The organism is Streptomyces sp. 8N706 (assembly GCF_052245415.1).
Taxonomy (GTDB): Bacteria; Actinomycetota; Actinomycetes; order Streptomycetales; family Streptomycetaceae; genus Streptomyces.
This window is the reverse complement of the sequence record NZ_JBQQBW010000039.1, coordinates 1-55,544: the sequence shown is the minus strand read 5'-3', so window position 1 is coordinate 55,544 and position 55,544 is coordinate 1. Positions and strand designations below refer to the sequence as shown.

Here is a 55,544-nt window from a genome sequence, read left to right as displayed (position 1 = left end):
TCCGGCTGTTGCAGGGGCTGGCCGGAGCCGCCGGCATCGTGATCGCACGGGCGGTCGTCCGCGACCTGTACGACGGTGTCGCGATGGCCCGGTTCTTCTCCACACTGATGCTGATCTCGGGCGTCGCCCCGGTCGTCGCCCCTCTCATCGGGGGCCAGGTGCTGCAGATCACGGACTGGCGTGGTGTCTTCTACACCCTGACGGCCATCGGCCTGCTGCTCACCCTGGTGGTCGTCCGCGGTCTCCGGGAGACCCTGCCGCCGGAGCGGCGGCAGAGCGGAGGGCTCGGGGCGGCACTGCGGACCATGCGCGGGCTGCTGGCCGACCGGGTGTTCACCGGCTACATGCTCGCGGGCGGCTTCGCCTTCGCGGCGCTCTTCGCCTATGTCTCCGCCTCGCCGTTCGTCGTCCAGGAGATCTACGGCGCCTCGCCGCAGACGTACGGCCTGCTCTTCGGCCTCAACTCGATCGGCCTGGTCGCGGTGGGCCAGCTCAACGGCAAGGTGCTCGTGGGCCGGGTCAGCCTCGACAAGGCGCTGTCCGCCGGACTCGCGGTGATCATGGCGGCGGCGGTGGCGCTGCTGCTGATGGCCTCGGGGGTGTTCGGCGCGGTCGGGCTGGCTCCGATCGCCGCGGGGCTGTTCGTCCTGATGGCGGCGATGGGCCTGACGATGCCGAACACCAACGCGCAGGCGCTGATGCGAACCCCGCACGCCGCGGGTTCCGCCTCCGCGCTGCTCGGCACCGCCTCCTTCCTCATCGGGGCCATCGCCTCGCCGCTGGTGGGCGTCGCGGGTGAGGACACGGCGGTGCCCATGGCGCTCGTCCAGGTGGGCTGCGCGCTGGCGGCTGTGGTCTGCTTCCTGGGGCTGAGCCGCCCCTGGCAGCACCGGGAGCACCTCGCCGGGCCGGAGACGACGGACGGGCCGGACAACGGGGAGCGCGAGGAGGGAGTGGAGCACTGAGCACCCCGACACTGCACGCCGGAACCCCGGCGCGGGCAGGTCTCGACGCGGCGGAGCTGCAACTGCTCGTCCGCGAGGTACGGCGGCTCCCCGAAGGGGAACACCCGTGGTGCGCGGGCGCGGTCGTGCTCGCCGGACGGGGGCCGGTCGTCGCCGTCGAACAGGCGGTCGGCTGGGCCGTGCGCTACGCCGCGTACGACGAGACCGGCGACCGCGGCGTCGAGCTGCCGAGCGAGCAGCGCGTGCCGATGCGCACCGGCACCCTCTTCGACCTGGCCTCGCTGACGAAGCTCTGCACCGCCGTCGTGGCGGTGCAGCAGGTGGAGCGGGGCGCCCTGGACCTGGAGCGGCCGGTGGCCGCGTATGTGCCGGAGTTCGCCGCCGCGGGCAAGGAGGGCGTGACCGTACGGCAGCTGCTCACCCACACCTCGGGCCTGCGCCCCGAACTCCCCTTTTACACACGCCGGGGCCGCACGGCGCAGCTGGCGATGCTGTGGGAGGACACGCCGGTCACCGCCCCCGGGTCCGGGCACCTCTACTCGGACCTCAATCCGGTCGCCCTCCAGGTGGTGCTGGAGAGGACCGGGGGCGCACCGCTGGACGAGCTCGTCCGGGAGGGCATCACGGGTCCGCTCGGGATGACCGAGACGGAGTTCGCACCGCCCGGCGCGGCCGGGGTGGCGGCCGCGACGGAGGACCAGCGACGGCCGTGGGCCAAACTCGACCGGGGCATGCTGCGCGGCGAGGTGCACGACGAGAACGCCCATGCACTGGGCGGCGTCGCGGGCCACGCCGGTCTCTTCTCCACGGCGTGGGATCTGGCCGTACTGTGCCGGGCCCTGCTGAACGACGGCGCGTACGGCGGCACGCGCATCCTGGCCCCCGCGTCGGTGGACGCGCTGCTGGCCCCGCCGGGGCTGGGCTTCGCGGTGGACCAGCCGTGGTTCATGGGCGAGCTGGCCGGACGGGGCGCCGCCGGGCACACGGGCTTCACCGGCACGAGCCTGGTACTGGACCGGGCCACGGACACCTTTCTGGTGCTGCTCGCCAACACCGTCCATCCGCGCCGGCGACCCGCCGACAACACCCCGCGGGCGGCCGCCGCGACCCACCTCGCCCGCGCGGCACGGTCCGCCGCGGCGGGACGGCGGGACGGTTGAACGGCCGGCGTCGGGAACAGTCCGGGAACCACTGACGTCAAGGTGTCCGGACAGCAGCGGGATCCGGGGCCCGGGAGCATGCGGGGCGCGGCTGCGGGCAGGGCGTTGCGGGGTTGCGGGCGGAGACGGTCGTTCGTCGGGGGCGGATGGCGGGATTGGCAATTGCCCCCGGGAGTGGCGGGACCGAGAATGGCGCCATGAGGCAGCCGGGGGAGTTACGGCCGGACGAGGCACGTGATGCGGCGGAGTTCGTCGCCATGCTGCGGTCGTTGAAGGAGCGGTCGGGGCTCACCTTCCGTCAGTTGGAGGAACGGGCGGCCGGGCACGGGGACGTACTGGCCCGCAGTACGGTCGCCGACGTCCTGCGGCGGCAGACCCTGCCGCGCGGGGAGCTGGTGGCCGCCCTCGTCCGGGCCTGCGGGGACGGAGCCCGGCTCGACGCCTGGCTGGCGGCGAGGGAACGACTCGACGCCGGTGGCGTACACGCGTCGGAGGCGACGCTCGCGGACGCCGGCCCCGGGGCGGTACGGGTGGCCGAGGGGATGTCCGCCGACGGTGCCACCGCGGCGCCCTCCCGATCCGTGCGCCCGAAGCCGGCACCGGTTCTGCTCGCCGCCCTGGGCACGGCCGTCGTGCTGGCCGCGGGGGCGTGGATGCTGCTGCCCGACGGGCCGGGGGACCAGCGGGCACGTACGGGGCAGGGATCTGCGGCACGTACCGGGTCCGGGGCCCAGGAGGCGCGTACCGGGCCGGTCGGCGGAACCTCCTCGCCCTCCATCGCCCCTCCCACCGCCACGCCCGACCCCGGTCCCGCACACGCACCGGGGTTCGCCCCCGCGGCGGGCTTCACCCGCATCCGCCCGGTCCGTACGCCTGATCTCTGCATGACCGAGGGGCGCGACCGCTCGGGCCGCGAATCCCACCGCGCCATCGCCGTCCAGCGCCCCTGCGCGCAGGCCACCCCGCCCCGCACCTATCTGAAGCCGCTCGGTGACGGGCTGTACTCCATCCAGTGGCATCACCCCGAGTTGGGCGTCGGCTGCCTCACCGTCGTGGCCGGCGGCCCCCTCAAGGACACGCTGGAGCCCTGGGACGACTGCTCCGCCGGCAGACCCGCCCAGCACTTCCGGATCGAACCGGTCGGAGCGTCCGCCTCCGAGGGCTACCGGCTGCGCCTCGCGTCGGGCACCGACCTGTGCGTGGGCATCCGCGGCGACGACACGACGGCCTCGGCGGAAGCGGTCCGAGAGCCCTGCACGGGGAAGCGCGACCAGGTCTTCCTGATCGGGCCGGGGACGGGGCCGGGGCCCGGCTGATCGGGCCGGTCCGGTCGGGCTTTGCTGAGTGAGCCTGCGCTGAGCGGGCCCGGGGACGGGACCGGGCTGAGCCGGGCCGGGCGGATCGGGCTGCGCTGAGCAAGCCCGGCTGAGCGAGCCGGGCCGATCGGGCCGGAGACGGGGCCGGGGCCGGCTGATCGGGCCGAGCCGATCGGGCCGGGCGGGGTCGCGTCGGGCCGATACCTTGGGGCCGTCCGTCGGGAACCCGTGCGGTCGGGAACCGGTCCGGGTCTGCCCGGTGTTTCGCCACGCAGACTACGTTCCGCGAGTACGTTCCGCGGGTTCGCCGGGCGGCTGCCCGCGGATGCGCCCGGACCACGGAGACCGCCTAGACTCCCTCGAATGCACGCCCCCGACCCCTTTCCCACCAGTGCCGCCGTGCCCGAGGCGCTGCGGACGGCGCTCGCGCGGCTGCTGGACGGGCTGCCGCCGCGACAGGCCGCCCGGGCCGTCGAGCGGCTCATCGCCGACTACCGGGGACGCACCCCCACCGACGCGCCGGTGCTGCGCGACCGCTCCGATGTCGCCGCGTACGCCGCGTACCGGATGCCCGCGACCTTCGAGGCCGTACGGTCCGCCCTCGGCGCCTTCCGGGAGCTGGTGCCGGAGTGGTCCCCGGCGAGCCATGCGGATGTGGGCGGCGGCACCGGTGCGGCCACCTGGGCGGTGGCCGCGACCTGGCCGGAGGGGGAGCGCCGGACGACGGTCCTGGACTGGTCGGAGCCCGCACTCACGGTCGGCAGGCAGCTGGCGGAGGACTCCGGGCATCCGGCGATGCGGAACGTGCGGTGGCACCGCCGGACGATCGGCGGCGGGCCGGCACTGTCCGATGACACCGACCTGGTCACCGTCTCGTATGTGCTGGGTGAACTGACCGGCACGGACCGGCACGCGGTGGTCGACGAGGCGGCGCGCGCGGCGCAGGCCGTGGTGCTGATCGAGCCGGGCACGCCGGACGGCTATCTGCGGATCATCGAGGCCCGGGACCGGCTGATCGCGGCCGGCCTACGGGTGGTGGCGCCCTGCCCCCACAGCGACGCGTGCCCGATCGAGCCGGGCGCGGACTGGTGCCACTTCGCGGCCCGGGTGGGCCGCTCCTCGCTCCACCGCCAGGTGAAGGGCGGCTCGCTGCCGTACGAGGACGAGAAGTTCAGCTATGTGGCGGCGGTGCGCTTTCCCCCGGCGACCGCGGACAACCGGGTGGTACGCCGCCCCCAGCTGCGCAAGGGCCAAGTTCTCCTGGACCTCTGCGCCTCGGACGGGCTGCTGCACCGTACGACGGTGACCAAGCGCCGGGGTCCGCTCTACCGCGCCGCACGGGATGTGGACTGGGGCGGCGCGTGGCCGCCACCGGACGGGCCGGAGGAGGAGTAGACGGGCGCGCCGAGCCGCCGGCGCGCGCACCGTCCGCTCGGCGCCGGCCCGGGAGCGTCCCGGCATGACACCTTTCGCTGGGACACCGCTCGGCGCGCGCTCCCTGTGACACCGCCCCCGGGAACGCCTGCCCCCCGCCCCACGGCCGTCCCCCGCGGGGCCTCGGCGCGGCCCGGAAGGGTGGCCGTCCTCCCGCGGGGAGACCCCGGTCCCGGCCGCCCGCAGCAGCGGCGCGAGGCAAATCGCTCCCGGTCGCTAGGCCGAACGCAGCTCCATCGTGCAGCACTTGACGCTGCCGCCACCCTTCAGGAGCTCCGAGAGGTCCATCCCGATCGGCTCGTAGCCGCGCTCCCGCAGAGGTTCGAAAAGGCCCAGCGCCGCTTGGGGCAGCAGCACGTGGTGGCCGTCGGAGACCGCGTTCAGACCGAACGACGCGGCGTCCCGCTCCCGGGCGATGACGGCGTCGGGGAAGAGCCGCTCGAGGACGGCCCGGCTGCCGGGGGAGAAGGCGGCCGGGTAGTACATGACGTCCTCTCCGCCGAGCACGCACAGTGCCGTATCGAGGTGGTAGTAGCGGGGGTCCACCAGATCCAGACCGATCACCGGGCGCCCGAAGAACTCCTGTGCCTCCGGGTGGGACAGCGGGCTGCTGCGGAAGCCGCGCCCGGCCAGCAGCCAGGAGTCGGTGACGGCGAAGTCGCCCTCGCCCTCGTTGATGTGCACGGGATCCTGGACCTCGGTCCAGCCGTGGGAGCGGAACCACTCCCGGTGTACGGCGGCCTCGGCCGTGCGCTCCGGGTGGGCGAACCGGGCGCCCAGCACACGCCCGTCCACGACGGTCGCGCCGTTCGCCGCGAAGACCATGTCCGGCAGGTCGGGCCGCGGCGCCAGGACCTCGACGGTGTGGCCGAGGGCGCGGTAGCGGTCGCGCAGGTCCTCCCACTGCGCGAGAGCCAGTGGCAGATCCACTGGCTTGGAGGGGTCCATCCAGGGGTTGATGGAGTAGGTGACCTTGAAGTACGTGGGTGGGCACATCAGGTACCGGCGAGGACTGAAGGCTGAGCGCAAGGAGGTCTCCTCACGGTGGGATCGGGCGCGGACGTGATATGTCCACGCCCGATCCATGGTCCACCGTGCGGCCCCGCCGCGCAGCGATCTGTACGGATGATTCACGACGGGGCCGCTGAATCGTCGGCCTCATGGGTCCTTCGACGGCGGAATTTCCGGCTCGACCACGGAATCCGAAGCGGCTACGGAGAAGCGGCTACGGGATCCCCACGGGCTACGGGATGGCACCCCTCGCGGAATCCGGGTCCGCCACGGAATCCGCGTCGGCGGAACCCCCTGCTACGGAAGCCTCCGCAGCATCGGGGTTCTCCCGGGCCGCCTTCAGCCTGAGCAGCAGCTCCCGCTTCTGGGCCTGCGGGTCGGTCCCGGCGCCCGCGCCCCAGCCTCCGCGCCCACCGCCGCGCAGCGCCGAGCGGGACAAATTGCTGCGGGTACCGCCGACACCCAGCATGTTGCCTGCACTTCCTCGGGGCATGAGGCCTCCTTCATTCGATGAGTCGAGACGGTCCGTCTCCTTACTGTCATGAGTCTGCGCGAGACGCTACGTCCTGTCAAGACGATACGTCTCGGCTCGAAATGATAGATTCCCCTCATGGCCGAGACCCGAACTCCTGATTCCACCCGCCGCAGCGAACGCTCCCGCCACGCCATCCTCGATGCCGCCTTCGAACTCGTCGGCGAAGTCGGCTTCAACAAGCTGACCATCGAGGCCATCGCGGCCCGCGCCGGTGTCGGCAAGCAGACGATCTACCGCTGGTGGCCGTCGAAGGCCGCCGTGCTCTTCGACTCCTTCCTCGCCCTGAGCGGGGACACGGACGGCCCGACCCTTCCTGACAGCGGAGACCTCGAAACCGACCTCAAAGTCGTGCTGCGTGCCACGGTCGACGAGCTCAACGACCCCAAGTACGACCTGCCTTTCCGCGCGCTGACCGCGGAGAGCCAGAACGACCCCGATCTCGCCAGGGAGCTGACCGGCAGGATCCTCGAACCGGGGCTCGCCGCCTACGAGGAGCGGCTGCGGGCCGCCCGGGACGCAGGTCAGGTCGCGGAGGGCGTGGACCCGCGGGTGGCCACGGAGATGCTGGTCGGCCCCCTCTACCACCGCTGGATGCTGCGCACCCGGCCACTCACCCACGACTTCGCGGACACCGTTGTGGATCAGACGCTGCGCGGTATCCGCCCTGCCCGGCCGGAGTAGCGCGCCGGTACCGCCGACGCGTACGGGGTGCGCGGTGTCGGCCCCCGGGCACCAGCCGCACCGCAGGCAAGGGCGTGCGGTCAGCCCCGTCCCGGCGGCGTGGCGGCGAGCAGCGCCGGGGCGTCCGTGATGATGCCGTTGCAGCCCAGCCGCAGGGCCCGGTCGCGTGCCGCCGGCGTGTTCACCGTGTGCGCCCAGACCCGCGGGATGCCGGAGCGCACCGCCCGCCGCAGGTCCTCGTCGCGTGCCTCGTGATCCACATCGAGCAGGGCCACGAAGTCGCGCCACCGCTCGGGCCGGTCGTGGCGCAGCTGACGTGCCGACCGCCACAACTGGGCCATCAGGCCCAGCCGGTGGGCCCGCCGCGCCAGCCACGGCCGGTTGGTGTTCACGAACACCGAGCGGGCGAGCCCCCGCGCGTGGATCATCCGCGCGAGTTCGGGAAGGCTTCGCGGATCCTTGGCCTCCAGCATGAGTACGCGCCTCCCGCCGAAGCGGTCCAGTACCTCCGCCACCGTTGGCGGGGGCTCCGGCCGCCAGGTGCGGCGCAGTGCGCCCCGCGGCCGCAGCCGTACGGTTCGCCACTGCCGCCGGGTGAGACTGCGTACGGGGCCGGTCCTATCGGTCGTACGGTCCAGCGTCGCGTCGTGCATCACCACCGGCGTGCCGTCGCGGAGCATCCGTGTGTCGAAGTCGATTACCTGGGCCGTGCCGCCGTCCAACGCCCTGAACAGGCCCGAGATGCTGTTCTCCGGTACCTCCAGCGCACCGCCGCGGTGCGCGGTGTAGGTGATCTCCGGCAAGCCGTCCACCGTCCGTATCCCCCCGACGGAGTCCACCGGGACGATCGGGCCCGACAGGGATATCGAGAGGACCCCCGCCAGCAGGGACCTTGTGACCATGAAGACAACGCTAGGCCGGGATATCCGGGTATGCCCTGTCATAGCGGTCCAATGGATGTCCGGTCCTGCGCCCCCGGATACGGACAGAGGCCCCCTGAGGAGGAAGATGGTGGCAGCATTGATCGGACAGCGGTCGAAGTGAGGGGATAGATGGAACGCGAAGGCAGGTTCTCCCAGTGGCTGCGCCGTCGTCCGAGGACCGGGACGGGTGGTAGTACGGGCACGGGCGCGGCCGCTGCCGGCCGCGAGGATCTGCTGCTGGCCGCCGCCGCCGCGGGGTTCCCGCTGGCCCAGGCCGCGTACCCCTCCGGCTACGGCTGTTCCTGCGACCGGATCGGCTGTCCGACCCCTGGCCGGCACCCCGTCTCCTTCGCCTGGCAGACCCAGGCGTCCACCGACGCCGAACAGGTCGGCCGCTGGCTGCACGCGCAGCCGCAGGCCAACTTCATCACCGCCACCGGTATGAACCACGATGTCCTCGACGTCCCCGCCGAAGCCGGGCGCAGTGCGCTGGAGCGGCTGGAGAAAGAGGGCGTGGATGTGGGCCCGGTGGCCGCGAGCGGGGACGGTCCGGAGGGCCGGGTCCTGTTCTTCACCGCGACCCGGGGCACCCCGGACGACGAGGACGAGTGGTGGCCCTGCGAGCTGGACTGCCACCCCGAGACCATGGACGAGCACCCCGGTCTGCGCTGGCATTGCCGCGGCAGCTATGTGCTCGTACCCCCCGCGAGGCTTCCGGCCGAGGGCGGGGTGGCGTGGCTGCGCGGCCCCGAACGGCCGCTGCCCGACCCGCTCACCCTGCTGGGGGCGCTGACGGACGCCTGCGCCCAGTACGCGGACGAGAACCGGAACCACGACCACCACTCGCCCGCCTGGCCGCTGGGCCGGTAGCCGACGCTGTCACTGCCGGTGGTGCTTTTGCCGGTGGTGCATTTCGGTGTCCAGTTGCTCAGGCCGTCGGCACCGACTGGCTTTCGTTGAGCCGGCTGTAAATACGTTCCGGAGTCAGGGGCAGCGTGCGGTAGCGGACACCTGTGGCGTCGTGGAGCGCATTCGCCAAGGCGGGGGCCACCGGGTTGATACAGCATTCCGCCATCCCCTTCGACCGCAGGGGCCCGACGGAATCCGTCGAGTTCACCAGGAGTACGTCGGTGCGGGGGATGTCGGCGTAGGTGGGGATGCGGTAGTTGCGGAAGTTCGGATTGGCCATGACACCGTCCGCGTCGACCTGGTAATTCTCGGTCAGCGTGAAGCCGATGCCCTGGGCGACACCGCCCTCCACCTGGCCCCGGACTTGCGCGGGGTTGATGACTGCGCCGGCGTCGGTCGCCTGGACGCTGTAAAGGATACGGATCTCACCCGTCACCCGATGGACGGCGATGCGGAACCCCTGCGCATTGAAGATGACGCTTCGGGGCGAACCGTAGGCCTTGCGGGCGGCGGTGAATCGAATTCCGCGCGCTCGGGCCAAGGCGACGAGCTCGGCCAACGACACGCGCTGGTCGCCGCAGACGACACCCTCGTCGTCCATCGAGCACATCACGAGATGGACACCCGTGTGCGCGGAAGCGAACTCCAGGATGCGGTCGCGCACCGCATTGGCCGCTCGAAGTACCGCGTTGCCTGACACGAAAAGGCCGGCACTCGCAAAGGCGCCGGTGTCGAAGCCCGTGCGGTCGGTGTCGGATTGCACCAGGCGAATCCGCGACGGCGTCGTGCCCAGCTGGTTGGCCGCGATCTGGACATGCGCGGTCGACGTACCCTCGCCGAATTCGACTGTTCCGACGGCCAACTCGTACATGAGGTCGTCGCCAAGCGTGACCCAGGCCTCGGAGAGGTGTTCGGTCGGGGGCGCGGTCTCGTGCAAGGAACTCGCGACGCCGGCCCCGACGAGCCACTCGGGGCCCGGGGACGGCTCATCGGCTGTACGGGCCAGGGCGTCATCCACGAGATCGATGCACTTCGCGAGCCCGTCTTCGGTGAACGTCACATCGTCGGGGCCCTCATGCATGGCGAGGAGCGGATCACCCGGTCGCACGATATTGCGTCGTCGCAGTTCGAGCGGATCCATGTGCAATGCGCGCGCCAGTTCGTGCATTGCTGATTCCACGGCGAACGCCGGTTGCGTCATCCCGTAACCGCGCAGTGCCCCGCTCGGAATGGTGTTCGTATAGACGGAGAACGCGTCGTACTTCTTGTTGGGGCAGCGGTAGATCATGACGGCAGTGCCGCCTGCGTACAGCGTTTCGCCGCCGTGGTTGCCGTAGGCGCCCGTGTTCGACACATTGCGGACCTGGAACGCCGTGAGCCTTCCGTCTGCCTTCGCGCCGAGCTTGACCGTCAACGTCATCGGATGCCGTGGCGAAGCCGTGGTGAACTCCTCCTCGCGGGTGTACTCGAAGCAGACAGGTCGCCCGGTGTCCAGGGTGGCGAGCGCGACCAGATCCTCCGAGATCACTTCCTGTTTCCCGCCGAAGCCGCCGCCGACACGTTGGCAGAACACGCGGAGCTGGTCCGGGCGCAGCGCGAAGAGATGCCCGAGTTTGACTTTCGCGATCGACGGCGACTGCGAACTGGTGCGGACGTTCAGACGACCGTTCTCCATCCAGGCAATCGATCCGTGGGTCTCGAGATGCGCGTGTTGCACTCGCGGTGACGAGTATGTGCCTTCGTGGACCACGTCGGCTTCGGCGAACCCTGCGTCGATATCACCGATGTGCGAATGGAAGTCGAGCAGGATGTTATGGACGGGATCGCGGACGAATGGATCGTCCGCGTCGTGCAGCTGCGGCGCCCCCTCGGCCATTGCCTCTTCAGGGTCGAATACTGCCGGCATGACCTCGTATTCGACGTCCACCCTTCGGCAGCCTTCTTCTGCCGCCCCGGCCGTGTCGGCCAGGACCGCAACGACGCGTTGGCCGACGAAGCGGACTGTGTTGTCGAGGATGAAGGTGTCGTCCGGATCGACAAGATGGTCGGTGTGGATCGCCGTAGTGAAACGCTTGCGCGGCACATCTTCCCAGGTGTAGACCCGATGCACGCCGGGAACTGCGAGTGCGGCGGTCGTGTCGATCGAGACGATCCGGGCGTGCGCGTGTGGTGAGTGCAGCACCTTGAGGTGCAGCATCCCTTCGATGTGGGTGTCCATCGTGAACTCGGCGCGGCCGGTTACCACGTCGTTGGCTGCCGGCGCCCTGACGCTCGTGCCGACGGCCTTTCCTGGCGCGGCTGTCTCTACGCCGGCCACGCCCTTTACGGCATCCTCGATCCCACGATAGCCGGTGCAGCGGCAGAGGTTTCCCTTCAATGCCCGTCGCAAGTCCTCTTTCTGGGCTGCGGTGAACGTTGCCGACGTCATGATCATCCCTGGGGTGCAGAAACCGCATTGGAACCCCGGGGCGTCGCGGAACTGTCGCTGCATTGGATGCAGGTTGCCGGGTGATCCGAGACCCTCGATCGTCGTCACCTCATGACCGTCTGCACGGAAAGCAGGGGTGATGCAGCTGTGTACCGGATTGCCGTCCAACCACACGGTGCATGCGCCGCAATCGCCTGCGTCGCACCCCTTTTTGACGCCATAGTGACCCAGTGAGCGGAGGAAAGTACGCAGGCACTGGCCGGGGTCCGGTTCTTCGTCGAAGCGCTTGCCGTTCACGATGTAGGTCATGCCGGGCCCCCAGCCATGAGTTCGCGACGAATCTCTTCGGCGAAGTGCTGTGTCAGGTGACGACGGTGGTCGGGGGTCCCGTTGGGATCGGCGAACCAGACGTCGGCGGGGATGACGTCGATGCTCTGCTGCAGAGTTCGGGCATCGGGCATGGTGTCGAAAGCAATGCGCACAGGCCGTGTCGTGCCGGCTGTGACGGTGAGCAGCAGGTCGCTCGTTCCTGGCGTTTGCGTACCGATGAGGAATACCGTCGAACGGCCGAGGCGGGTGAGCGTGAAGCGGCGGTCCGCGGTGCGTTTCCTCAGGGCGTGCGCCGGAATGTCGATGCGCCGCAAGATTTCCCCGGGAGTAAGGACGTTCTGATTGTTGCCGGTCACGAAGTCGAGGGCATCGACGATACGCGCGGACCCGTCAGGAGCCCACAGTTCGTACTGTGCCTCGAGTGCGACCGTCAGCGTGATCATTGGGCCGGCAGGCAAAGACATGCAGATATTGCCGCCGACCGTCGCCGAGGTCCAGACCTTGAACGAGGACAAGAACGCCTCGCAACTCTTCGCGAAAAGGGCGCCCGCGATCCAGTCACCTGGCGGCGCAAAGGCATACAGGTCACGGATGGTGCACGTTGCGCCGATCTCGAGGCCCGCGTCGCTCGGGACAACAGGATCCCAACGCAATGTTGTCAGGTCGACCAGGCGGCGCAGGCTTGGCTGCTCCGCGGAGAACAGCCACGTTCCGCCCGCGAGCCAGGCGTCGCCTTCGCGCCAGTCCACGCCTGGCCGATCGGACGGTCGCCGGATGACTTCGGTGATGGTGTTGAGGTCCATGGGAACTGATCTCCCTCACGACGATAATCGTGCGACGGACCGCCTACCGAACTCGATCAATCAGCGCGTGGCGCCGGTCGTGTTCGTGGCAACGCCGGCATCTCCCCGGTCTTGCTGTTGCAGGTTAGGTCTGCGAAACATACCTTTTTTGATTGCGGATACTCGGCTCGGGACTCGTCGAATGCCGATTTGTACACTCGGCGAATGGACTGGGCACGACGGGCGCTGGGAGCGGCACAATCTCGAGCGACACCATTGAATTGTGGCCGGTGCGGTCGAACTGCTCGAGCAAGGACCGGCGGGCGCAGAGATTCCTGTCAAGCATATCCCAGAACGGGCCGGCCTCGCCAAGTCAGGGGTTCGGCGTGAAGCCGTGATGTCTGGTTCGTGGTCGTGCTCGCGATGCCGAGTAAGGCCAGTGGCCGTAGGTTGTCGCGGGCGTTTCGGCGTAGGGCGGATCCAATGGTGCAGCGTCCGGTGGCACGCGCGGGACGCCGATGGCAAGGTTGCGCCAGGCCGCCATGGCGCGGGGGCGTTGCCGGTACGAGGCCGGCAGCCGTCCTCGGCCTAGGTACATGGCGGATGTGGTGCAGGGATTCCACGGCCCCATAGCCATATGGGGGCCTCCATCCGTGCCGCTTCTTGCTGTTCGCCGTGCCGGGCTCATGGCGCGCTCCGCTCAGTGCGGTGGCGTACCAGGGTGAGGCGCTGGGGATCCTCGGCGATCCAGTCGCCAGGACCCAGAACGGGCCGCAGGATGTACTCCACACCGTTGCGGACATCGGTGATGATCGCGGATCGGCCGGTGTTCGGCGCCCTGCCGCACAGCGATGGCGAGTTCGATGGCGGGCAGATCGCCGCCCTTCGACTGAACACCTCCGCCTACCGGCGACTGGACGGTTCCACACCGTCCCGTGATCTTTCCGAGGCGGTCCAGTCTCATATCCGGCTGATCCAGACCGTGACGCGGGACGCGGAGACCGCTCAGCGCCGTAACCGCATTGCCGCAGTGGGCAGCGAAGCGGCCAGTCTGGCTGGGTGGCTAGCCTGGGACATGGGCGACAACTGTTCTGCCCGCTCCTGGTACGGGTCGGCGATCCGGGCAGCAAGATCGGCCGGTGATCCGCTCCTCGCCGCGTACCAGGCGGGCAGCCTCGCGCAGTTCGAGGCGCACTCCGGTAACGGGACACAAGCGCTCAATCTCGCCCGGAATGCCCGGCGTTTCCTCGGACCCGACTGCCCCGCAGTAGCTGATGCATGGCTGTCCTCTGTTGAAGCCCTCGCCCATGCCGCGAATGGTGATCAACGAGGGGCGGACAGCGCTCTCACCCGCAGCAGGTCAACGACGGAGAGGCCATCCGCCGAAGAGGCACCCCCTTGGCCTTGGGTGTTCCCTTTCGACAGCGTCAAGGTGGCGGCCTGCCGGGTCACCTGCGGGGCAAAACTGGGGCTTGTGGAGTGGGTGCTGACAGACGACTCGGAAGCGCTGGGTACTGGACATCCCAAACAGCGCGCCCTGGTCATGCTGGATCTCGCCGCGGGCCATCTCGCAGCTGGACGAATCGAGGCGTCATTCGCCCTCGCGTCGCGCGCCGTGGACACTGGCCTCCAATACCGATCCGGGCGCATCGTGGAGCGAGCCCGCGCCGTACGCAGATCGTTGGTCTTGACGTCACCACCCAAGGTTGTACGGGAATTCGATGAGCGCCTCCACGGCGTCTACCTGTAGGAGGGACCGTGCCATGCGTGTGGGGATCACCGGTCACCGGGGGCTGAGCAGCGATGTGGAGCGGGCCGTGCGCCGGTTGCTCGCGACAGTCGTCCAAGAGCATGACGCCTCCGCTCTGATCGGGATCTCATGCATCGTCGACGGGCCGGATGCCTGGTTTGCCGAGGCCGTGTTGGAGCACGGTGGACGGCTCGAAGTCGTCGTCCCCGCCGCGCAGTACCGAGACGGCTTGCCCCAGTCCCACTGGCCGATCTACGACGCCCTCATGCGCCGGGCGTCCGAGGTGCACGACACCGGCATGACCGCATCCGACTCAGCTGCCCACATGGCGGGGAGCGAGATTCTGGTGGGCCTGGCCGACGAACTCCTGGCCGTCTGGGACGGCGAGCCCGCATGGGGATATGGGGGTACGGCGGACGTGGTGGCGTATGCCGAACGGAGCGGTGTGCCTGTGCGGGTGCTGTGGCCGGAGGGCGCCACACGCAAAGCCCCTGACGGATGAACCTGCTGGCCGGACAGCGCGTCCTAGCTGTCGTCAGGTGGCGAAAAAGCCGCCTCGTACCTTTCCGTATCCCCGCGCCCGGCTGCACGACGACCTGACTTCGCCGAGAAGCCGAGAAGGAGAACCATCGTGCTTCGGAGGGAAGTCCCATCGCGCGACCGGCCGGGCCGTTCTCGCCGGGTGAGGAGTCTCGGCCCGATGGTTCTCGGCGGGGTGGCGGGCATCGTCCTGACCGCCTCGTTGCTCACCGTACTGTGGTGGCCACGATCCGAGGTGGTCCACCGTGACCGGGCGCCGTCGACAGTGACCTACGACGATCGGTCGAAGCACTACGTGGGGCTGATACGCCAACACACCTTGTCAGGACGGGAGTCCTACCGCTTGACGATCGGCCGGGACCCGGGCCTGTCGTACGGGCACTCCCTGGACATCGATACCTCTCTCGGCGCCGACGGAATCAAGGCGACCGAGTGGACGACCACCGGCGTGCGGGTCCGGTTCGCCACCGGCCACGACGTGTTCGTGCCCGCGCGGCTCTTCATGTTCGGCAGGTGAGTACGAGGTGGCGCGCCGGGTACGGCGACCGTCTCCGATGTCCGCGGACACCGGAAACGGCCGGCCATGCTCATCAGCCGCCCCGCGCGGCGGTCAGGCCCTCCAGCCTGTTCAGGAAGGCGACCCGGCCGTCCGATGCGTCCGCCGCGTTCCGTGCCGGGACCTTCACCGCCGATTCGGAGATCCGCACGAGGGTGAGCGTCTTCTCCGCCTTCCCCTCCAACAGGGCGTTGGCGGTGTCGTCCTTGATCTTCGAGATCCGCAGGCCCTGGGCCATGGTCTGCTTCTGCATATGGTGCGCGGCGAAGAAGGCCAGTGCCCCGCCGTCCGTCGTGCGCAGCGCCACGGGGACATACCGCGGTGGGCGCGCGGGCTGGTCGATGAAGTCCGTCCAGTAGTTACGGGTCTTCCGCTCGCCCTCGCGCTGCTCGCGGACTCCCGAGGTCGCCGGGCCGTCCTCGAAGGTCCGGCCCTCGCCGCTGCGCAGATAGTCCGTGTACGACTGACTCAGCCTACGGGGGTCCGTGGCCAGGCTCCCGCCCCCGGCCGGCTTCGCCCAGCCGTCCTTGTCCTGCGCGAACTCCGGGACCTCGTCCTTGCTGAGGATCGACAGATACGCGGCCTTCCACGGCTCGGCGGCGGCGATGCGGGTGAAGACCAGCAGCCAGCGGTTCCGGCCCCGGTCCCGGTTGCTTTCGGTGTCCGCGAGGAAGAACTTCGGCCACCCGGCCTGTTTCGGGATCGTGTACCTGGCGTCCGTCAGCTCCAGCGGGGGGAAGGTGGGGTTCCCGTCCGGCCTGTTGGCGCGCTGTGCCTTGAGCCGGGGCTCCTCCAAGGCGTGAAGCGGCCCCGTCTCGACATCGGAGATCAGGGCCGGATCCACCTCGCGGTACGCCTTGTTGTACGTCGTGGTGAAGCGTTCGAGGGCCTTGGCCGCCTCAGCCTTCCTCGCCGACGGGATGACCGCCCGCTCGCCGTGCACCGTCATGCACCCCGTCAGCGTCAGCAGTGCCGCTGCCGACAGGCACGCCGTCACCCGCGGCAGCCTGCGTGGCGTCCGTATCATCGTGCTGGGACTCCTTCGAGGGCTCCTTCGGGGCTGCTTGAATCGGCGCAACCCTACCCGGGGCGAAGAAGAGCGCGAGCGTCGGGACCAGATACAGGGTCCAGACCACGACCTGCAAGACCGTGGGGTCGGGCTGGAAGTTCACCGTGCCCTTCAGCAGGGTGCCGTACCAGCTGTCCGGCGGGATCGTGGCGCTGATGTCGAACGCCTTGGTGCCCAGGCCCGGCAGGAAGCGCGCCTCCTGCAGATCGTGGAAGCCGTACGCCAGGACGCCCGCGGCGACGACCACCAGCAGTGCGCCGGTCCAGGTGAAGAACTTCGACAGATGATCCGCAGGGCGCCCGCGGTAGAACAGCCAGCCCATCACCACCGCCGTGAGGAGCCCCAGCAGAACACCGGTCAGCGTCCGGACAGCTCGTCACGGACCTCGAGGTCATCGGGTCCAGTGACCCCGGTCTCACTGTTCGCGGCCCGGGCCGGTTGTCGGACCCGCGTGACATCATGATCGTGCCTTTGTGCCGGGGCTTTTCCCTGAGCGGGACATCTGGGGGGATGATGGCTCAAACCATGGCTTTCGGTGCGGCTCTGAGAGAGCTGCGCGGCGCGCAGAAAACGGCGAAGGGGGTGTCGCTGTATTCACGCCACATCAACCGGCCTGCCGGGCGCGTGCTCGCCGCGGCGGCGTACCGTGTCGGACTGACGCCGAATCAAGTCACCCTGATCAGTGGGGGTTTCAGCTTTTCTGCCGTGGCGGCGGTGGCGCTCGCCCGCCCGTCCTGGCCGCTTGCCGTCGCCGTATACCTCGCGCTGGCCGTCGGCTTCGCGTTCGATTCCGCGGACGGGCAGCTGGCCCGGCTGAGGAGAGAGAGCAGCGCGGCCGGTGAGTGGCTCGACCACGTCGTGGACTGCGCGAAGATCACCGCTCTGCACGCGGCCGTGCTGATTTCCTTTTACCGATATTTTGACGTGCCGGGGCCCGGTTGGCTGCTGCTGCCGATCGGCTTCCAGCTCGCGGCCGTGCTGATCTTCTTCGGCGGACTGCTCACCGACAAGCTCAAGCCGAAGCCCTCCGCCGCGCCTTCTGCGGCCTCTTCGGCCCCTGCGCAGTCCTCGGCGCCGTCCGCCGCGACCCCTTCCTCCCTGCGGGCCGTGGCACTGCTGCCGGTCGACTACGGCGTCTTCTGTCTGGTCTTTCTGCTGCTCGGCGCGGAGCGGGTGTTCCTCGGCGCGTACGCCGTGCTGTTCGCCGCCCACGGGCTGTTCCTGGTCGCCTTCATGGCGAAGTGGTTCCGGGAACTGGCTGCGATACGCCCGGCGTGACGAGCGCGTCGAGGGCACGCCGCAGCTGGGTGCTGGAGGTGTGGACGGTGTAGGGGAAGTAGACGACCTCCACACCGACCGTCGCGAAGTCGCGCTCCAGCCGGTGCCCTTTCGGCGTTCCGCGCCAGTCGTCGCCCTTGAAGATCACATCGAAGCGGACCTGTTTCCAGGTCTCCAGCTTGTCCGGCACGGTCTCCACGAACGCCGCGTCCACAAAACGGATGCTGCGGACGATCTCCAGGCGCTCGACCAGCGGCACCACCGGTGCGCGGCCCTTGGCCAGCTCCGCCATCTCGTCCGAGACGACCCCCGCCACCAAATAGTCGCACTGGCTGCGGGCGTGTCTGAGGATATTGAGATGGCCGACATGAAAGAGGTCGTAGACCCCCGGTGCGTAGCCCACGGTCTGCGGCATGCGAAATGGAACCCCCCACTCGCGACGCGCTCCCCAGCGCGTCGGAGCCACGACGATAGCCGGGCGCGGACGGTCCTACCGGAAGATTGCGAAAGCTGAACGAACAGAGAAAAACGACAAGTTGCAGCAATGAAAGGTTAGGGTTCATCTGATCGACTCTGGGGGGAGGAGATGCGCCATGCCGGAGCATGGGGGGCGGCGCGTACTGCTGGTGTCCACCAACTACGCGCCCGAACAGGCCGGAATAGGCCCGTACGCCACACAGATCGCCGAAAACTGGGCCGCTGACGGGCAGTCCGAGGTGCATGTGCTCGCCGGGATGCCGCACTACCCTGCCTGGCGGACCGACCCCGCCTACCGCGGGGTGTGGCGGACCGTGGAGCAGCGCGCGGGAGTGTGGGTGCACCGCCGCCGGCACACCGTCCCGCCGCGCCAGACCGCCCTCCGCCGCGCCCTTTACGAGGCGTCGATCCTCGTCCACGGCCTGGTCGCGCCACCGCGTATGGGCCGCCCCGACGCGGTCGTCGCCCAGCTGCCCAGCCTGGCGGGCGGTGTCATCGGCGCGCGCCTGGCCCGGCGGTACGGGGTCCCGTACGTCCCGGTCGTGCAGGACCTGATGGGCGCGGCGGCCGCGCAGAGCGGCATCCGGGGCGGGGACCGGGCGGCGGCGGCCGCGGGCGCCGTCGAGGCGTACGCCCTGCAGCGCGCGGCACTGGTCGGTGTCATCCACGAGACCTTCGTCGACAAGGTCGCGGCCATGGGGGTGGAGCGGGACCGTATCCGGCTCGTCCCCAACTGGTCGCATGTCGAACGGCCGACGGCACCACGCGCGCAGACGCGTGCCCGGCTCGGCTGGCGCGAGGGCCGGACCGTCGTCCTCCACTCGGGCAACATGGGGCTCAAGCAGGGCCTGGAGGTCCTGGTCGAAGCGGCCCGGCAGGCGCCCGGCATCGACATCGTCCTCATGGGGGACGGCAACCAGCGCGGGCGGCTGCGTGCCCTGGGTTCCGGACTCCCCAATCTGCACTTCCTGCCGCCCGCCGACGAGGCGCTGTTCCCGGATGTGCTCGCCGCCGCCGATGTCCTCGCCGTCACCCAGCGTGCGTCCGTGCTCGATATGAGCATCCCGTCCAAGCTCACCTCGTACTTCGCCGCCGGGCGGCCGGTGGTCGCCTCCGTCGCCGAGCAGGGCGGCACGGCCGGGGAGGTCCGCCGCTCGGAAGCGGGCGTTCTGGTCCCGCCGGAGAACCCCGCCGCGCTACTCGCCGCAGTCCGTAAGCTGGCCGAAGACCCCACCGCGGCGGACGCGTTGGGGGCGCGCGGCCCTGCTTACGTCGACGCCCACCTCAGCCGCGAGGCGGGCCTGGCCAGGATCACCCGGCTGCTGGACGAAGCACTCGAAGGCCGGCCCGTACGGCAGAGGGGGGCCCGTACATGACATCGCACCTCACACCGCACCACCCGGCCGCGGCCGGGGCCGACCCGTCACGCGCACCGCAGGCACATGAGGAACCGGACCTGCTGCGCGACCAGTTCAAACAACTGCTGCGCTATCGGCTGCTGCTGGCGCTGGGCGTCGCCGTGGGGCTGCTCGGCGGGGCCCTGATCGGGCTCACCGGCGGCGAGTCCTATGTCGCCACCAGCGAGGTCACCGTACGGTCCGCGTCCGTCGACCCCTTCGCTCCCGGCGGCACCGCGCCCGACAAGCAGGTCAGCATCGGCTCCGAGCGCCAGACCGCCGTCAGCAACGCCGTCGCCGACCGCGCTGCCAAGGCTCTCGACACCGAGGACACCGAGAAGCTCCAAGCCGGCCTCCAGGTCACCAACCCTCCCAACACCCTCGTCCTGCGGTTCGCCTACACCGACTCGTCGCCCAGGACGGCGGCCGAGCGCGCCAACGCCTTCACCCGGGCGTATCTGGAGAACCGGGAGCAGCAGACCCAGGGCCTGATCGACAACATGGTGAAGGGCTACGAGAAGCAGCTCGAGCCGCTGGAGAAGCAGCGGGACCAACTCGCCGAGGAAATCGCCGGACTGAGCGACGGCCGCGCTCTGGACACCGTCCTCTCCGTGCAGTCCGGGGTGCTCGGCAAGATCTCCGAGCTCAACAGCAGCCTCACCAAGCTGAAGGCGCTCGACACCACGCCGGGCTTCGTCGTGCGCACCGCGACACCGCCGTCCGCTCCCTCCGGCCCGGGGCTGCCCCTGGTGCTGGGCCTGGGAGGCGCGGTCGGGATCGGCCTCGGACTGCTCGCCGCCTGGGTGCGGCTGATCTTCGACCCCACCGCCCGCTCGGAGAGCGATGTCGTACGGGCGCTGCGCGCTCCCGTCCTCGGCACCCTCCCGCGCAGCCGCCGGGGGGAGACCACCGCGCTGCTCGCCGACGGCAGGCCGGCCGAGGAGTACCGCTCGGTCGCCTTCCGGCTCGCGTACGACCAGCGGTTCGCCGGCCGGCGACGGCTGCTCGTCGTCGCCCCCCGCGGCACCATCGACACGGCGGCCGCCGTGTCCGTCAACCTCGCCGCATCCTTCGTCGAGATGGGCCGCGAAGTGCTGCTCGTCGAGGCGGACTTGCGTACGCCGTCGCTCTCCGCCCGGCTGCGTGCCGCCGACGGGATACGGCCCGGCTGGGCCCGTACTCCGGCGCGCGGCGACAACGGCTGGCCCACCGGAGAGCAGATCCCCATCGACGCGGGGGAGTCCGGCGCGTTCGAACTGATCCCCGGGGGCCGGGTCCGCAATGTCGCACGCGCGCTGACCTCCACCCCCGCCAGCCAGCTGATCGCGACCGCCGACGACGAGGACGCGGTCGTCGTCGTCCTCGCCCCGGCCGTGCTCTCGTACGCCGACGCCATCGCGCTGGCCGACCGCGTCGACGGTGTGCTGGTGGTCTGCGATCCGCGCGAGGTACGCCGCGACGACCTGGACCGGGTCCGCGAACTCATCGGCGGCGCGGGGGGCACGGTGCTGGGGGCCCTCCTGCACTCCGACGGCAGCGGGAGCCGCCGCGGCGGCGGTACGAAGGGCGCCACCGGGACGCGGCACGGACGCGCCGCGGACGCCGTCTCCACCGAACCGGCCGCGGCCGCGGGGGCCGGGACCGGCGAGACCCCGGCTCCGGAGGGCCCGAGCGGACCGGACCGCCCCGGCACGCCCGCCCTGCGCACGGTCGAGCCGTCCGACCTCCCGGCCGGCACACCCTCCCGCCGGTGACGAGCCCTGGCCCGAACCCCGGTGCAGAGCGGGGCTTTGGGCCGGACTCCGAGCCCGGACGGGGCCGTCAGCCGGTCCCCGAGCCCGGACGGGGCTGTGAGCCGGTCCCTGAGCCCGGACGGGACCGTGAGCCGGAGCCCACGCCGCGCCCCGGGCTGGAGCGCGCGCCGCATCCCGGACCGGAGTCCGGGGGGCGTTCCCGAGCGGAACCGGGCCGTGGGCCGGACCCTGTGCCGAGGCCGGACTCCGGGCCCGATTCCGGACCGGACTCCGCACCCGACCGGCGGTCGGAGGCCGGGGGGCCGGGCGAGGCAGGAGGGGACTCCCGCGGAACCACCGGAGCGCCGGACGGTCTTGGCACCCGGCTCGCCGTTCTGTGTTCCGTCGCGGACCAGGGCGTGGCCGCTCTCACCAACATCGTCGTTCTGGTGGTCGCCGCCAGGCTCTCCAGTGCCGCCGGGTTCTCCGTCTTCTCCCTCGTCTACACCGTGTTCACCGTGCTGCTCGGGCTCTCCGTCGCCTACGTCGGCCAGGCCCTGGTCCTGGAGCGCGGCGACCCGGCAGCGGTACGGGGCGCGTGCCGGTCGGCGGTGGTCTTCACCGCGTCCGCCTCGGGCACTCTCGGCGCGGCGATGGCCGCCGTCCTCTTCCTCGTGCCGGGCGCCACCGCGCATGGGCTCGCCGTGCTGGGTCTCGTGCTGCCCGTCGTCCTCACCCAGGACTGTGTGCGCTACTGCTTCTCCACCCTGAACCTCCCGCACTACGCCCTCGCCGCCGACCTCGTACGGCTCGTCGCCGCCGTGCCTGCCCTCGCCGTCCAGCCGCAGGGTTCCGGGCCGGAGCGGCTGGTCGCTGTCTGGGGTCTGTCCGCGATCCCGGCCCTCGCCGTCTCCGCGGCCCTCGTCGCGCCCCAGCTGCGCGGTGCCGCGGGCGACCCGCGCCGTCTTCTCCGCCGTGGCCACCTCGGCAAGCGCTTCGTCCTCGAGTTCGCCGTCGGCAACGCCTCGAACCAGCTCGCCGTCATCGGACTCGGACTGTTCGCCAACCCGTTGGCGGTGGGAGCACTGCGGGGGGTGACGACGCTCTTCGGCCCGATGAACGTCCTGTTCAACGCCTCCACGGGCTTCGGCCCGCCGATCCTCGGCCGCTACCCGACCTCGGCCCGCAAGGTCCGCGCCACCGTCGCTCTGGCCCTGGCCCTCTCCGGGGTCGCCGCCGTCTGGGCGGCGGTTCTCATCGCCCTCCCCGACCGTCTCGGCCGCGCACTCCTCGGCGAGACCTGGGCGGCCTCGTCCGCTCTCCTTCCGGCGACGGGAAGCCAGTACGCGGCCATCGCTCTGGGCACCTGCGCCCTGCTCACCCTCCGCGTCCTGCGCCCCCGCGCCACCCTCCCGATCCAGGTCGTCTTCTCCCTGCTGTCGGTGGCCTTCATGCTCACCGGCTACGCCCTTCTGGGCGGTGTGCTGGGTGCCGCCTGGGGGCTGTGCGCCGGGTCCCTCCTCAAGGCGGCCGCAGCCTGGCTCCGTATCGCGTCCGTCCGGCGCGAACCGGCGCCGGCGGAGGGGGTGCCGACCGCCCCGGCCCGGCAGCAGGCGTCCGCTCCGGCCCGGCAGGAGGCGTCCGCTCCGGCCCCGCAGGAGGCGGAGGGCGCGTCGGCCGCCCCGGCCCGGCAGCAGAAGGACGCGGACGGCGCCGCCCGCTGAGCCTCCAGCCCCGCGGGCCGCGGCAGCCCGCGTTCACCCGCAACGCTGTGCGGCCACCCACCCCGGCAGCCCGCGTTCACCCGCAACGCTGTGCGGCCACCCACCCCGGCAGCTCGTCCAGACTGTCGAGCCGTACGTCCGCGGGCCCGCCGCTCCCGTCCTCCGCGATGAGCCCCCAGGCCCCGCGACGGATCCACGCCGCCTGCATCCCGGCGCGCTTGGCAGGTGCCACGTCCTTGTCGATCCGGTCGCCGACATAGAGGATCTCCCCGGCCGCGTGGGGAACCTCCGTCAGAACCCGCTCGAAGAACGCCGCATCCGGCTTCCGCAGCCCCCAGATCTCACTTATCCCGACCATCTCCACCGGCAGTTCGCACGCGTGGAGGTCCTTCTCCGCACGCGCGGGCTGATTGGCCGCGATCCCGACCCACACCCCCGACGCCCGCAGCGCCTCCAGGCACGGCCGCGCGTCGGGATAGAGGTCCTCCGGTCCGAAGCCGGTGTTCCGCCCGGCCGCGATCCGCTTCCGGTCCTCGGCCTCCGGGTCGAAGTCCGGCCGGAACAGCCTGAAGCCGTCCCAGTGGGGGCGCCCCTGGGCGATCATCGCACCCAGCACGGCGGAGAACGTATGCCGCGGAACCCCCAGCCAGTCCGCCCAGCGCCCCCAGACCTCCGTCTCGTCGACCAGCGTCTCCCCGACGTCGAACACCACGGCGTGAATCATGTGGCTCAGCCTAGGGACTCCACTGGGGCGCGAGGATGCGTCGTCGGCCGGCTCCGCCTTCGGGGGAGCCGGCCGACGAGGACTCGGCCCAGCCGGCTCGAAGCATCCCCGGGTCAGCGCAGGAGCCTGCGAGGGTCCGAGCGGAAGGTCGTCACCAGGGCCAGGCACACCAGGGCGATGCCGATGCGGCCCGAGGCCTGCAGCAGCGGGCCGCGCAACAGGATGAAGGCGTAGCCCGCGACCACCGGGATGACAATCGCCAGCACATGGCCCGGCTGGGGGTCGTCCAGGGTGCGGAGCGTGTAGCGGCGGTCGGCGCGGGCGCAGAGGTAGCCCAGGCCCAGGAAGCCGCCGGCCATCCCGACCGGCCCGAAATCCAGCCACAGTTCCGCCCACAGCGGCGACGAGAGATTGGTGTTCTGCATGCCCATCCACTGGCCGACCCGGACGCCGGAGTCCAGCGGTTTGCCGTGCCAGACCGAGCGGGGCACGAAGAAGAAGGTCGAGGCAGCCAGTTGACGGCCGTAGGCATGGCCCGCGCCCGAGTCGACGAAGGTGATGGTGTTGGCGAACATGCCGATCTGGTCGTAGTCCTTGCGCACCAGCGGGTCGAAGGCCGAGGCGGACTCCACGGGCCGCTGGCCGTTCTCGTCGTAGCGGAACCGGTCCATGAAGGGGAAGAGCAGCAGCGCCGCCACCACACCCATGGCCAGCGCCGCGCGGTACATCACCGGGCTCTTCGGGAAGGCCGTGAAGAGGATCGAGAACATCACGGTGAGAAACCAGTAACGCGGGTTGGAGACCGGATTGTTGACCAGCGCGTTCACTCCGAGGAGGCCGGTCCACACCAGGAGCACCGAGGGGCGGCGGCGAGCGGTGCGCGAGGTGACCAGCCAGCGGGTGAGGAAGAGGAAGGCCAGCAGCGCGGGCACGGTCCCGAAGCCGCGCAGAAACGCCGATCCGACGTGGGACTCCGCGCTCGCGACCCCGCTGCTCTGGATACCCTCGCTGATCTCCTGACGGCTGCTGAAGAAGACCGACGGACCGCCCAGCTTGATCACGAACAGCGCGCTGGCCGCATACGCCAGGGCCACCAGCAGATAGAGCCGCCGTCGGCTGACGGAGGCCGTACGCCGGCGCACCCGCGTACGGAGCACCGGCCGGTGCCGGGCCAGCAGGACGCCCACGTCGAAGGCCACACAGCCGACCAGGGACAGGGAGACGGCCAGCACGAGATCGGAGCGCGTACCGACGACGGGGGTGGGGGTCTGGCCGAGCACCGCCTGCGCGAGGGGCGCCACACCCATCGCGACGTAGACGAAGAGCCAGAACGAGCCCTGGATGAGGCGCCGCCGGGTGGTGAGCGTCATCGCCGCGAGCCGGGCCCCGGCATAGCCGGTGAGCACCAATTGCAGCCAGTACGCCTCGTCCCGTATCCCAGGGCCGGGGAGTACGGCGACCAGCACCGGCAGGAAGAACACCAGCCCCAGGACGAGCGGCACGGCCAGGGCCCGGGAGAGGACCGCGCGGGGGGAGACCGGGGGTACGTCGAGGGGCGCGGGCAGCCCGGACGGTACGCCGCCCCGCGCATCAACTGCCATGGCCCCCCGCCTCGTTCCCCGACGCCCCTCCGCCAGTGTAGGGAGGGTGAACGGCCATCGAACGTGACATCGAAGGATCCGGCCTTGCCGCCGTGGCTTCGCCGCTACGCTGGGCCGAGATGCCGGGGGGCATCGGGGGGAGGAATTTTCGGTGAAGGTTCTGCATGTCGTCACCCTGCACACACCGACCAACGAGTTCGGGGGCCCGACCCGGGTGGCCCTCAACCTCTCCAAGGGCCTGAGGGCCCGTGGCGTGGACGCCCGGATCGCCACGCTGGGGGACGGGTTCGCCGGGCCGCTTCCGACGGCGGTCGAGGGCGTACCGGCCTTCATGTTCCAGGCACGGCACGTCCTGCCGCGGTTCGAGGTCAGCGGCATCACCTCACCGGCGCTGCTCGCCCGCGCCCGCGAGCTGGTGAAGACGGCCGACGTCGTCCATGTCCACCTCATGCGCGATCTGATCACCCTGCCGTTCGCCCTGATCGCCCTTCAGTGCGGGCGTCCGCTGGTCCTCCAGACGCACGGAATGATCGACCCGACCGAGAACAAGGTCGCCAAGGTCGTGGACGCGCTGGGGTTGCGCCGGGTGCTGCGCGGGGCCGACGCGATCCTGCATCTGACGGAGATGGAGCGGGACGACGTGGAGGCGGTGGTCGCGCCGGCGCGGCTGTCCCGGACCCACCGGCTCGTCAACGGGGTGCGGCCCCAGGAGCGCAGGCCGTTCAACGACGGCAGCCGTCCGCCGACGGTGCTGTACTGCGCCCGCGTCCAGGCCCGCAAACGGCCGGAGGACTTCGTCTCGGCGATGCCCACGGTGCTCGCCAAGTACCCGGACGCGCGCTTCGTGCTGGCCGGGCCGGACACGGGCGCCCTCGCCGGGGCGATGCTGGACCTCGCCCGCGACCTGGGTGTCGCCGACGCCGTCGAGTACGTGGGGGCGCTCGGGCACGCCGAGGTGCTCGAGCGGTTGCGTCGCTCGGATGTGTACGTGCTGCCGTCCGTCGTCGAGCCGTTCGCCGTCTCCGTCCTGGAGGCCATGTCCGTGGGCGTGCCCGTCGTCGTGACGAGGACCGGCGGTCTGTCCCCGGATGTCGGGGCGGCGGGCGCGGGCCGTGTCGTGGACAGCAGCCCGGACCGGGACAACGGCCCCCTGGTCGGTCAGGCGATCCTGGAACTGCTGGACCCGGCGGCCAACGAGGAGGCCTCCACGGCCGCCTGGCGGCTGATCCGGGACCAGTTCTCCATCGAGCGGGTCGTCGACACCCTGCAAGAGGTCTACGAGGCCGCCATCCGGCGGTGACGCGCCGGACTGTCCTCGGGCCGGGGGCGGGGCCGGTCCCCGTCCCGGTTCTGTCCGACCCAGCGCCGGCCTCCGGGCCCGGCACACTGGTGCCCCGCACGCGTGGGGCTGTCCCGTACGGCCGGAGGGATTGCTCCCACGCGCGGGGGCTCCCCCGTAGGGCCCGAGGGCTGCCCCCGCGCGGGGGCTCCCCGTACGGCCCGAGGGGCTGCCCACGTGGGACAGCCCCTCGGCACACGTCCTCGGTCTCCTCACCGCCGGCCGGTACCCGGTGTGCCGCTCGGCGAGGTCGTCCGCGTCGACCCCGCGAACGGCGCCCCGGAGTGGCCCTCCCGGGCCTTCAGGCCGATCTGCCAGCGGTAGAAGCTCATGGCCAGCGCATAGTCGAACCCGGCTCTCCCGTCCAGGAAGCCCCGCTTGTAGAGGTAGGCGTAGGCGAAGGACACCAGCGGCTTGAACGGGGCCTTGTGGAAGAGCCGGCCCTGCCGGGTCTTGGCCTGGCGGATCTCCTCCTTGACCTCCGGGTGGTGCTCCAGCCACGCCTCCCAGTCCGAGTAGCGGTTGTGCCGCTCGAACCACGTCCGTACCGGATCCAGGTCCTCGTGCTCGATGGGCGAGGTGAGCCGCCACACCGACGGGGCGACCGGCTGGTAGTGGCCCTCCTGCTCGCCCATGCCCGGTGCGTCCAGATCCCCCAGGACGGGGAAGTGGCAGCGGGTACGGTCCAGCAGCGCGCGCTTGACGATGGTGTAGCCGTGCCGGAGCCGCCTGCCCGCGAACCAGTAGCCGAGCGGGATGTCGAAGGCCGCCACCTTCAACGGCCGGGAGAAGCAGTGACGCAGCTCGGCCAGCAGCTCAGGGCTCGGGGTCTCGTCGCCGTCGAGGAAGAGCAGCCACGGCGTCCCGGGATGGACATGGTCCAGGCACCACTGCTTCTTCTTCGGATACCCGCCGTCCCACACGTAGGGGACGACCTCGGCGCCCAGCTCGGCCGCGATCTTGCAGGTGTCGTCCGTGCTGCCGGAGTCGACCACCACCACGGCCTCGAAGTGGTCGATGACCGACCGTACGGTCCGGGCGATGTTCTCGGCCTCGTTCTTCGTCGGGATCGCCACGACGATGGGGAGTCTGTCCACGGTCAACCGCTGCTTCCTTTCCTCGAGGCATCCAGCAGGGGCAGCTGCTCCGGGCAGAGATGGGTCACGGCCGCCTCCGCGTTTGCGATCTCGCCCGAACGGAGCGCGCTGACGGCCGCCCTGCGGTCGTGCTTCGCGGTACGGGCGATCCGGTCGCAGGTCTCCTGGCCGAGCTGCAGGACGGCCGCCGGATCCGTGCCCTGGGGCACCCGGTCGGTCAGATAGGCCTTCTGCTTCCCGGTGAACGATCCGGTGACCGGGGTGAGTTCGCCCTCCGGCACCGTGGGGCCGGGCGAGGTCCGCGCGGCCTTCGGCTTCGCCGCGTCCTCCTTCGGGCCGGGGGACTTCGGCCCGGGGGCCCGGCTGCCGGGTGCCTGCTTCTCCGGCGTCCGTGCTTCCCGCGCCGCCGAGGAGGGCCGGTCCTTCGCCGCGCCCTGCTCCCCGCCGCTACCGCACCCGGTCAGCAGCGCCGCCGCTGCCGCGAGGAACGCGGCAGCGGCGACGACGGTCCGGGCGGGCCGGATCATGAATTCGCCCTGAGGGCGTAGTGCCCGGACACCTGCGAGCCGGACAGCACCCCCGGGTAGATCGCGGTCTCGTCGATCTGTCCGGCGAAGTAGTCGCTCGACGGACTGCTGGGCCACGAGGAGTTGAGGGTGTCACCGCCCACGTGCCAGTAGCCGTTGTAGTTCTGGCTGGAGGTCACCAGCAGGTTGCTCGCCCGCAGCGACCCGTCCACGTACAGCCGCATTCCGTTCGACCCCTGAGTCGCCACGACATGGTGCCACTTGCCGTCGTTGAGGCCCGAGCCGCTGCTGATGGTCCGGGTGAAGCCGCTGTGGACTCCGAAGACCACCCGGCCGTCGTTGGTCATGTACACATGCTTGTCGTGGTTGGCGCTCGGCTCCTGGGTGCGGTCGCCGAAGCCGACGAGCTTTCCGCCGGAGCCGGTTGTCGTCCTGAACCAGGTCTCGATGCTGTACGACGACGGCCTGCTGTGCTTGCGGTCGCTGTAGGTGTACTCGTCGGAGCCGTTGTAGCCCACGGCCGTGCTGGGCCCGGAGACCGCGCCCGGGGTCACCCGGTACGTGGGCGCGTTGCGGTGGACGCCGCTGTTGTCCGTCCCCGAGGCGTCGGCCGCGAACTGGCCGCTCGCCTCGTCGTAGCGCCAGTACAGCTGCGCGCCGTCGGCCTTCACCCGCTCCGGGTAGGCCTCGTCCGCCGTCGGCACCGTGACCGTCTGCGTGGCGGACCTGGCACTGGTGTTGGTGCCGTCGCTCGCGGTGATCCGGTAGGTGTACGTCGACCCCGGCGTCACCTCGGTGTCGGTGAAGGTCAGCTGCGGCCGGACCCAGGGCAGGGAGGAGCCGCTGACCGTGTGGAGCGGCGTGGTGGCGCCGTCCTTGTAGACGCGGTACGTCAGCTTGCTGTCGTCCAGGTCCAGGCTCGACTGCCAGCGCACACTCACCTCACCCGGCTTGACGCTGGAGGCGTTGACCAGCGGCACGGACGGCGCGCCCGTGTCGGGGCCGCTCGCGAAGCGGGTCAGGCCCTGCTGGCCGGAGCCGTTGACGGTGGTGAACTCCCCGCCGACCCACAGATAGTCGGTGCCGCCGGCTGACGAGGTCGTCATCACCCGCGGACCGATCTGCTCGCCCAGGCCGTCGTTGGTGTCCGGGAACCAGCCGAGCAGGGTCGGGTCGTCGACCGACTCGGCCAGCAGATGCTTACGGCGCTGGTTGGGGAATTCCCCCATGCTGCTGCAGTCGTGCGCGTGCGAACCCGAGTACAGAACGGTCTTGTAGACCTCCACCGCCTGGGTGGCCCCGAGGCAGGTGTCCCGCCAGCGCTGGTTGAAGTCGCTGAGATTCAGGGCGATACGGCCGTCGAAGACCCCGCCGCCCGTGCCCTCGTTGCCGGTGTAGAAGCCGGTCGCGTCCGTGGTGATGTCCTTGACCACGGAGGTGGTCGGGATGAAGCCGCCGCCGTACGCCTTCGCCAGGGAACCGGTCCCGGCGTCGACCACGGCCAGCGCGTGCGAATGGGTGCCGTTGACGGTGAAGAAGTCACCGCCCAGCAGTACCTTGCCGCCGTCCGGCGTCACCTCGACGGCGCGGCCCGGCTCGTCGGCGTCGGCCGTCCACGGCTTGAGGTCACCCCCCGTCGTGACGGCGCCGAAGTAGCGGCGGGCCCGCCCCTCCAGGGTGGTGAAGTCCCCGCCCAGATAGACCGTGTCATCGGTGACGGCCAGGGCCCGTACGGTCGCGCTGGACGCCACCTTGAACGACGACTTCGGTGTGCAGGTCGCGATGTCGATCGCGGCCACATTGCTCGCACCGACGCCGTTGACCGCGCCGAACTGCCCGCCCGCGTACAGGGTCCTGCGGTCCGGCGAGACCGCCAGCGCCCGTACGGTCGCCGTGCCGGAGCCGATGGTGAACGACAGCCTGCACGGTGTCGGTGCACCCGTCGCGGCGTCGAACGCGGCGAAGTTGACGGCAGGCCGCTCGTTGCTGCCGGACGGTGAGTCCGGCGGCCTGACGGTGGAGAACGTGCCACCCGCGAAGACCACCCCGTCCGCCTGGGCGAAGGACCAGACGATGCCGTTGGTCTGCCAGGTCGGCAGATCGTCGGCCGTGACCCCGACGGGCGGGGTGAGTGCCGCGGCCGTCGGCGCCGACACCGCCCCCGCCCCGATCAGCGATGTGACTGCCAATGACATGGCAGCCGTATGGACCCCCACTGTGCGCATGTGCCCCCCTGGGCTGTGTTGTTCACTTGCTCGCCTCCGGGCGCTCCGGCCCGGGTGCCGACTCCGACTGCCCCGGCTGCCGCTGGGGAGGCGCCCCCCACGACGCCGCGCTCCGCTCGTACCTCGCCGCGCTCGGTCGGGTCGCTTCGGCACCGGTGTGCCCTTCGGCCCGCTCGCGTGTTCGCGGGCCCCCCTGGCCGCCTTGTGCACGGCAGGTTAGGACGATGTCGACCCTGCCGTAACCGAAATGGCCAAAATAATGTCCGTACTTTGCAGGTTGGGGGTCATCTATCGATACGAACCGCTGTACCCGCCAATTCGGCGTCGAGTGCTGACACATCGGCCTCGACCATGATGCGGGCCAGCTCGGGCCAGAGCACCTGGGGCTTCCAGCCGAGCAGCGACTCGGCCTTGGACGCGTCCCCGATGAGCGCGTCGACTTCGCTGGGGCGCTCGTACTTGGGGTCGAAACGTACATATTCGGCCCAGTCGAGGTCCGCGGCCGAGAAGGCGACCTCCAGGAACTCCCGTACGGTCCCGGCCTCGCCCGTCGCCACCACGTAGTCGTCCGGCTCGTCCTGCTGGAGCATCCGCCACATCGCCTCGACGTACTCCGGGGCGTACCCCCAGTCCCGTACGGCGTCGAGGTTGCCCATGTAGAGGCGGTCCTGGAGGCCGGCCTTGATACGGGCGACCGCTCGGGTGATCTTGCGAGTCACAAAGGTCTCCCCGCGCCGGGGCGACTCATGGTTGAAGAGGATCCCGTTGACGGCGAACAGGTCATACGCCTCGCGGTAGTTGACCGTCGCCCAGTAGCCGAAGACCTTGGCGCACCCGTACGGGCTGCGCGGATGGAAGGGGGTCCTCTCGTTCTGCGGGGGAGGTGTCGCGCCGAACATCTCCGAGGACGACGCCTGGTAGATACGGGTGTCGATACCGCTCGCCCGTATCGCCTCCAGCAACCGCAGCGAGCCCATGCCGGTCACATCCCCGGTGTAGAGCGGTGCGTCGAAGGAGACCCGGACATGCGACTGCGCCCCGAGGTTGTACACCTCCTCGGGCCGCAGATCGCGCAGCAGATTGACCAGCGCGACCCCGTCGGAGAGGTCGGCGTGGTGCAGCACGAGTCTGCGGTCGGGCTCCTGCGGGTCCTGGTAGATGTGATCGAGCCGCTCGGTGTTGAAGGACGACGACCGGCGCACGAGTCCGTGGACGGTGTAGCCCTTCGACAGCAGCAGCTCGGCGAGATACGAGCCGTCCTGGCCCGTGACGCCGGTGATGAGTGCGCTCTTGCCCATGCGCTGTCCCCCCTGGGTGCCGGGCCTGCGCGGCCCGGAGGTGAAAAATGTTGGGAAAACCGAAAAAATTGTTCTTTCAGCGGGATATGAGCATTCGCTCTCTGGCGGGCGATCCGCGCTGGCACAATCCGGTGCCATGACTGCTGTGACTTCCCCGGGGACGCCCCCCGGTGCCCGGACCGGTGGACGTGAGCCCACGGCCGGGCCGGACCCCTCTCCCGCCGAGACCGAGACCGAGACCGGAACCGGGCCGGTGCTGCTGCCGGACGGGGCCCGGATATTCGTGGCGGGCCACCGCGGCCTGGTCGGGTCCGCGATCACCCGCCGTCTCACCGCCGACGGCCACGACGTGATCACCCGCGGCCGGGGTGAGCTCGATCTGCGCGACGCGGCGCGGACCGAAACCTTTCTGCGCGACATCCGGCCGGACGCCGTCGTCCTGGCCGCCGCCAAGGTGGGCGGCATCATGGCCAACAGCACCTATCCGGTGCAGTTCCTCGAGGACAACCTGCGGATCCAGCTCAGCGTGATCGCGGGTGCGCACGCCGCCGGAGTGGGCCGGCTGCTCTTCCTCGGCTCCTCCTGCATCTACCCCAAGCTCGCGCCCCAGCCGATCCGCGAGGAGGCGCTGCTCACCGGGCCGCTGGAGCCGACCAACGAGCCGTACGCGCTCGCCAAGATCGCCGGCGTCGTGCAGGTGCAGTCCTACCGGCGCCAGTACGGCGCCTCCTACATCTCCGCGATGCCCACCAACCTCTACGGGCCCGGTGACAACTTCGACCTGGAGACCTCGCATGTCCTGCCCGCGCTCATCCGCCGGTTCCACGAGGCGAAGCGCGACGGGCGCGAGGAGGTCGTCCTGTGGGGCAGTGGCACTCCGCGCCGCGAGTTCCTCCATGTCGACGATCTCGCGGCGGCCTGTGCGGTGCTGCTCCGCTCCTACGACGGCGAGGAGCCGCTCAACGTCGGCTGCGGTAAGGACCTGACGATCCGTGAACTTGCTGAAACGGTACGGGAGGTGGCCAAGTACAAGGGGCGCATCGCCTTCGACGCGTCGAAGCCGGACGGCACCCCTCGCAAGCTGCTGGACATCACGCGGATCGCCTCCCTCGGCTGGAAGCCGAGGATCGCGCTGCGGGACGGGATCGCGGCGGTGTACGAGGACTGGCGCGCCTCCGGCGCCGTCTGACCCGGCCGACCCGGCCCGGGCCTTCTTCCGCCGGGCCGGGCCGGCCGGTTGCGGGCGTACGGCGGTGTGCCCGCCCGGCGTGGTCCGTCTGGTCCGTTCGCCGGTCCGCCCGGGGCGGACGGCGACATGCGCACTGGTCACGCGTACCTCGCCGCTCAGTAGGCTCCGCGGCCGTCGACGACGGCGCGCAGCGTACGGGCGATGACGTCGAGGTCGCCGCCGATCGACCAGTTGTCCGCGTACCGCAGGTCCAGCGCCACGGTCTCGTCCCACGACAGGTCGGAGCGCCCGCTGATCTGCCACAGGCCGGTCAGCCCCGGCTTCACCGTGAGCCGCCGCATCTCCACCGCGTCGTACTGCGCCACCTCTTCGGGGAGCGGCGGGCGCGGACCCACCAGGGACATCTCACCGCGCACCACATTCACCAGCTGGGGCAGCTCGTCGAGCGAACTGCGGCGCAGACGGCGGCCGATGCGGGTCACGCGCGGGTCGCGCCGCATCTTGAAGAGCGGGCCGTCCTGCTCATTGACGGCCGTGAGCTCGGCCCTGCGCCGCTCCGCGTCCGCCACCATCGTGCGGAACTTCCACATGGTGAAGGGCACACCGTGCTGCCCGACCCGGGTCTGCCGGTGGAGTACGGGGCCGGGGGAGTCCAGCCGTACCGCCAGCGCCAGCAGCCCGTACAGCGGTGCCAGCAGCAGCAGTCCGAGCGCCGCGCCCGTGCGGTCGAGCACCGACTTGAGGACCATGTGCAGTCCGCGCCGCGTGGGCGGCGCGATGTGCAGCAGCGACAGCCCGGCGACGGTGACGGAGCGGAGCCGTCGCAGGGCGACCTCGGTGAGTCCCGGCGAGACCGCCAGCGGCAGGCCGGCGTCGTGCAGAGCCCAGGAGAGGCGGCGCAGTCGCTCGCCGCTGAGCCGGGGGCCGGCGGCCACGAGGACCAGTTCGGCGCCCAGCTGCTCGGCCGCGGCGAGCACCGGCACCCAGTCCTCGTCGGGGGCGGTGGGAGGGGTGGAGCCGAGCCTGGTCAGGGCGGGCACTCCGGAGGTCAGCCGGCCCTCTCCGACGGGGATCACCCCGGTCACCACATACGCGTGGTCGGTCCGCGCCGCCAGATGTTCGATCACATCATCGGCCGCGCCGGGCTCACCGATCACCAGCACGCGGTCCACCGACTGCGCCTCGCGCCGCAGCGCGGTGAGATGCCGGTGGGTCGCCTTGCGGCAGACGACGGCAGCGGGCGGCGCGACCGACAGCGCCAGCAGGGCGAGCGCCGGATCGGAGCTCTCCCCGACGGCGATCCGGGCGACGGCGAGCAGCCCGAGTAACGTCAACCAGTCGTGGAGTACGGGCAGTACACCTCGGGACTCGCCCAGCGCCTGGGTGGTGTAACGGCGGTGCGACGCCCGTACACCGAGCCAGACGGCCGTCGCGGCGAGCGCGGCCAGGAACGGGTGCGGTTGCACTGTGCTGACGAAAACGACGAGGACGGGCAGAGAGATTCCCAGCACGTCCGTGGCGAGGGCCACGGGCAGATACCATGTCGACTTGTCGCTGCGCCGACCAGGCATAGCTGTCCGTGCCGATATCGGTCTTATCGACCCGGAATAGGGCATACCGCTGCGTCGCATGGACCCCCCTGGCACCTCGCGACCGAAGAAGCGCACCAGTCACTTCCCCAAGTGAGTGGTGCGCAAGGTGCCTGCGACGGTATGTCAAACAGGTGTACGTCCGCTGGCGTTTGCTGATTTTTGCTGCGCCATACGCCTTGGGTTCACCTTCGCGCCACGGCTGAATTCTTACGGTCCAGTCGGCTCGCCGGTATCGGCGTGCGCTCGGGCCCCGGCCCGGCTCCGTATACGGCGGCGGCCTCGCCGAACCGTCGACGGGCCGCACCCGGGGCTCGACGGGGAGCGCCCCACCGCCGCCTTCGGCCGCACGGCCGTTCGCCGGGCGGCGCGGCATCACGTCTGCGTACGGCGCCGCCGCTCCTGGGGGTGTCCTGTGGTGGCGGAGCCGCGCCCCGGCCCGGCGGGCCCGCGGCACCCGCTCCCCGCAGGTGCCGGTCCGGCACGGCCGGTGGCCCGTCGGGCATCACCGGGAAACAACCGGGCCCCACCCGTGCCTCGAAACCCCCGCGTTCCTCCCTCCCCGAACGGGCCGGAAACACATCCCTGTGAACTCCGCCACGTCAGCCTGTACCTGGCGGTCGAGCAGGGACAGAAGGCTGCGCCGCCGCTCGTCACTCCCGGCAGCGGAGCTACGGGTGCGACGAACTCCCCGTCTCCTATGAGCAGTTCAGCCGTCAACGGGCGGACTGTGCCGGGACGGCCGGCGCGACGGGCGAGGGCGGGCACGTGTCCACGGCCTGCGGCGCCTCGTCGGCGTAGTCCGCGAGGCCCCGCTTCCGATCAGCGGAGGGCGTCGGCAGGCCCCCGGGGGGTGTGCCGCGCCGCGGGGCGCCCGGCCTACGCGCTGAGGGGGCCCCTGTGGGGAGTGAAGTGGTCGCCCAGCTCGCGGAAGACCGCCGTGTTCAGCGCGAACGCGCGTTTGCATTCCTCTATGACCCGGTGCTTCTCCAGGTCGTCCACCGGGAGGGCGTCCAGCAGCTCGCGGTACTCGCGTTTGAAGGCCGCCGGGTTGGCGATGTCCGCGAAGACGTAGAAGCGCACCCCGTCGCCCTTGCGGGCGAAGCCCCAGGTCCTCTCGGCTGTCGAGCGGATGATCTGGCCGCCGGAGAGATCCCCCAGGTAACGGGTGTAGTGGTGGGCCACATATCCCGCCGGCCAGTCCCTGGCGACCTCGGTCACGCGCGCCGCGTAGGCCGCCGTCGCGGGCAGGGGCTCCGGGGCCGCGCGCCAGTCCCCGCCGCCGTGCAGATGGGCGAGGTCACGCTCCAGGGACGCCACGCGCAGCAGCTCACGGCGGCGTACGAAGGGACCGGCGACGGGGTCGTCGGACAGCTGCTCCGCCGCGTCCTCCAGCGCCCGGTACACGAACCACAGCTGTTCGGTGTAGCGGGCGTACGCCTCCACGCCGAGCTTCCCGCCGAGCATGTCGCTCATGAACGTCGAACTCTCGGCCTCGGTGTGCCGCTCGTGCGAGGCGGTGCGGATGAGCGTGGAGAACGGCGTTGCGTCGGCTGCGTCCAAGGCGGGCCTCCGGGGACCGGTGGGACGGGAAGGGGAGAAGCACGGACGACGGTGGCGGATGCGGGTGCGGGCGACCGTCACCCGTGATTCTTCCAACTTAGGCTTACCTAAGTCAATGGCTTCCCGACGAGCTGTCGGCAAAACCAGCCTACGGCAGTGTGAGGATCTCCGCACCCGTGTCCGTGACCACGAGGGTGTGCTCGAACTGCGCCGTGCGCCTGCGGTCCTTCGTCACGACCGTCCAGCCGTCCTCCCACATGTCGTACTCATGGGTGCCCAGCGTGAGCATGGGCTCGATGGTGAAGGTCATGCCCGGCTGGATGACGGTCGTCGCGTGCGGGCTGTCGTAGTGCGGGATGATCAGCCCGGAGTGGAACGACTCATTGATGCCGTGGCCGGTGAAGTCACGGACCACGCCGTAGCCGAAGCGCTTCGCGTAGGACTCGATGACCCGGCCGATGATGTTGATCTGCCGGCCCGGCCTGACCGCCTTGATCGCGCGGTTCAGGGACTCACGCGTCCGCTCGACCAGCAGCCGGGACTCCTCGTCGACATCCCCGCAGAGATAGGTGGCGTTGTTGTCACCGTGTACGCCGTGGATGTAGGCGGTGACGTCGAGATTCACGATGTCGCCGTCGCGCAGCACGGTCGAGTCGGGGATGCCGTGGCAGATGACCTCGTTCACGGACGAGCAGAGCGACTTCGGGAAGCGGCGGTAGCCCAGCGTCGACGGGTACGCTCCGTGGTCGCACATGAACTCGTGCGCCACGCGGTCCAGTTCGTCCGTGGTGACCCCCGGTGTGATGTGCCGGGCCGCCTCCGCCATCGCCTGCGCGGCGATCCGCCCCGCCACGCGCATGCGCTCGATGGTTTCGGCGTCCTGCACCTCGGGCCCGGCGTACGGGCTGGGGGCGTCCTTCCCCACGTACTCGGGACGCGGGATCGACGAGGGCACGGAGCGGGTGGGGGACAGGGTCCCGGGGGCGAGAAGCGACTGGCTGGACATGCCAGCGAGTGTATCGAGGCCGCATCGGGAAACATGGCGCCAGAGAGAGGAGCCCGCCATGGCGCTGTTCAAGAGGAGAAGGACCGGCAAACCCGGCGAGTGGTACTACTGCCTCGAACACCAGAAGGTCGAGGAGGGGCCGGAGTGCCCGGCCCTCAACCGGTTCGGGCCGTACCCCAGCCGTATCGAGGCCGAGCACGCCATGGAGAAGGCCGCCGAGCGCAATCGTGCCTGGGAGACCGACCCGCGCTGGCACGACGAGCCCGAGGAGCCACGAGGCGGCGCCGCCGGACGCTGAGGCGGCGGGCCGTTGATTCACCAGCGGGGAGGCGGCGGGGACGTCAGGTGCTCGGCTATTCGGGACAGCCGGTAGCGGAAGCTGCGCCGGCTGCGGGGCGCGGGCAGGCGGTTCTCCCCGGCCGCGGCGCTGACCAGGTGTTGTATGGTGTCCAGCCCGATCTCCGACTCCTCCTCCGGGGTCGCGCCCCCGCTGTCCGGCCCGGCCGGTGACAACGGTCCCGCGTTCCCCGGCGTCCCGTTCCCCGGCGGCCCGCTGCCCGGCACGGCCAGCGCCTCGTGCGCCAAAGCCTCCAGATCCCGGTCGCCGCCGTCGAGCGCGAGCACCGTCGCCCCGGCCCGCCGCGCGTCGTGCACCCGCTCCAGCAGCGCCTCGCCCGGGGTGTCCGGCGCCACCACCAGCAGGGTCTCGCCGCGCCGCGCCGCCTCGATCCTGCCGAGCCCGACGGCCAGGTGCGGAGGCTCCCCCGGGCGGACCCGGTGCCGTACGAGCGTGGGCGACAGCTCCGGCAGCCCGGACCAGGCCGCCTCGTCGTCGAGATGCGCCGCCAGATGCCACGGTTCGTACTGCTCGCTGCCCACCAGCAGCAGTCCTCCGCCGTGCGGCTCGACGGAGGCTCGTAACGTCCCGGCGAAGTGCCGGGTGGATTCCAGCCACTCGGTTCCGGCGAGAACTTCGCGCAGCAGCGCGACCCGTACGGCATCCATGGCGGCGCATCTTGCCGTATGGCCGGAGGCGGCGAGGGGCGGTTGGCCGGTTTTCATCCGTACGGGCGGCCGCTTCCTCCGGCCGTTCGGCAGCCGGGCCCGCCGATACGGACTCAGCCCCCTCGTACCCGCGCCCCCGCGTCCGTCGGATGTCAGTGCGGGCCCGTGCCCCCCTCGAAATCCGTGCCGCAGGGGCCCGCCTCCTGGTTGTCCTGGAGGGGCACGCGCTCACCGCTCATCGAGATGGTCCGGTACCAGCTTCCGATGCGCCGCGCCGAACGTCCCACGTAGTGGCCGATGAAGGAGCGCCGGAACCGGTCCTCCGTACGGTTGGGCCCCGAGCCGTGCACCAGGCTGCCGTTGAAGAACAGTACGTCCCCCGGGGCCATATCGACCGGCACTGGTTCGAGCCCGGGCGGCGGAGGCACGTATTCCCTGGCGAAGGACAGCGAGGGGTCGGCCTCCTCGGGGCAGAACACCTCCATACGGTGGGTTCCCGGAACGACCTGGAGGCCGCCGTTGTGCCGGTCGATCCGGTCGCAGGCCACCCACGCCGCGACACAGGTGCCCGGCTCGACCCGCAGATAGAAGTTGTCCTGATGGAGGGCCTGGCCACGGGCGCCCGGCGGCTTGAAGTAGAACATGCTCTGCGCGGCGAGCACCTCCTCGCCGAGCAGCTCCTCCAGGAGCGTCCTCAGGCGTGCGTCGAGCAGGAACCGCAGGGCGCGTTCGTTGACCTCGTGCGGATGCATCACCCGTGGATACGCGCGCAGCGGGTCGTACGGGCCTCCCGGCTGCTGCGGACGGGGCTCGAAGTGTCCGGGGATGCGGCCCGCGGCGTGCAGCGCCATGAACTCCCGGCACAGTTCCTCGATCTCCTCCGGGCCGAACAGACCTCGCACGACGGTGAAGCCGTCCTCGTCGAATCGCTGCCGGCCGGCCTCCGGGCCGGCCGTTACGCTCCTGCCTGTGATGGCCATGCGGAACCTCTTCCGGGCGGGCGGCCGTGCCGGGCGCACTGCTCCTGACGCTAGGCAGACGCCAGGGGCCGGGCGATGTCCGTGAGTGCTGAGCATCTGCCCGATTCTGTCGATTCTGCCGATTCCGTCCATGCGGTCGGTTCGGTCGGTTCGATCGGTTCCGCAGGGCCCGCCGCGTCCCGGCCCGCCCAGGAGCCGACGCCGTCCCCGCCCGCCGAGGTGCTCACCGCGGGCTGCTACGACGAAGGGCCCGGCTACGCCGTACACCGGCCGCGGGGAGCGGAGAGCTGGCTGTTCACCTGGACGGTCGCCGGGCAGGGGAGCCTGCGGCAGGGCGGCGCCGAGGTCGATGCGCGCGAGGGCGACCTGGTCGCCCTCGGCCCGGAGGTGCCGCACCACTACGGCGTCGCGCCCGGTGCCGACCGCTGGGCGTTCTGGTGGGTGCACTGCCAGGCCAGGCCCTCCTGGCAGACCTGGCTCAGGCCGTACGGCGTCGGCGGCGGGCTGCACGCCGTCTCACCCGTGCCGCCGGCCGTACGCCCGCGTGTCGACGCGGCTGTGCGCCGGGTGCTCGCCGACGCCCGCTGGTCCGGCGACGGAGCGCCGCCCGAGCCGCCCGCCATGCCGCCGTCGGCCGTTCCGTCGCGCTTCAGGGCTGTGGTGGCCCAGGGGGTGACGGCGCGTGAGCTGGCGCTCGGCGCCGTCGAGGAAATGCTGCTCCTCGCCACCGCGGCCGCCGGAGCGGCCCGTACGGCCGCGGGCGCGGTCCCCGTAGCCGCCGGAGCGGACCGTACGCACGCGGCCGGTGAAGTGGACCCCCGGGTGCGGCGGTTGGAGGCGCTGATCGCGGCCGATCCGGCGGCCGCTCATACGGTGGGGTCGCTCGCCGCCCACGTGGGGTTGTCGCCGTCGAGGCTGGCTCATCTGTTCTCCGCCCAACGGGGCCGGACCCCGATGCGGATGGTGCGCGACGCGCGGCTGCGGCATGCCGCCCGGCTCCTGGAGGTGACGGACCTCCCCGTCGACCGGGTGGCCGCCGCCTCGGGGTTCGCGAGCCCGTACCACTTCAGCCGCGTCTTCCGCGCCCGGTTCGGCGCCCCGCCGGGCGCGTACCGGAACGGGTTCCGTCGGGGCCGCGGCCACTGACCGTTCCGGCTTCCGCGCGGACTCCGCACCAGACCTGCGGTCCGATGGTCATACAGCCGTCAGGCAGGCCTGTCGGCTGTTGTTCACCCGCCGTTCCACCGGCGAGAGTTCCGCTGGCCTTTCGGGTGACGGACCATGTCGCGTGCCTTGACGCCCCCTTGGGCGCTCCCTATGGTCACCGCAGGACACAGGACGTCCTACGTCCGGTCATGAGTACTCGCGTGCAATGGAGCATCGGGAGGGCGGATGGCGGTCGGCGTGGCTGCGTACGAGACGTCCGTGCCCTTCCGGGCCGGGGACGATGGGTATGCGAGCTTCCGCATTCCGGCCGTGGTCCTCGCCGCCGACGGCGCGCTGCTGGCCTTCGCCGAAGGGCGCGTCGACTCGCGCGAGGACTTCGGGGACATCGATGTCGTCCTCAAGAGCTCCACCGACGGCGGCCGCACCTGGGGGCCCCTGCGGGTGGTGGCGGAGAACGGCGACGACACCGCCGGGAACCCCGCCCCGGTGGTCCTGGACAGCGGCCGGATCGTCCTGGTGCAGGTGCGCAACGCCGCCGACGCCACCGAGCAGCTCATCCGGCGGGGAGAGGTCCCGGCGGCCGACGGGCGCCGCGTCTGGGTGCAGCACAGCGACGACCACGGCGAGAGCTGGAGTGCTGCCCGCGAGATCACCAAAGCGGTCAAGAAGCCCGGCTGGCGCTGGTACGCCACCACCCCCGGCCATGCGATCCGGTTACGGCACGGCCCGCACGCGGGAAGGATCGTCGTCCCCGGCAACCACTCCGCCGCGCCCACGGGCTCCGACACCGGTGCCGAGGGCAGGTACGACGGCGGCCACGCGCTGCTCAGCGACGACGGCGGCGAGAGCTGGCGCATCGGCTACACCGACAGCAAGTCCAACGGCTACATCAACGCCAATGAGACGACCGCCGCCGAACTCCCCGACGGGCGCGTCTACGTCAACTGCCGCAACGACTCGCCTGCTCCCGGGACCCGGGCCGACGCGTACTCCGGCGACGGCGGGGCGACCCTGGAGCGGCCCTTCCGACCGCAGGCCGGGCTCACCGGGCCCGTCGTCGAGGGCAGTGTGCTGTACCTGGGGGAGCCGGACGTGCTGCTCTTCTCCGGGCCCGCCGACCCCGGCTTCCGGGCCCTGATGACCCTGCGGGCCAGCCGTGACCGCGGGGTGACCTGGCGGCCCGTGCACACCGTCGACGGGCTCCCCGCCGCCTACTCCGATCTCGTACGCATCGACCGCACCCATGTCGGACTGCTCTACGAGACCGGTGACTTCAGCGCGTACACCACCATCACCTTCCGCCGTGTCCCCGTGGAGGAGCTGTCATGAGCTCAAATGGCCCGGACCGCCGTGCGGTCCTCGGCGGCGCCGCTGCCGCGGCCGCCGGCTTCGCCCTCGCCGGCTGCGGCGACTCGGGAGACGGCGGCGAGAAGAAGCCCGCCGGGCGCAAGGCGGGCGAGAAGGTCACGCTGACCTTCTGGTCCTGGGTACCGGGCATCGACAAGCCCGTCGATCTGTGGAACAGCCAGAACCCCGACGTCAGGATCAAGCTGGAGAAGGTATCGGCGGTCAACGGCGCCCAGTACGCCAAGATGCACGCCGCCATCAAGGCGGGCAACCCGCCGGACCTCGGCCAGATCGAGTACCCGGTCGTCCCCAGCTTTCTGCTCGACGACGGGCTCCTCGACCTGACGCAGTACGGGGCCGCGGAGGTCAGGGGCCGGTTCGAGGGCTGGCAGTGGCAGCAGAGCGTCTTCGGCAAGGGCGTCTTCGCGATCCCGCAGGCGTCCGGGCCGATGGGCCTGTTCGTCCGGAAGGACCGCTTCGACGCGTGGGACATCGACACCCCGCGGACCTGGGACGAGTACCAGGCCGCCGCCAAGGCGATCCGTAAGAAGGGCGCCTGGATCGAGACGTTCGCACCGACCAACGGCAACCGCTTCGCCGGATACGCCTGGCAGGCCGGCGCGCGCTGGTTCGACGCGAGCGACGACACCTGGAGGGTCCATATCGACGACGGGCCGACCCGGCGCGTCGCCGACTACTGGGAGTCGCTGGTCCGGCAGAAGCTGGTCAAGACGATTCCGGACCGGCAGAACGCCTGGTACAAGGACATCCAGACCGGTGACATGGCCTCCTGGATCGGTGCCAGCTGGGGCGACGCGCTGCTGGTGGGAAACGCGCCGAAGACGGCCGGTACCTGGCGGGTCGCACCGCTGCCGCAGTGGAAGAAGGGCGACAACGCCTCGGCGAACTGGGGCGGCTCGACCACCTCGGTCTTCAAGAGCTCCAAGTACCCCCAGGACGCAGTGGACTTCGCGGTCTGGCTGAACACCGACCCCGCGTCGATAAAGCTGCTGATCGAGGGTGGCTACGGCTGGCCCAGCGCCAAACAGGGCTGGAGCAACGCGGATCTGGAGGGCCAGCGCGACTTCTTCGGCGGCCAGCGGTACAGCGAGGTCTTCGCGGCGGCGGGCCGGGCGGTGGACACCAGCTGGCAGTGGGGCCCGGGCGTGGACACCCTCTACCAGCGGCTCGGCGACGCCTTCACCGCGGCGCTCGGTGACGGCGACTCCTTCCGGTCCGTCCTCGCGAAGGTGCAGAAGCAGACCGTCGCGGACCTCCGGGCCAAGGGCCTGAAAGTGGAGGCCGGGTGAGGAGCTTCACCCGCACCGAAGCACGCAACGCCCGCGCCGCCGCCGGCTTCCTGCTGCCCTTCCTGGCCCTCTTCCTGCTCTGCTTTCTCGCGCCCATCGGCTACGCCGTGTACGAGAGCCTGCTGAAGGTCGAGCGGTCCGGGCCGCTGGGCCTCGGCGGCGGACCCGAGGAGGTCTTCGCGGGACTCGACAACTACGCCCAGGCGCTCGGGAACGACAGTTTCGTGGCCGCGGTCGGACGGGTGGTGCTCTTCGGCGCCGTACAGATCCCGGTGATGATCGTGCTCGCCACGACGCTCGCCCTGCTGCTGGAGGCCGCCTCCGCGCGCTGGGTCGGCTTCTTCCGCACCGCCTTCTTCCTGCCGTACGGGGTGCCCGGAGTGATCGCCTCGATCCTCTGGGGCTTTCTCTACGTGCCGGGCATCAGCCCGTTCGTCGAGATGGCGCGGGGGGCGGGCTGGGACCTGGACTTCCTGGCCCGTGACACCGTCCTGTGGTCCATCGCCAACATCGTCACCTGGCAGTTCACCGGCTACAACATGCTCGTACTGATCGCCCAGCTGAAAGCCGTACCGAACGAGCTCTACGAGGCGGCGCGGATCGACGGGGCGAACGCCTGGCAGGTCGCGCGGCACATCAAACTGCCCCTCCTCCGGCCCGCGCTGGTCCTCACCACCGTCTTCAGCATCATCGGCACCCTCCAGCTCTTCGCCGAACCGATGGTGCTGCGTCCGCTCACCAACACCATCGACTCCGGCTACACGCCCAACCTCCACGCGTACAACGAGGCGTTCACCAGCAACAACCAGCACGCCGCGGCGGCGGAGGCGGTGCTGCTCGCGCTCGTCGCGTGCGTCCTGTCCTTCGGCTTCCTGCGGATCACAGGACGGCGGGGGAGGGACGGCGGCACATGACGCTCGTATCCGAGGGGAAGGCCCCCGAACCCACCCGAGGCGCCCGGGTCTCCGGAGCCACCGGCGCGGGCGGGCCCCGCGGGCCCGCCGTACCGCCCCTGCGCCACCGCGTCATCACGGCCTCGCTGCTCGCCGTCGCCGCCGTCTATTTCCTCGTCCCCGTCTACTGGCTGGTCGTGTCCGCGACCAAGAGCAGCCAGGACCTGTTCGGCACGTTCGGCCTCTGGTTCGCCGACCCGCACCCGCTGCGGTACCTCGGGGACGTGCTGACGTACGACGACGGCATCTACCTCCGCTGGTTCGGCAACAGCCTGCTCTACGCCGGTGTCGGGGCCGTCGTCGCGACCCTGCTCTCCGCCGCCGCGGGCTACGGCCTGGCGAAGTTCCCCTTCCCTGGCCGGGAAGGGGTCTTCAATCTCGTCCTCGCCGGAGTGCTGATCCCCGGCACCGCCCTCGCGCTCCCGCTCTATCTCCTCTTCAGCGAGCTGGGTCTGTCGAACACCTACTGGGCGGTGCTGGTCCCCAGCGCCGTCAGCCCCTTCGGGGTCTACCTCTGCCGGATCTACGCCGCCGCGGCGGTCCCGGACTCGCTGCTGGAGGCCGCCCGGATCGACGGCGCCGGTGAGGGGCGGATCTTCGCCGGTCTCGCCCTGCGGCTGATGACGCCCGCGCTCGTCACCGTCTTCCTCTTTCAGTTCGTCCATATCTGGACCAACTTCTTCCTGCCCCTGGTGATGCTCTCGGACTCCGGCCTCTATCCGATCCAGCTCGGCCTCACCGCCTGGCAGGGCTACGCCGACCGGCAGCCGGTGCTGTACCAGTACACGGTGGGCGGCGCCTTCCTCTCCGTGGTCCCGCTGATGATCCTCATGGGGGTGCTCCAGCGGTACTGGCGGACGGGCCTGACCGAGGGCAGCGTGAAGTGAGCCGAGCCGAGCTGGCAGGATCGCGGTATGACTACTCCTGATGCTGCTCCTGACGCCGTGAAGAAAGCTCCCGCGAAGGACCCCTGGGACCTCCCCGATGTGTCCGGCCTGGTGGTCGGCGTGCTCGGCGGCACCGGTGACCAGGGACGCGGCCTCGCCTACCGGCTGGCCAAGGCGGGCCAGAAGGTGATCATCGGTTCGCGGGCCGCCGAGCGCGCGGAGACGGCCGCCCAGGAGCTGGGCCTCGGCATCGAGGGCGCCGACAACGCCGAGTGCTCGCGCCGCAGCGACATCGTGATCGTCGCGGTGCCGTGGGACGGGCACGCCAAGACGCTGGAGGCCCTGCGCGCGGAGCTCGCGGGCAAGCTGGTCGTCGACTGCGTCAATCCCCTCGGTTTCGACAAGAAGGGCGCCTACGCCCTCAAGCCGGAGGAGGGCAGCGCCGCCGAGCAGGCCGCCGCGCTGCTGCCCGAGTCCCGGGTGACGGCCGCATTCCACCATCTGTCCGCGGTACTGCTCCAGGACCCGGAGACCGACGAGATCGACACCGATGTGATGGTGCTCGGCGAGAACCGGGCGGACACCGATCTCGTCCAGGCGCTGGCGGGCCGTATCCCGGGAATGCGCGGGATCTTCGCGGGCCGGCTGCGCAACGCCCACCAGGTCGAGTCGCTGGTGGCCAACCTCATCTCGGTGAACCGCCGCTACAAGGCCCACGCGGGTCTGCGGATCACCGACGTGTGAGCGGCGCGGGGCGTGGGGGACAGCGGCGGCGGGGCGTGGGGGACAATGGCCGGGACCGCCCCTCCCGGACAGGAAGCCGACCCTCATGCCCCGCCTCGCCGTCTACGCCGTCCTCGTCTGCGTGCTGGCTCTCGCCGCCGCGGTCGTCTCCTTCACCCGGGGCAGCCTGCTCGGCATCGTCTGGATCATGATGGCGGCCGTCTCGTCCAATATGGCCTGGTTCTATGTGCGCAAGGCCAGGGCCGAGCGCGCCGCCGACGCCCGTCAGCGGGAGGACCGGAGCGTCACGGGCTGAGCGGCACCTGAGGCTCGCCCTGCCAGAAGCGGAAGTACTCCAGCCCCCAGTAGGTGTCCCCCTCCGGGACGCCCAGGGTCCCCAGGACCGCATCCACCGCGGTGAAGAAGACCTGGTTGATCTCCGGCACCCACAGCAGACCGAACACCGCGATGAGCCCGAAGGGCGCGAACGGTTCCACCTGGCGGCGCAGACCGGCGGAGAGCCAGGGCTCGACCACGCCGTAGCCGTCCAGTCCCGGCACCGGCAGGAAGTTGAGAATCGCCGCGGTCACCTGGAGCAGCGCCAGGAACGCCAGGGCGTAGCGGAACGGCTCCGGGACGCCCTCCAGGGCGCCGAGCCAGAACGGCGCGGTCATGGCCATCGCGAACAGCACATTCGTCAGCGGCCCGGCGGCGGAGATCAGACTGTGCTTCCAGCGGCCCCTGATCCGTCCGCGCTCGATGAACACCGCCCCGCCCGGCAGACCGATACCTCCCATGATCACGAAGAGGACCGGCAACACGATGCTCAACAGTGCATGGGTGTATTTGAGTGGATTGAGGGTGAGATATCCCTTGGCCTCGATGGAGATGTCACCGCCGTGCAACGCGGTACGCGCATGGGCGTACTCATGCAGGCAGAGCGACACGATCCAGCCGGAGACGACGAAGAGGAACACGGCGAGGCCCGTGCTTCCCGCGTAGTCCGTCCACACCGCCCAGGCCGAGACGCTCATGATCGCGACAAGTGCCAGGAAGACGGGGCTGACCCGGCGGTCGCTCCGGGTGATGGCGGTGGTCATCGGCGGGGCTCCAGGGGTGGGGGACGGTGGGGCGGCGGGGCCGCGAGGTCGTCGGACAGCGGCAGTACGGGCCCGTACTGCCGTGGCACGGCCGGGGCCGCTCGGCCGCCTGGTCGGCGCCCTGAACCCGGGCCGGAATCCCCGACCGTACCGGTGGGTCCGCCGGGTCCGGCGGGCGGCGCAGGGAAAACGACGCGCGCGAGGCCCCGAGTTCCGGGCAGGGTGAGGGTATGGCGATCTGGAAAATCCACTACCCCGCCTGGGAGATGGAATGCTGTGGCACTCCCTTCTCCGTCGGCGACGACGTCGAATGGATCGTGCAGCTGGAACCCCCGGCCGATCTGACGCCGGGCGTCTGGGAGGACTGCTTCACCGAGGTCGAGGGCGTGCTCGCGCCGCTGAGCGGCGAGGGTGAGGAGGAGGGGGCGGTGCTGCGGGCCGGGGGTCTGACGGCCCTCTGGGTGGTGCCGCCGCCGTACCCCTCGCGGGCGCGGCTCAGCGGCCTGCTGTCCGTCAGTGAGCACGGCCCGGAACCGGAGGAGGTCCCGCCGACCGCGGGCCGCGTCCGGGGCATCCAGGTGGTGACCCAGGGTTTCCGGGAGTCGGCGCCCGGCTCGCGGACGTATGTGCCGGTGCCCGGGGAGCGGTGGCTGCGGCCCGAGCCGACCTGCCCCAAGTGGTTCGGGTCCTTCGGGGAGGAGGAGCGGATGACTCCCGGGGGTGCGGTCTTCCAGCGCCAGGAGACGGGCGTACTGGTGGCGCTGGAGACATCGGACGGGCTGGACGGCTGTGACGGCTTGGGTGGCCTGGATGGCGCGGATGCGCGGGAGGCCATGGACGCCAGGGGTGTCGCTGCCGGGCGGGACGCTTCGGCTGCGCCGGGTGCAACGGGTGCTGCGAGGGCTCCGGGTGTCCCGGGTGCTCCGGCTGCTCCGGGCGCTCCGGCGTGATGGTCCGGCGGCCGGTGGTCATCGAGGAGCGGCGGTCCTGGGGGAGACCGGTGGTCCTCCGGGAGAAGGCGGCCGTCAAGGAGGATGAGCCGTGCGCTTCGGCATACTCGGCACCACACAGGCCCACCGGGACGACTGGACCCCCGTCGCCCTCGGCGGCGTACGACTGCGCGCCCTGCTCACCGCGCTGGCCCTGCACCCCGGCCGGGTGCGCACCGCCGAGGCGCTGATCTCCGAGATCTGGGACGGGGATCCGCCCTCCGACGGCATGGGGGCGCTCCAGGCCCTGGTCGGACGGCTGCGGCGGGCGCTCGGCCATACCGCCGTCGCATCCGTGAACGGTGGGTACCTGCTGTGCGCCGAGCCCGACGCGATCGATCTGCACCGCTTCGAACGGCTGGCGGACGAGGCGGCCGCGGAGGCGGACGCGCGGGCGGTGCTGGGTGACACGGCGTACGAACGGTGGCACACCGAGGGCGGCGGCCTCACGCTGGAGGAGGCCACCGCCCTGGTCTGAGCCGCGCATGGCGCGGGCTCAGGTCCTGCTGCGGAACCTCGACACCGCCAGTGGCGCCGTCACCACCGTGATGCCGACCGCCCACGCCATAGTGACCAGGACCGGGTGGGCGACCGCGCCCTGGCCGTTCAGCAGCGCCCGCGCCGCGTCCGCCAGTTGGGACAGCGGGTTGTACTGAGTGAAGGCCTCCAGCCAGCCAGGCATCGACCCCGGCGGCGCGAAGATCGACGATCCGAACTGCAGCGGCATGATGGCGAGGAAGCCCACGCCCTGGACCGCCTGAGGGGTCTTCAGGGAGAGCCCCAGGAGCATGAAGATCCAGGTCAGCGAGGAGCCGAAGGCCAGCGCCAGAGCCACCGCACCGAGCAGCTCGAGCGGTCCGGTCTTGAGGTCGAAGCCGATGAGGAAGGCCACGCTCAGCAGGACCAGGGTCGACACGAGCATCCTGCCGCTCTCCACGACGAGCTTGGCTATCAGCACCGAGGAGCGGGCAATGGGCATGGTGCGGAAACGGTCCATCACCCCCTTGTTGAAGTCGTCGTTGACTCCGGTGCCGACCGACATCGCGATGTTCAGGCCGCCCATCGCCATCAGACCGGGGATGACGTAGTTGATGTACATCTCCCGGCCGCCGCCCAGACTGCCGCCGACCGCGCCACCGAAGACGTACACGAACAGCAGGGTGAAGATGATCGGCATCAGCACGGCGTCGAACATCGACTCCGGATCCTGCTTGATCTGCAGGGCGTTGCGGCGCACCAGCGCGCCGATGTGCCGCGCGTTCGCCCGCGGACCGATCCGCCCCTCGTCGGGCAGCACCCCGGCGGACCGTCCGCCCGGCTGCAGTGTGGTGGCGCTCATGCGGCGATCTCCTCGAGCTCGGGGGCGGTGCCGTCCGGCGTGGAGGCCTTCTGGCCGGTGATGGCCAGGAACACCTCGTCCAGGCTGGGCAGATGGGTGTCGATTCCGGCGATCGCGAATCCCCGCTCGCCCAACAGGCCTATCACCGCGGTGAGCTGCTCGTCGCTGATGATCGGGACGTTGACCAGGCCCTCGTCCACATCCGCGGTGGCGCCCCCGATGCCGTCGAGACCGGCGTGCGCGAGGGCGCCGACCATGCGGTGCAGCTCGCCCGGATCGGCCGGGCGGATCTGCAGCGTGCGGCCGCCGACCTTCGCCTTGAGCTCGTTCACCCGGCCCTCGGCGATGACCTTGCCGCGGTCGATGACCGTCAGCTCGCCGGCCAGCTGCTCGGCCTCTTCCATGTACTGGGTGGTGAGCAGCACGGTCGCGCCGTCGGCGACCATCCCCCGGACCTCCTCCCACACCTCGTTCCGGGTGCGCGGGTCGAGGCCCGTCGTCGGCTCGTCCAGATACAGCACGGCCGGGCGGCCGATCATGGACGCGGCCAGATCCAGGCGGCGCCGCATACCGCCGGAGTACTGCTGCGCCGGCCGCTTGGCCGCCTCGGTGAGCGAGAACCGCTCCAGCAGCTCGTCGGCGCGGGCACGGGCCTCCCTGCGGGACAGATCGAGCAACCGCCCGATCATGTAGAGGTTCTCCCAGCCGGAGAGCTTCTCGTCCACCGAGGCGTACTGCCCCGTCAGGCCGATGGTGCGGCGCAGTTGCCGGGGCTGCCTCACCACGTCGTACCCGGCCACGGTGGCCGTGCCGGCGTCCGGCACCAGGAGGGTGGAGAGGCAGCGGACGAGAGTGGTCTTGCCGGCGCCGTTCGGTCCGAGGACGCCGAGAACGGTGCCTTCCTTCACGTCGAGGTCCACACCGTCGACGGCCCTGGTGTCGCCGAAGTGCTTGACCAGCCCCCGTACTTCGACGGCGTTGCCCCCGCTGGGGCTCTTGTCGGTGTGTGTCATGCGGACCACAGTGCCAGGCCCCACTGACAACGCACCGACAGAACGCCGACAGCCCGCCGACGGGGGAAATCGGCGGGCTGTCGGCGGGGGAGGCGGCCCCTCGCCCGGGGGCGCCGCCGGGCGACGGCGCCCACCGACGGGCGAGCTCCCCGCTCGGGGAACGCTCAGTGGAAGCTGTGCTCCTGGGTCGGGTACGCCCCTCCGACGACGTCCTCCGCGAACGCCTTCGCGGCGCCGCCGAGGACGTCGCGCAGCTGCGCGTACTGCTTGACGAAACGGGGGACCCGGCCGCTCGTCATGCCGGCCATGTCGGTCCAGACCAGTACCTGCGCGTCGCACTCCGGACCCGCGCCGATGCCGACCGTCGGGATGTGCAGCGAGCGGGTGACCTCGGCGGCCAGCTCGGACGGTACGAGCTCGAGGACGACCGCGAACGCGCCCGCGTCCTGGACCGCCTTGGCGTCGCGCCGCAGCTGCTGTGCCGCCTCCTCGCCGCGGCCCTGGACCGGGTAGCCGCCGTAGGCGTTGACGGACTGCGGGGTGAGGCCGACGTGTGCCATCACCGGGATGCCCGCCTGGACGAGCATCTCGATCTGGTCGGCGGAGCGCTCGCCGCCCTCGAGCTTCACGGCGCCGACGCCGGCGTCCTTCACCAGCCGGGTGGCGTTCCGCAGCGCCTGGACCGGGCCCTCCTGGTACGAGCCGAAGGGCAGGTCGCCGACGATGAGGGCGCGCCGGGTGCCGCGGACCACCGCGGCGGAGAGCAGGGTCATCTCCTCCATCGTCACCGGGACGGTGGACTCGTATCCGAGGTGACAGTTGCCCATCGAGTCGCCGACGAGCAGGACCGGGATGCCGGCCTCGTCGAAGACGGCGGCGGTCATCGCGTCGTAGGCGGTGAGCATGGGCCACTTCTCGCCGCGGTGCTTGGCGGCGGCGATGTCGCGGACGGTGATGCGCCGGGTGCCCTTGCCCCCGTACAGCGCCTTGCTGCTGTCGGCCTTGGCGGCGTCGGTGGTTGCGCTCCGGGCAGGCGAAACGTGCGTCATGGCAGCGGCTCCTTCGTCATCTCGAGGCGCCCTGACGGCGTCCCCGGACCAGCTCCATGGTGGCACCTGGCGCCGTGCCGGGAAAGGGGCGCAGGAAACGCGGTCTTCCGGCGGGCCCTCCGGTCCGTGTTCCGGCAGGTTCGCAGGCCTGCCCCAGCGATTTCGATACGGAACGGCGCCGTATCGAAATCAGAGTAAAGTGGTGTATATGGTGATCTCTCGCGGCGTGTCCGCCACCCGTACCGTCCCGGAGGCGGTACACCGCCGCCGCTGGCTCATCCTGGCCGTGCTGATGTTCAGCCTGCTGATCGTGGTGCTGGACAACTCGATCCTGAATGTGGCGATGAAGACGATCGCCGCACCCCCGCCGACCGGGCTCGGCGCCACCCAGAGCGAGCTGGAGTGGGCTGTCAACGCCTACACGCTGGTCTTCGCGGGCTTCCTCCTCACCGCCGGACTCCTCGGCGACCGGCTGGGCCGCAAGAAGGTCCTCCTCGGCGGCATGGCGGTCTTCGGCGCGGGCTCGGTGCTCGCCGCCGTCTCCGACTCGCCCGCCCAGCTCATCGCCTTCCGTGCCGTGATGGGGGTCGGTGGCGCCTTCGTGATGCCCGCCACGCTCGCCATCCTGATGAACGTCTTCGAGCGCGACGAGCAGCCCCGGGCGATCGGCTTCTGGGTCGGCGGCGTCGGGATCGCCATCGCGGCCGGCCCGATCACCGGCGGGCTGCTGCTCGAGCACTTCTGGTGGGGCTCCGTCTTCCTCATCAACGTGCCGGTGGTGGCGCTGGGGGTGATCGGCATGCTGCTCCTCGTCCCGGAGTCCAGGGACCCCGACCCCGGCCGCCTCGACCCGCTGGGCGTCCTGCTCTCCATCGTCGGGCTGGTGGTACTGGCGTACGGGATCATCCGGGGCGGCGAGCTCGGCGACTTCGGGGATCCGCGGGTGCTGGGCGCCATCGGCGCCGGGGCCGCCGTGCTGGCCGTATTCGTGGTCCACGAGCGGCGCAGCGACCATCCGGCCTTCGATGTCTCGTACTTCCGCAAGCCCGCGTTCTCGGCGGCCGTGGGCGCGGGCACCCTTGTCTTCTTCGCGATGATGGGGGTGACGTTCTTCAGCGTCTTCTACATCCAGAGCGTCCGCGGCTACACCCCGCTCCAGACCGGGGTGCTCGTCCTGCCGCTGGCCGTCACGCAGCTCGTGCTGGCCCCTCGCGCCCGCCTCATGGTCGAGCGGTTCGGTCCCCGCGCGGTGTGCACGGCCGGGCTGCTGCTCGTGGCCGCGGCCCTCGCCGGGTTCACCCTGCTCGGCCGGGAGACACCCATCTGGGTGCTGGAGGTGCTGTTCTTCGTGCAGGGCACGGGCATGGCGTACTCGATGCCGTCCGTCACCACGTCGGTCATGCAGTCACTGCCGCGTGAGAAGGCGGGCTCCGGATCCGCGATCAACAATGTGTTCCGGCAGATCGGCGGGGCACTGGGGGTCGCCGTCCTCGGATCGGTGCTGTCCACCAGCTACCGCGCGGGCATCCAGGACCGGCTCCGCGCACTGCCGTCCGGTGCGCGGCACACCGCCGGCGAGTCGATCGAGGGAACCCTCGCGGTCGCCGAGCGGATGGGACCGGCGGGCAGGGCGCTGGTGCGACCGGCCCACGACGCTTTCGTCCACGCCATGCACTCGACCGCCCTCTGTGCGTCCGCCGCGGCCCTGGTCGGCGCCGGCGTCGTGGCCCTCTTCCTGCCAGGACGCCCGGAGAGCAGGGGCAGCGGCGGAGCCGCGGCCGCGCAGCACGGGACCGAGGCAGACCCGGCGCAGGCGGAGCGATGAGCACCCCGGCGGCTTCGGGGGGCGCACCGGATAAGGGTCGTGTTCCGGATGCCGGTGCCGTACCGCCGTCCGGCGCGGTTCCGGCTGAGGGGTCTTCCCGGCTTCCACCTGCTTCCGGGGCCCTACCCGCCGGAGGGGCCGCGTCCGGGGAGCGGCGTGGACGGCCGCGGAACGCCGCCGCCGGTACGGCGATCATCGAGGCGGTCCTGCGGCTCCTGGAGGAGGGCGTCACGGTCGGCGAGCTGTCCATCGAGCGGATCGCCCGCGAGGCCGGAGTGGGCAAGGCCACCGTCTACCGGCGCTGGTCCGGCAAGGAAGCGCTGCTGCTCGATGTCATGCGCTCGCTGGATCTCCACACGCCCGAGCCCGCGGGGCTCTCCGTCCGGGACGACCTCGTGGTCATGCTGGAGTTCCTGCGGCGGCGCGGACTGGCCAAGCGCTCCTCGGCCGTGCTGCGCGCCGTGGTCGCCGAGGTCCGGTCGCACCCCACGCTGTGGAAGCGGTACCACGAGACGGTCGTCCAGGCGCGGCGGGACGCCGTCCTCGCCGTACTGCGGCGCGGGGCCGCCTCCGGCGAGATACGGGACGATGTGGATCTCGGTCTGCTCGCCGATCTGTTCGTCGGGCCGATGCTCGCCCGCGTCGTCCTGCAGGAGTGGAAGGAGCTGCCCGAGGGGCTCGCCGAGCAGATCGTGGACACGGTGCTCCAGGGGGTACGGCCGCTCGGCCCGCCAACGGGTGAGCGACAGGGATGAGCCGCTCCCCCCGGGCGCTCGCTTGTTCGATCGCGGTCCGATCTTGTCCGCGGCCCGTTGTCCGCGGTTTGTTGCCTGCGGTCCGTTGCCTGCTGTCCCTGGCCGGTGGTCCGCGGGCTGTACGGGCTGCGGGCCGGGGAACCGTTCGACCGGTCGGGCGGGGCCGGGCGTTGGCCGTTCGAGGTCTTGGCCTTCGAGGATCTGTCTTTCGAGGCATGGTTCTTCGAGGCCGGACGAGGACGGTGGACGTCGGTCGTTCACCCACCGGGCGGTCGAACGGCGGCAGCCCGTTTGCGGCCGTCCGTTCACGGTCCGGGGCACCCGGCGTGCTCGTTTGTCCAGGTTCTGTCACAGCGGACCGCGGCCGGGTGCGGGCCGGAACCCGCCGTGCCGTCCCACTCGTCCTGCTGGGAGACCAGCCGTCCCGGGACGGCACAGGAAGCCACTGGTCATCGCCTATGGTGCGTAGGCGGAGAGCAGCGCGCGAGGCGAGCGAGGAACGGCACATGACGCAGGCGTACACAACGGTTACGGGACGCGGCAGCTCGGGAGACGAGCGACCCGGATCCCGCGCCCGGCGCCTGTTCCAGGGGTGGAGAGGGCCCGGCGCCTGGCGGCGCGGCATCCTCATCGCGGTGTTCGCCCTCCTGCTCACCGGGCTGATGGCCTTCCACGCCGAGGTCCCCAACACCGTCGGCAACCTCGGCAGCCTGCTGGAGACCTTCCTTCCGTGGCTGGGCCTCGGTATCCCGCTGCTGTTCCTGTGCGCTGTGGTACGCCGTTCGGCGACCGCGCTCGTCGCGCTGGGGCTGCTGGCCGTGGTCTGGCTGAACCTCTTCGGCGGACTGGTCGGGAGCAAGTCGGGCTCCGACGGTGAGCTCACGGTGGCCACGCACAACGTGAACGCCGAGAACGCCGACCCGGAGGGCACGGCGGGCGAAGTGGCGGGCTCCGGTGCGGATGTCGTGGCCCTGGAGGAGCTGACCGGGACCGACCTGCCAACGTACGAGAGGGCCCTGGCGGGCACGTACAAGTACCACTCCGTGCAGGGCACCGTCGGGATCTGGAGCAAGTACCCGCTGAGCGACACCCGCCCGGTCGACATCAAGCTCGGCTGGACGCGGGCGCTGCGGAGCACCGTGGAGACCCCGAAGGGCCAGGTCGCGGTCTACGTCGCTCATCTTCCGTCGGTGCGCGTGAAGTTCAACGCGGGCTTCACCGCCGGACAGCGGGACGACAGCGCTGATGCGCTGGGGAACGCCATCGCGGACGAGAGCGTGGCCAAGGTCGTGCTCCTCGGCGACCTCAACGGGACCATGAACGACCGGTCGCTGGCCCCGGTCACCTCACAGATGCGGTCCACACAGGGTGCGGCCGGCGACGGCTTCGGCTTCAGCTGGCCGGCGACGTTCCCGATGGCCCGGATCGACCAGATCATGGTGCGGGGGCTGGAGCCGGTGTCGTCGTGGTCACTGCCGGAGACCGGGAGCGACCATCTGCCGATCGCGGCGTCGGTCGAGCTCTGAGCCCTCCCGGCGGGGTGTTTCGTACTGCTCCTGCCGGGGTCGTTCGTCCGGCTTGTGCTCGTGGCATCGTCCCGCTCATGGCCCGGGCGTCGTCCCGCCCCCCGTGGTGGGGTTGCCCGCACGGCCGCACGGCCGCACGGCCGCTTGGGCACTCGGGCGCTGGGCTGCTCGGGTGCCTCTCCGTCTGGGCTGGCTCGCCGCTTCCGGTGCGACCTGGCCGCCTGGGGGCATTGGCTGGTGTACGGGGTTCCGGTCGGGGGCCGGGCCCTCCGGGGCTGGGGGTCCTGGAACGTCTATTTACGGGCCTGGCGGCCCACAAATATACGGAAGTTTCCAGAACCCCCACCCCTACGACCCCGGCCCCCTCCCGCCGGTGGCCAGTGCTCGCCCAGGTCCTGGGCTCACCCCTGGGTGGGCGGC

49 protein-coding genes and 2 pseudogenes (1 of these 51 running past the window's edge) are annotated in these 55,544 nt (G+C 71.0%); 28 read left to right on the top strand and 23 right to left on the bottom strand.

From position 1 onward, the window contains the following. From ACTWQE_RS17160 to ACTWQE_RS17145, 4 genes are all read left to right on the top strand, one after another. Positions 1–965: the 3' portion of a Bcr/CflA family multidrug efflux MFS transporter gene (locus ACTWQE_RS17160; RefSeq protein WP_443329825.1), read on the top strand. Its footprint begins 391 nt before the window's first position; only the last 965 of its 1,356 coding nucleotides appear in the window; the start codon falls outside the window, past its left edge; it ends in the stop codon at positions 963–965. 11 nt (positions 966–976) lie between these two features. Continuing rightward, positions 977–2,125 carry a serine hydrolase domain-containing protein gene (locus ACTWQE_RS17155; protein ID WP_443329824.1) on the top strand — a complete coding sequence of 383 codons (1,149 nt, stop codon included), beginning with the start codon at positions 977–979 and terminating at the stop codon, positions 2,123–2,125. Positions 2,126–2,322: 197 nt separating this feature from the next. After that, positions 2,323–3,441, top strand: a complete 1,119-nt coding sequence (locus tag ACTWQE_RS17150) for a helix-turn-helix domain-containing protein (protein ID WP_443329818.1) — start codon at positions 2,323–2,325, stop codon at positions 3,439–3,441. Between the two features lie 363 nt (positions 3,442–3,804). Next, positions 3,805–4,836: a small ribosomal subunit Rsm22 family protein gene (locus tag ACTWQE_RS17145; protein WP_443329817.1), complete on the top strand. Its 1,032-nt coding sequence runs from the start codon at positions 3,805–3,807 to the stop codon at positions 4,834–4,836. 255 nt (positions 4,837–5,091) lie between these two features. Here the strand turns inward: ACTWQE_RS17145 and ddaH are convergent, their stop codons facing one another. Both ddaH and ACTWQE_RS17135 read right to left on the bottom strand, forming a co-directional pair. Then, positions 5,092–5,961 carry a dimethylargininase gene (gene ddaH / locus ACTWQE_RS17140; protein ID WP_443329816.1) on the bottom strand — a complete coding sequence of 290 codons (870 nt, stop codon included), beginning with the start codon at positions 5,959–5,961 and terminating at the stop codon, positions 5,092–5,094. 157 nt (positions 5,962–6,118) lie between these two features. Continuing rightward, on the bottom strand, positions 6,119–6,379 hold the full coding sequence (locus ACTWQE_RS17135; protein ID WP_443329815.1) for a DUF6243 family protein: 261 nt from the start codon (positions 6,377–6,379) through the stop codon (positions 6,119–6,121). A 117-nt stretch (positions 6,380–6,496) separates the two neighbouring features. On the opposite strand from ACTWQE_RS17135, the gene ACTWQE_RS17130 reads away from it, so the two are divergent. After that, entirely contained in the window at positions 6,497–7,102 is a 606-nt protein-coding gene (locus tag ACTWQE_RS17130; RefSeq protein ID WP_443329814.1) for a TetR/AcrR family transcriptional regulator, read from the top strand. Positions 7,103–7,182: 80 nt separating this feature from the next. Here the strand turns inward: ACTWQE_RS17130 and ACTWQE_RS17125 are convergent, their stop codons facing one another. Then, positions 7,183–8,004 carry a glycerophosphodiester phosphodiesterase gene (locus tag ACTWQE_RS17125; RefSeq protein ID WP_443329813.1) on the bottom strand — a complete coding sequence of 274 codons (822 nt, stop codon included), beginning with the start codon at positions 8,002–8,004 and terminating at the stop codon, positions 7,183–7,185. Between the two features lie 150 nt (positions 8,005–8,154). Here ACTWQE_RS17125 and ACTWQE_RS17120 point away from each other — a divergent pair, with 150 nt between their 5' ends. Continuing rightward, positions 8,155–8,895, top strand: a complete 741-nt coding sequence (locus ACTWQE_RS17120) for a bifunctional DNA primase/polymerase (RefSeq protein ID WP_443329812.1) — start codon at positions 8,155–8,157, stop codon at positions 8,893–8,895. Positions 8,896–8,953: 58 nt separating this feature from the next. On the opposite strand, the gene ACTWQE_RS17115 is transcribed toward ACTWQE_RS17120, so the two are convergent. Next, entirely contained in the window at positions 8,954–11,671 is a 2,718-nt protein-coding gene (locus ACTWQE_RS17115; protein ID WP_443329811.1) for a molybdopterin-dependent oxidoreductase, read from the bottom strand. Beyond that, complete coding sequence (locus ACTWQE_RS17110) at positions 11,668–12,495, bottom strand: FAD binding domain-containing protein (RefSeq protein ID WP_443329810.1); 828 nt, start codon at positions 12,493–12,495, stop codon at positions 11,668–11,670. Before ACTWQE_RS17110 ends, ACTWQE_RS17115 begins: the two co-directional genes overlap by 4 nt. A gap of 757 nt (positions 12,496–13,252) precedes the next feature. Here ACTWQE_RS17110 and ACTWQE_RS17105 point away from each other — a divergent pair. The 3 genes from ACTWQE_RS17105 (at position 13,253) to ACTWQE_RS17095 (ending at position 15,281) form a co-directional block, all read left to right on the top strand. Next, positions 13,253–14,224 carry a hypothetical protein gene (locus tag ACTWQE_RS17105; protein ID WP_443329809.1) on the top strand — a complete coding sequence of 324 codons (972 nt, stop codon included), beginning with the start codon at positions 13,253–13,255 and terminating at the stop codon, positions 14,222–14,224. A gap of 13 nt (positions 14,225–14,237) precedes the next feature. Beyond that, entirely contained in the window at positions 14,238–14,726 is a 489-nt protein-coding gene (locus ACTWQE_RS17100; protein WP_443329808.1) for a hypothetical protein, read from the top strand. A 198-nt stretch (positions 14,727–14,924) separates the two neighbouring features. Further along, positions 14,925–15,281 carry a hypothetical protein gene (locus ACTWQE_RS17095; RefSeq protein WP_443329807.1) on the top strand — a complete coding sequence of 119 codons (357 nt, stop codon included), beginning with the start codon at positions 14,925–14,927 and terminating at the stop codon, positions 15,279–15,281. Between the two features lie 73 nt (positions 15,282–15,354). Here ACTWQE_RS17095 and ACTWQE_RS17090 read toward each other — a convergent pair whose 3' ends face one another. Beyond that, entirely contained in the window at positions 15,355–16,269 is a 915-nt protein-coding gene (locus tag ACTWQE_RS17090) for a hypothetical protein (RefSeq protein ID WP_443329806.1), read from the bottom strand. After that, a pseudogene (locus tag ACTWQE_RS17085) lies at positions 16,220–16,750 on the bottom strand (FTR1 family iron permease); the annotation flags it as partial. The gene ACTWQE_RS17090 and the pseudogene ACTWQE_RS17085, both read right to left, overlap by 50 nt. A gap of 164 nt (positions 16,751–16,914) precedes the next feature. Here ACTWQE_RS17085 and ACTWQE_RS17080 point away from each other — a divergent pair. Continuing rightward, the gene (locus ACTWQE_RS17080) at positions 16,915–17,667 is read left to right on the top strand and encodes a CDP-alcohol phosphatidyltransferase family protein (RefSeq protein ID WP_443329805.1); all 753 of its coding nucleotides are present in this window, start codon (positions 16,915–16,917) and stop codon (positions 17,665–17,667) included. On the opposite strand, the gene ACTWQE_RS17075 is transcribed toward ACTWQE_RS17080, so the two are convergent. Continuing rightward, the gene (locus ACTWQE_RS17075) at positions 17,621–18,082 is read right to left on the bottom strand and encodes an adenylyltransferase/cytidyltransferase family protein (protein ID WP_443329804.1); all 462 of its coding nucleotides are present in this window, start codon (positions 18,080–18,082) and stop codon (positions 17,621–17,623) included. The two genes, ACTWQE_RS17080 and ACTWQE_RS17075, sit on opposite strands and share 47 nt — an antisense overlap. A gap of 178 nt (positions 18,083–18,260) precedes the next feature. On the opposite strand from ACTWQE_RS17075, the gene ACTWQE_RS17070 reads away from it, so the two are divergent. The 3 genes from ACTWQE_RS17070 (at position 18,261) to ACTWQE_RS17060 (ending at position 22,998) form a co-directional block, all read left to right on the top strand. Then, positions 18,261–19,520 (top strand): glycosyltransferase family 4 protein, encoded by a 1,260-nt coding sequence (locus ACTWQE_RS17070; protein ID WP_443329803.1) that lies wholly within the window; start codon positions 18,261–18,263, stop codon positions 19,518–19,520. Beyond that, positions 19,517–21,295 carry a lipopolysaccharide biosynthesis protein gene (locus tag ACTWQE_RS17065; RefSeq protein ID WP_443329802.1) on the top strand — a complete coding sequence of 593 codons (1,779 nt, stop codon included), beginning with the start codon at positions 19,517–19,519 and terminating at the stop codon, positions 21,293–21,295. Before ACTWQE_RS17070 ends, ACTWQE_RS17065 begins: the two co-directional genes overlap by 4 nt. A gap of 398 nt (positions 21,296–21,693) precedes the next feature. After that, on the top strand, positions 21,694–22,998 hold the full coding sequence (locus tag ACTWQE_RS17060) for a hypothetical protein (RefSeq protein ID WP_443329801.1): 1,305 nt from the start codon (positions 21,694–21,696) through the stop codon (positions 22,996–22,998). Between the two features lie 76 nt (positions 22,999–23,074). Here the strand turns inward: ACTWQE_RS17060 and ACTWQE_RS17055 are convergent, their stop codons facing one another. Together ACTWQE_RS17055 and ACTWQE_RS17050 are read right to left on the bottom strand one after the other, a co-directional pair. Continuing rightward, positions 23,075–23,722: an HAD family hydrolase gene (locus ACTWQE_RS17055; protein ID WP_443329800.1), complete on the bottom strand. Its 648-nt coding sequence runs from the start codon at positions 23,720–23,722 to the stop codon at positions 23,075–23,077. Between the two features lie 113 nt (positions 23,723–23,835). Next, a complete protein-coding gene (locus ACTWQE_RS17050) occupies positions 23,836–25,323 on the bottom strand; it encodes a hypothetical protein (RefSeq protein WP_443329799.1) in 1,488 nt (495 codons plus the stop codon). A 151-nt stretch (positions 25,324–25,474) separates the two neighbouring features. Here ACTWQE_RS17050 and ACTWQE_RS17045 point away from each other — a divergent pair, with 151 nt between their 5' ends. After that, complete coding sequence (locus ACTWQE_RS17045; protein ID WP_443329798.1) at positions 25,475–26,623, top strand: glycosyltransferase; 1,149 nt, start codon at positions 25,475–25,477, stop codon at positions 26,621–26,623. A 251-nt stretch (positions 26,624–26,874) separates the two neighbouring features. Here the strand turns inward: ACTWQE_RS17045 and ACTWQE_RS17040 are convergent, their stop codons facing one another. The 4 genes from ACTWQE_RS17040 to gmd form a co-directional block, all read right to left on the bottom strand. After that, positions 26,875–27,759, bottom strand: coding sequence for a glycosyltransferase family 2 protein (locus ACTWQE_RS17040; RefSeq protein WP_443329823.1), 885 nt, complete (start codon positions 27,757–27,759; stop codon positions 26,875–26,877). 2 nt (positions 27,760–27,761) lie between these two features. After that, on the bottom strand, positions 27,762–28,286 hold the full coding sequence (locus tag ACTWQE_RS17035) for a hypothetical protein (protein WP_443329797.1): 525 nt from the start codon (positions 28,284–28,286) through the stop codon (positions 27,762–27,764). After that, entirely contained in the window at positions 28,283–30,481 is a 2,199-nt protein-coding gene (locus ACTWQE_RS17030) for a LamG-like jellyroll fold domain-containing protein (RefSeq protein WP_443329796.1), read from the bottom strand. The genes ACTWQE_RS17035 and ACTWQE_RS17030 overlap by 4 nt, the downstream gene beginning before the upstream one ends. A 314-nt stretch (positions 30,482–30,795) precedes the next feature. Next, positions 30,796–31,809 carry a GDP-mannose 4,6-dehydratase gene (gene gmd / locus ACTWQE_RS17025; RefSeq protein WP_443329795.1) on the bottom strand — a complete coding sequence of 338 codons (1,014 nt, stop codon included), beginning with the start codon at positions 31,807–31,809 and terminating at the stop codon, positions 30,796–30,798. A gap of 136 nt (positions 31,810–31,945) precedes the next feature. On the opposite strand from gmd, the gene ACTWQE_RS17020 reads away from it, so the two are divergent. Beyond that, positions 31,946–32,998: a GDP-L-fucose synthase family protein gene (locus tag ACTWQE_RS17020; protein ID WP_443329794.1), complete on the top strand. Its 1,053-nt coding sequence runs from the start codon at positions 31,946–31,948 to the stop codon at positions 32,996–32,998. A gap of 155 nt (positions 32,999–33,153) precedes the next feature. On the opposite strand, the gene ACTWQE_RS17015 is transcribed toward ACTWQE_RS17020, so the two are convergent. The 3 genes from ACTWQE_RS17015 to map all read right to left on the bottom strand — a co-directional run bounded on the left by ACTWQE_RS17015 (position 33,154) and on the right by map (position 37,156). Continuing rightward, the gene (locus ACTWQE_RS17015) at positions 33,154–34,527 is read right to left on the bottom strand and encodes a sugar transferase (RefSeq protein WP_443329793.1); all 1,374 of its coding nucleotides are present in this window, start codon (positions 34,525–34,527) and stop codon (positions 33,154–33,156) included. Between the two features lie 939 nt (positions 34,528–35,466). Further along, positions 35,467–36,150 (bottom strand): biliverdin-producing heme oxygenase, encoded by a 684-nt coding sequence (locus ACTWQE_RS17010; RefSeq protein WP_443329792.1) that lies wholly within the window; start codon positions 36,148–36,150, stop codon positions 35,467–35,469. A gap of 148 nt (positions 36,151–36,298) precedes the next feature. Beyond that, complete coding sequence (gene map, locus ACTWQE_RS17005) at positions 36,299–37,156, bottom strand: type I methionyl aminopeptidase (RefSeq protein ID WP_443329791.1); 858 nt, start codon at positions 37,154–37,156, stop codon at positions 36,299–36,301. 58 nt (positions 37,157–37,214) lie between these two features. Here map and ACTWQE_RS17000 point away from each other — a divergent pair, with 58 nt between their 5' ends. Then, positions 37,215–37,454, top strand: a complete 240-nt coding sequence (locus tag ACTWQE_RS17000; protein WP_443329790.1) for a hypothetical protein — start codon at positions 37,215–37,217, stop codon at positions 37,452–37,454. A gap of 17 nt (positions 37,455–37,471) precedes the next feature. On the opposite strand, the gene ACTWQE_RS16995 is transcribed toward ACTWQE_RS17000, so the two are convergent. Further along, on the bottom strand, positions 37,472–38,161 hold the full coding sequence (locus ACTWQE_RS16995; RefSeq protein ID WP_443329789.1) for a hypothetical protein: 690 nt from the start codon (positions 38,159–38,161) through the stop codon (positions 37,472–37,474). 152 nt (positions 38,162–38,313) lie between these two features. After that, entirely contained in the window at positions 38,314–39,141 is an 828-nt protein-coding gene (locus ACTWQE_RS16990) for a phytanoyl-CoA dioxygenase family protein (protein WP_443329788.1), read from the bottom strand. Between the two features lie 75 nt (positions 39,142–39,216). Here ACTWQE_RS16990 and ACTWQE_RS16985 point away from each other — a divergent pair, with 75 nt between their 5' ends. The 7 genes from ACTWQE_RS16985 (at position 39,217) to ACTWQE_RS16955 (ending at position 45,844) form a co-directional block, all read left to right on the top strand. Beyond that, positions 39,217–40,287 (top strand): helix-turn-helix domain-containing protein, encoded by a 1,071-nt coding sequence (locus tag ACTWQE_RS16985; protein WP_443329787.1) that lies wholly within the window; start codon positions 39,217–39,219, stop codon positions 40,285–40,287. A gap of 246 nt (positions 40,288–40,533) precedes the next feature. Further along, a complete protein-coding gene (locus ACTWQE_RS16980; RefSeq protein WP_443329786.1) occupies positions 40,534–41,637 on the top strand; it encodes a sialidase family protein in 1,104 nt (367 codons plus the stop codon). Next, positions 41,634–42,965 (top strand): ABC transporter substrate-binding protein, encoded by a 1,332-nt coding sequence (locus ACTWQE_RS16975; RefSeq protein ID WP_443329785.1) that lies wholly within the window; start codon positions 41,634–41,636, stop codon positions 42,963–42,965. Before ACTWQE_RS16980 ends, ACTWQE_RS16975 begins: the two co-directional genes overlap by 4 nt. Then, a complete protein-coding gene (locus ACTWQE_RS16970) occupies positions 42,962–43,879 on the top strand; it encodes a carbohydrate ABC transporter permease (protein ID WP_443329784.1) in 918 nt (305 codons plus the stop codon). Before ACTWQE_RS16975 ends, ACTWQE_RS16970 begins: the two co-directional genes overlap by 4 nt. Beyond that, the gene (locus ACTWQE_RS16965; RefSeq protein ID WP_443329783.1) at positions 43,876–44,805 is read left to right on the top strand and encodes a carbohydrate ABC transporter permease; all 930 of its coding nucleotides are present in this window, start codon (positions 43,876–43,878) and stop codon (positions 44,803–44,805) included. The genes ACTWQE_RS16970 and ACTWQE_RS16965 overlap by 4 nt, the downstream gene beginning before the upstream one ends. A 27-nt stretch (positions 44,806–44,832) precedes the next feature. After that, positions 44,833–45,549 carry an NADPH-dependent F420 reductase gene (npdG, locus tag ACTWQE_RS16960; protein WP_443329782.1) on the top strand — a complete coding sequence of 239 codons (717 nt, stop codon included), beginning with the start codon at positions 44,833–44,835 and terminating at the stop codon, positions 45,547–45,549. An 85-nt stretch (positions 45,550–45,634) separates the two neighbouring features. After that, positions 45,635–45,844, top strand: a complete 210-nt coding sequence (locus tag ACTWQE_RS16955) for a hypothetical protein (protein WP_443329781.1) — start codon at positions 45,635–45,637, stop codon at positions 45,842–45,844. Here ACTWQE_RS16955 and ACTWQE_RS16950 read toward each other — a convergent pair. After that, a complete protein-coding gene (locus tag ACTWQE_RS16950; protein ID WP_443329780.1) occupies positions 45,834–46,628 on the bottom strand; it encodes a site-2 protease family protein in 795 nt (264 codons plus the stop codon). The genes ACTWQE_RS16955 and ACTWQE_RS16950 overlap by 11 nt on opposite strands. 230 nt (positions 46,629–46,858) lie before the next feature. Here ACTWQE_RS16950 and ACTWQE_RS16945 point away from each other — a divergent pair, with 230 nt between their 5' ends. Further along, positions 46,859–47,578: a DUF6578 domain-containing protein gene (locus tag ACTWQE_RS16945; RefSeq protein ID WP_443329779.1), complete on the top strand. Its 720-nt coding sequence runs from the start codon at positions 46,859–46,861 to the stop codon at positions 47,576–47,578. Between the two features lie 91 nt (positions 47,579–47,669). Next, positions 47,670–48,044 (top strand): annotated as a pseudogene (locus ACTWQE_RS16940) (AfsR/SARP family transcriptional regulator); the annotation flags it as partial. Positions 48,045–48,113: 69 nt separating this feature from the next. Here ACTWQE_RS16940 and ACTWQE_RS16935 read toward each other — a convergent pair. The 3 genes from ACTWQE_RS16935 to panB form a co-directional block, all read right to left on the bottom strand. Further along, the gene (locus ACTWQE_RS16935; RefSeq protein WP_443329778.1) at positions 48,114–48,956 is read right to left on the bottom strand and encodes an ABC transporter permease; all 843 of its coding nucleotides are present in this window, start codon (positions 48,954–48,956) and stop codon (positions 48,114–48,116) included. Beyond that, positions 48,953–49,969, bottom strand: a complete 1,017-nt coding sequence (locus ACTWQE_RS16930) for an ATP-binding cassette domain-containing protein (protein ID WP_443329777.1) — start codon at positions 49,967–49,969, stop codon at positions 48,953–48,955. The genes ACTWQE_RS16935 and ACTWQE_RS16930 overlap by 4 nt, the downstream gene beginning before the upstream one ends. A gap of 164 nt (positions 49,970–50,133) precedes the next feature. Continuing rightward, complete coding sequence (panB, locus tag ACTWQE_RS16925; protein ID WP_443329776.1) at positions 50,134–51,018, bottom strand: 3-methyl-2-oxobutanoate hydroxymethyltransferase; 885 nt, start codon at positions 51,016–51,018, stop codon at positions 50,134–50,136. A 208-nt stretch (positions 51,019–51,226) separates the two neighbouring features. On the opposite strand from panB, the gene ACTWQE_RS16920 reads away from it, so the two are divergent. The 3 genes from ACTWQE_RS16920 (at position 51,227) to ACTWQE_RS16910 (ending at position 55,124) form a co-directional block, all read left to right on the top strand. Next, positions 51,227–52,843 (top strand): MFS transporter, encoded by a 1,617-nt coding sequence (locus ACTWQE_RS16920; protein ID WP_443329775.1) that lies wholly within the window; start codon positions 51,227–51,229, stop codon positions 52,841–52,843. After that, positions 52,840–53,598 carry a TetR/AcrR family transcriptional regulator gene (locus tag ACTWQE_RS16915; RefSeq protein WP_443329774.1) on the top strand — a complete coding sequence of 253 codons (759 nt, stop codon included), beginning with the start codon at positions 52,840–52,842 and terminating at the stop codon, positions 53,596–53,598. The genes ACTWQE_RS16920 and ACTWQE_RS16915 overlap by 4 nt, the downstream gene beginning before the upstream one ends. 506 nt (positions 53,599–54,104) lie before the next feature. Beyond that, the gene (locus tag ACTWQE_RS16910; protein ID WP_443329773.1) at positions 54,105–55,124 is read left to right on the top strand and encodes an endonuclease/exonuclease/phosphatase family protein; all 1,020 of its coding nucleotides are present in this window, start codon (positions 54,105–54,107) and stop codon (positions 55,122–55,124) included. Positions 55,125–55,544 lie beyond the last annotated feature (420 nt).

Excerpts from the sequence above, each read along its gene's own strand:
- ACTWQE_RS17150 (WP_443329818.1), top strand. The coding sequence starts at position 2,323 with ATGAGGCAGCCGGGGGAGTTACGGCCGGACGAGGCACGTGATGCGGCG.
- ACTWQE_RS17145 (WP_443329817.1), top strand. The coding sequence starts at position 3,805 with ATGCACGCCCCCGACCCCTTTCCCACCAGTGCCGCCGTGCCCGAGGCG.
- ddaH (WP_443329816.1), bottom strand. The coding sequence starts at position 5,961 with ATGGATCGGGCGTGGACATATCACGTCCGCGCCCGATCCCACCGTGAG.
- ACTWQE_RS17135 (WP_443329815.1), bottom strand. The coding sequence starts at position 6,379 with ATGCCCCGAGGAAGTGCAGGCAACATGCTGGGTGTCGGCGGTACCCGC.
- ACTWQE_RS17130 (WP_443329814.1), top strand. The coding sequence starts at position 6,497 with ATGGCCGAGACCCGAACTCCTGATTCCACCCGCCGCAGCGAACGCTCC.
- ACTWQE_RS17125 (WP_443329813.1), bottom strand. The coding sequence starts at position 8,004 with ATGGTCACAAGGTCCCTGCTGGCGGGGGTCCTCTCGATATCCCTGTCG.
- ACTWQE_RS17120 (WP_443329812.1), top strand. The coding sequence starts at position 8,155 with ATGGAACGCGAAGGCAGGTTCTCCCAGTGGCTGCGCCGTCGTCCGAGG.
- ACTWQE_RS17115 (WP_443329811.1), bottom strand. The coding sequence starts at position 11,671 with ATGACCTACATCGTGAACGGCAAGCGCTTCGACGAAGAACCGGACCCC.
- ACTWQE_RS17110 (WP_443329810.1), bottom strand. The coding sequence starts at position 12,495 with ATGGACCTCAACACCATCACCGAAGTCATCCGGCGACCGTCCGATCGG.
- ACTWQE_RS17105 (WP_443329809.1), top strand. The coding sequence starts at position 13,253 with ATGTACTCCACACCGTTGCGGACATCGGTGATGATCGCGGATCGGCCG.
- ACTWQE_RS17100 (WP_443329808.1), top strand. The coding sequence starts at position 14,238 with ATGCGTGTGGGGATCACCGGTCACCGGGGGCTGAGCAGCGATGTGGAG.
- ACTWQE_RS17095 (WP_443329807.1), top strand. The coding sequence starts at position 14,925 with ATGGTTCTCGGCGGGGTGGCGGGCATCGTCCTGACCGCCTCGTTGCTC.
- ACTWQE_RS17090 (WP_443329806.1), bottom strand. The coding sequence starts at position 16,269 with ATGACGGTGCACGGCGAGCGGGCGGTCATCCCGTCGGCGAGGAAGGCT.
- ACTWQE_RS17080 (WP_443329805.1), top strand. The coding sequence starts at position 16,915 with ATGGCTTTCGGTGCGGCTCTGAGAGAGCTGCGCGGCGCGCAGAAAACG.
- ACTWQE_RS17075 (WP_443329804.1), bottom strand. The coding sequence starts at position 18,082 with ATGCCGCAGACCGTGGGCTACGCACCGGGGGTCTACGACCTCTTTCAT.
- ACTWQE_RS17070 (WP_443329803.1), top strand. The coding sequence starts at position 18,261 with ATGCCGGAGCATGGGGGGCGGCGCGTACTGCTGGTGTCCACCAACTAC.
- ACTWQE_RS17065 (WP_443329802.1), top strand. The coding sequence starts at position 19,517 with ATGACATCGCACCTCACACCGCACCACCCGGCCGCGGCCGGGGCCGAC.
- ACTWQE_RS17055 (WP_443329800.1), bottom strand. The coding sequence starts at position 23,722 with ATGATTCACGCCGTGGTGTTCGACGTCGGGGAGACGCTGGTCGACGAG.
- ACTWQE_RS17050 (WP_443329799.1), bottom strand. The coding sequence starts at position 25,323 with ATGGCAGTTGATGCGCGGGGCGGCGTACCGTCCGGGCTGCCCGCGCCC.
- ACTWQE_RS17035 (WP_443329797.1), bottom strand. The coding sequence starts at position 28,286 with ATGATCCGGCCCGCCCGGACCGTCGTCGCCGCTGCCGCGTTCCTCGCG.
- ACTWQE_RS17030 (WP_443329796.1), bottom strand. The coding sequence starts at position 30,481 with ATGTCATTGGCAGTCACATCGCTGATCGGGGCGGGGGCGGTGTCGGCG.
- gmd (WP_443329795.1), bottom strand. The coding sequence starts at position 31,809 with ATGGGCAAGAGCGCACTCATCACCGGCGTCACGGGCCAGGACGGCTCG.
- ACTWQE_RS17020 (WP_443329794.1), top strand. The coding sequence starts at position 31,946 with ATGACTGCTGTGACTTCCCCGGGGACGCCCCCCGGTGCCCGGACCGGT.
- map (WP_443329791.1), bottom strand. The coding sequence starts at position 37,156 with ATGTCCAGCCAGTCGCTTCTCGCCCCCGGGACCCTGTCCCCCACCCGC.
- ACTWQE_RS17000 (WP_443329790.1), top strand. The coding sequence starts at position 37,215 with ATGGCGCTGTTCAAGAGGAGAAGGACCGGCAAACCCGGCGAGTGGTAC.
- ACTWQE_RS16995 (WP_443329789.1), bottom strand. The coding sequence starts at position 38,161 with ATGGATGCCGTACGGGTCGCGCTGCTGCGCGAAGTTCTCGCCGGAACC.
- ACTWQE_RS16990 (WP_443329788.1), bottom strand. The coding sequence starts at position 39,141 with ATGGCCATCACAGGCAGGAGCGTAACGGCCGGCCCGGAGGCCGGCCGG.
- ACTWQE_RS16985 (WP_443329787.1), top strand. The coding sequence starts at position 39,217 with ATGTCCGTGAGTGCTGAGCATCTGCCCGATTCTGTCGATTCTGCCGAT.
- ACTWQE_RS16980 (WP_443329786.1), top strand. The coding sequence starts at position 40,534 with ATGGCGGTCGGCGTGGCTGCGTACGAGACGTCCGTGCCCTTCCGGGCC.
- ACTWQE_RS16975 (WP_443329785.1), top strand. The coding sequence starts at position 41,634 with ATGAGCTCAAATGGCCCGGACCGCCGTGCGGTCCTCGGCGGCGCCGCT.
- ACTWQE_RS16965 (WP_443329783.1), top strand. The coding sequence starts at position 43,876 with ATGACGCTCGTATCCGAGGGGAAGGCCCCCGAACCCACCCGAGGCGCC.
- npdG (WP_443329782.1), top strand. The coding sequence starts at position 44,833 with ATGACTACTCCTGATGCTGCTCCTGACGCCGTGAAGAAAGCTCCCGCG.
- ACTWQE_RS16955 (WP_443329781.1), top strand. The coding sequence starts at position 45,635 with ATGCCCCGCCTCGCCGTCTACGCCGTCCTCGTCTGCGTGCTGGCTCTC.
- ACTWQE_RS16950 (WP_443329780.1), bottom strand. The coding sequence starts at position 46,628 with ATGACCACCGCCATCACCCGGAGCGACCGCCGGGTCAGCCCCGTCTTC.
- ACTWQE_RS16945 (WP_443329779.1), top strand. The coding sequence starts at position 46,859 with ATGGCGATCTGGAAAATCCACTACCCCGCCTGGGAGATGGAATGCTGT.
- ACTWQE_RS16935 (WP_443329778.1), bottom strand. The coding sequence starts at position 48,956 with ATGAGCGCCACCACACTGCAGCCGGGCGGACGGTCCGCCGGGGTGCTG.
- ACTWQE_RS16930 (WP_443329777.1), bottom strand. The coding sequence starts at position 49,969 with ATGACACACACCGACAAGAGCCCCAGCGGGGGCAACGCCGTCGAAGTA.
- panB (WP_443329776.1), bottom strand. The coding sequence starts at position 51,018 with ATGACGCACGTTTCGCCTGCCCGGAGCGCAACCACCGACGCCGCCAAG.
- ACTWQE_RS16920 (WP_443329775.1), top strand. The coding sequence starts at position 51,227 with ATGGTGATCTCTCGCGGCGTGTCCGCCACCCGTACCGTCCCGGAGGCG.
- ACTWQE_RS16915 (WP_443329774.1), top strand. The coding sequence starts at position 52,840 with ATGAGCACCCCGGCGGCTTCGGGGGGCGCACCGGATAAGGGTCGTGTT.
- ACTWQE_RS16910 (WP_443329773.1), top strand. The coding sequence starts at position 54,105 with ATGACGCAGGCGTACACAACGGTTACGGGACGCGGCAGCTCGGGAGAC.